General features: G+C 68.5%; 46 protein-coding genes and 2 pseudogenes. 29 read left to right on the top strand and 19 right to left on the bottom strand.

The features are described 5' to 3' along the window. Window positions 1-5 precede the first annotated feature (5 nt). The gene (locus tag ON38_RS18205) at window positions 6-593 is read right to left on the bottom strand and encodes a TIGR03086 family metal-binding protein (protein ID WP_051164928.1); all 588 of its coding nucleotides are present in this window, start codon (window positions 591-593) and stop codon (window positions 6-8) included. A 62-nt stretch (window positions 594-655) separates the two neighbouring features. Between ON38_RS18205 and ON38_RS18200 the strand changes: the two genes are divergently transcribed. Together ON38_RS18200 and ON38_RS18195 are read left to right on the top strand one after the other, a co-directional pair. Then, complete coding sequence (locus ON38_RS18200; protein WP_281004621.1) at window positions 656-1,663, top strand: helix-turn-helix transcriptional regulator; 1,008 nt, start codon at window positions 656-658, stop codon at window positions 1,661-1,663. Between the two features lie 34 nt (window positions 1,664-1,697). Beyond that, the gene (locus ON38_RS18195) at window positions 1,698-2,609 is read left to right on the top strand and encodes a helix-turn-helix domain-containing protein (protein WP_039826027.1); all 912 of its coding nucleotides are present in this window, start codon (window positions 1,698-1,700) and stop codon (window positions 2,607-2,609) included. A 69-nt stretch (window positions 2,610-2,678) separates the two neighbouring features. Here ON38_RS18195 and ON38_RS18190 read toward each other — a convergent pair whose 3' ends face one another. The 3 genes and pseudogenes from ON38_RS18190 to ON38_RS18180 form a co-directional block, all read right to left on the bottom strand. Continuing rightward, entirely contained in the window at window positions 2,679-3,038 is a 360-nt protein-coding gene (locus tag ON38_RS18190; RefSeq protein ID WP_039826026.1) for a hypothetical protein, read from the bottom strand. An 18-nt stretch (window positions 3,039-3,056) separates the two neighbouring features. Beyond that, window positions 3,057-3,779 carry a thiocyanate hydrolase subunit gamma gene (scnC, locus tag ON38_RS18185; RefSeq protein ID WP_039826025.1) on the bottom strand — a complete coding sequence of 241 codons (723 nt, stop codon included), beginning with the start codon at window positions 3,777-3,779 and terminating at the stop codon, window positions 3,057-3,059. A 30-nt stretch (window positions 3,780-3,809) separates the two neighbouring features. Continuing rightward, a pseudogene (locus ON38_RS18180) lies at window positions 3,810-4,630 on the bottom strand (SH3-like domain-containing protein). 407 nt (window positions 4,631-5,037) lie between these two features. Between ON38_RS18180 and ON38_RS18175 the strand changes: the two are divergent. After that, window positions 5,038-5,946 carry an RpnC/YadD family protein gene (locus ON38_RS18175; RefSeq protein ID WP_039826024.1) on the top strand — a complete coding sequence of 303 codons (909 nt, stop codon included), beginning with the start codon at window positions 5,038-5,040 and terminating at the stop codon, window positions 5,944-5,946. Between the two features lie 141 nt (window positions 5,947-6,087). Here the strand turns inward: ON38_RS18175 and nrdF are convergent, their stop codons facing one another. The 4 genes from nrdF to ON38_RS18155 form a co-directional block, all read right to left on the bottom strand. Continuing rightward, window positions 6,088-7,050 carry a class 1b ribonucleoside-diphosphate reductase subunit beta gene (nrdF, locus tag ON38_RS18170; RefSeq protein ID WP_039826023.1) on the bottom strand — a complete coding sequence of 321 codons (963 nt, stop codon included), beginning with the start codon at window positions 7,048-7,050 and terminating at the stop codon, window positions 6,088-6,090. Window positions 7,051-7,219: 169 nt separating this feature from the next. After that, window positions 7,220-7,447: a glycine zipper domain-containing protein gene (locus ON38_RS18165; protein WP_039826022.1), complete on the bottom strand. Its 228-nt coding sequence runs from the start codon at window positions 7,445-7,447 to the stop codon at window positions 7,220-7,222. Between the two features lie 125 nt (window positions 7,448-7,572). After that, window positions 7,573-8,499, bottom strand: a complete 927-nt coding sequence (locus tag ON38_RS18160) for a dioxygenase family protein (protein ID WP_039826040.1) — start codon at window positions 8,497-8,499, stop codon at window positions 7,573-7,575. A 399-nt stretch (window positions 8,500-8,898) separates the two neighbouring features. After that, complete coding sequence (locus ON38_RS18155) at window positions 8,899-9,990, bottom strand: ABC transporter substrate-binding protein (RefSeq protein ID WP_083872777.1); 1,092 nt, start codon at window positions 9,988-9,990, stop codon at window positions 8,899-8,901. 682 nt (window positions 9,991-10,672) lie between these two features. Here ON38_RS18155 and ctaD point away from each other — a divergent pair. From ctaD to ON38_RS18110, 9 genes are all read left to right on the top strand, one after another. Next, on the top strand, window positions 10,673-12,412 hold the full coding sequence (gene ctaD, locus ON38_RS18150) for an aa3-type cytochrome oxidase subunit I (protein WP_083872776.1): 1,740 nt from the start codon (window positions 10,673-10,675) through the stop codon (window positions 12,410-12,412). Between the two features lie 629 nt (window positions 12,413-13,041). Then, window positions 13,042-14,259 (top strand): phosphoserine phosphatase SerB, encoded by a 1,218-nt coding sequence (gene serB, locus ON38_RS18145; protein WP_039826020.1) that lies wholly within the window; start codon window positions 13,042-13,044, stop codon window positions 14,257-14,259. A 174-nt stretch (window positions 14,260-14,433) separates the two neighbouring features. Continuing rightward, complete coding sequence (locus ON38_RS18140; RefSeq protein ID WP_051164930.1) at window positions 14,434-15,225, top strand: aminoacyl-tRNA hydrolase; 792 nt, start codon at window positions 14,434-14,436, stop codon at window positions 15,223-15,225. 3 nt (window positions 15,226-15,228) lie between these two features. After that, complete coding sequence (locus ON38_RS18135) at window positions 15,229-15,864, top strand: histidine phosphatase family protein (RefSeq protein WP_039826019.1); 636 nt, start codon at window positions 15,229-15,231, stop codon at window positions 15,862-15,864. Window positions 15,865-15,991: 127 nt separating this feature from the next. After that, window positions 15,992-16,825 (top strand): ABC transporter ATP-binding protein, encoded by an 834-nt coding sequence (locus ON38_RS18130; RefSeq protein ID WP_039826017.1) that lies wholly within the window; start codon window positions 15,992-15,994, stop codon window positions 16,823-16,825. A gap of 348 nt (window positions 16,826-17,173) precedes the next feature. Beyond that, window positions 17,174-18,097 carry an NUDIX hydrolase gene (locus ON38_RS18125; RefSeq protein ID WP_373281230.1) on the top strand — a complete coding sequence of 308 codons (924 nt, stop codon included), beginning with the start codon at window positions 17,174-17,176 and terminating at the stop codon, window positions 18,095-18,097. A gap of 11 nt (window positions 18,098-18,108) precedes the next feature. Next, window positions 18,109-18,891, top strand: coding sequence for an enoyl-CoA hydratase-related protein (locus tag ON38_RS18120; protein ID WP_039826016.1), 783 nt, complete (start codon window positions 18,109-18,111; stop codon window positions 18,889-18,891). 72 nt (window positions 18,892-18,963) lie between these two features. Continuing rightward, window positions 18,964-19,944: a class I SAM-dependent methyltransferase gene (locus ON38_RS18115; protein ID WP_039826015.1), complete on the top strand. Its 981-nt coding sequence runs from the start codon at window positions 18,964-18,966 to the stop codon at window positions 19,942-19,944. Then, on the top strand, window positions 19,944-21,125 hold the full coding sequence (locus tag ON38_RS18110) for a class I SAM-dependent methyltransferase (RefSeq protein ID WP_039826014.1): 1,182 nt from the start codon (window positions 19,944-19,946) through the stop codon (window positions 21,123-21,125). The genes ON38_RS18115 and ON38_RS18110 overlap by 1 nt, the downstream gene beginning before the upstream one ends. 28 nt (window positions 21,126-21,153) lie before the next feature. On the opposite strand, the gene ON38_RS18105 is transcribed toward ON38_RS18110, so the two are convergent. Further along, the gene (locus ON38_RS18105; protein WP_051164926.1) at window positions 21,154-22,620 is read right to left on the bottom strand and encodes a type 1 periplasmic-binding domain-containing protein; all 1,467 of its coding nucleotides are present in this window, start codon (window positions 22,618-22,620) and stop codon (window positions 21,154-21,156) included. Beyond that, window positions 22,617-24,650, bottom strand: a complete 2,034-nt coding sequence (locus tag ON38_RS18100) for a P-loop NTPase family protein (protein WP_157181805.1) — start codon at window positions 24,648-24,650, stop codon at window positions 22,617-22,619. The genes ON38_RS18105 and ON38_RS18100 overlap by 4 nt, the downstream gene beginning before the upstream one ends. Before the next feature lie 361 nt (window positions 24,651-25,011). Here ON38_RS18100 and ON38_RS18095 point away from each other — a divergent pair, with 361 nt between their 5' ends. After that, the gene (locus ON38_RS18095; RefSeq protein WP_039826012.1) at window positions 25,012-25,557 is read left to right on the top strand and encodes a DUF1697 domain-containing protein; all 546 of its coding nucleotides are present in this window, start codon (window positions 25,012-25,014) and stop codon (window positions 25,555-25,557) included. A 5-nt stretch (window positions 25,558-25,562) separates the two neighbouring features. On the opposite strand, the gene ON38_RS18090 is transcribed toward ON38_RS18095, so the two are convergent. Further along, window positions 25,563-26,312, bottom strand: a complete 750-nt coding sequence (locus tag ON38_RS18090) for an acyltransferase (protein ID WP_039826011.1) — start codon at window positions 26,310-26,312, stop codon at window positions 25,563-25,565. Window positions 26,313-26,452: 140 nt separating this feature from the next. On the opposite strand from ON38_RS18090, the gene ON38_RS18085 reads away from it, so the two are divergent. Continuing rightward, a complete protein-coding gene (locus ON38_RS18085) occupies window positions 26,453-27,763 on the top strand; it encodes an outer membrane protein assembly factor BamB family protein (protein WP_245564094.1) in 1,311 nt (436 codons plus the stop codon). An 89-nt stretch (window positions 27,764-27,852) separates the two neighbouring features. On the opposite strand, the gene ON38_RS18080 is transcribed toward ON38_RS18085, so the two are convergent. From ON38_RS18080 to ON38_RS18060, 5 genes are all read right to left on the bottom strand, one after another. Beyond that, window positions 27,853-28,065 (bottom strand): hypothetical protein, encoded by a 213-nt coding sequence (locus tag ON38_RS18080; protein ID WP_039826010.1) that lies wholly within the window; start codon window positions 28,063-28,065, stop codon window positions 27,853-27,855. 183 nt (window positions 28,066-28,248) lie between these two features. Next, on the bottom strand, window positions 28,249-29,790 hold the full coding sequence (locus ON38_RS18075; RefSeq protein ID WP_157181804.1) for a serine hydrolase domain-containing protein: 1,542 nt from the start codon (window positions 29,788-29,790) through the stop codon (window positions 28,249-28,251). Window positions 29,791-30,182: 392 nt separating this feature from the next. Further along, window positions 30,183-31,436 (bottom strand): glycosyltransferase family 4 protein, encoded by a 1,254-nt coding sequence (locus ON38_RS18070; RefSeq protein WP_039826009.1) that lies wholly within the window; start codon window positions 31,434-31,436, stop codon window positions 30,183-30,185. Continuing rightward, window positions 31,433-32,971, bottom strand: a complete 1,539-nt coding sequence (locus ON38_RS18065) for a 1,4-alpha-glucan branching protein domain-containing protein (RefSeq protein WP_039826008.1) — start codon at window positions 32,969-32,971, stop codon at window positions 31,433-31,435. Before ON38_RS18065 ends, ON38_RS18070 begins: the two co-directional genes overlap by 4 nt. Continuing rightward, the gene (locus ON38_RS18060; protein WP_039826007.1) at window positions 32,968-33,753 is read right to left on the bottom strand and encodes a class I SAM-dependent methyltransferase; all 786 of its coding nucleotides are present in this window, start codon (window positions 33,751-33,753) and stop codon (window positions 32,968-32,970) included. Before ON38_RS18060 ends, ON38_RS18065 begins: the two co-directional genes overlap by 4 nt. 195 nt (window positions 33,754-33,948) lie before the next feature. Here ON38_RS18060 and ON38_RS18055 point away from each other — a divergent pair, with 195 nt between their 5' ends. The 3 genes from ON38_RS18055 (at window position 33,949) to gdhA (ending at window position 37,279) form a co-directional block, all read left to right on the top strand. Next, window positions 33,949-34,734, top strand: coding sequence for an electron transfer flavoprotein subunit beta/FixA family protein (locus ON38_RS18055; protein ID WP_039826006.1), 786 nt, complete (start codon window positions 33,949-33,951; stop codon window positions 34,732-34,734). A gap of 37 nt (window positions 34,735-34,771) precedes the next feature. After that, window positions 34,772-35,728: an electron transfer flavoprotein subunit alpha/FixB family protein gene (locus ON38_RS18050; protein ID WP_039826005.1), complete on the top strand. Its 957-nt coding sequence runs from the start codon at window positions 34,772-34,774 to the stop codon at window positions 35,726-35,728. A gap of 201 nt (window positions 35,729-35,929) precedes the next feature. Then, entirely contained in the window at window positions 35,930-37,279 is a 1,350-nt protein-coding gene (gdhA, locus tag ON38_RS18045; protein ID WP_039826004.1) for an NADP-specific glutamate dehydrogenase, read from the top strand. A gap of 23 nt (window positions 37,280-37,302) precedes the next feature. Here gdhA and ON38_RS18040 read toward each other — a convergent pair whose 3' ends face one another. After that, complete coding sequence (locus ON38_RS18040; RefSeq protein WP_051164924.1) at window positions 37,303-38,475, bottom strand: MFS transporter; 1,173 nt, start codon at window positions 38,473-38,475, stop codon at window positions 37,303-37,305. Between the two features lie 137 nt (window positions 38,476-38,612). Between ON38_RS18040 and ON38_RS18035 the strand changes: the two genes are divergently transcribed. The 4 genes from ON38_RS18035 to ON38_RS18020 all read left to right on the top strand — a co-directional run bounded on the left by ON38_RS18035 (window position 38,613) and on the right by ON38_RS18020 (window position 41,267). Further along, on the top strand, window positions 38,613-39,362 hold the full coding sequence (locus ON38_RS18035) for an AraC family transcriptional regulator (RefSeq protein ID WP_039826003.1): 750 nt from the start codon (window positions 38,613-38,615) through the stop codon (window positions 39,360-39,362). Window positions 39,363-39,664: 302 nt separating this feature from the next. Beyond that, window positions 39,665-40,192 carry a hypothetical protein gene (locus ON38_RS18030; protein ID WP_039826002.1) on the top strand — a complete coding sequence of 176 codons (528 nt, stop codon included), beginning with the start codon at window positions 39,665-39,667 and terminating at the stop codon, window positions 40,190-40,192. A gap of 308 nt (window positions 40,193-40,500) precedes the next feature. Beyond that, window positions 40,501-40,824, top strand: a complete 324-nt coding sequence (locus ON38_RS18025) for a hypothetical protein (RefSeq protein WP_039826001.1) — start codon at window positions 40,501-40,503, stop codon at window positions 40,822-40,824. A 131-nt stretch (window positions 40,825-40,955) separates the two neighbouring features. Beyond that, entirely contained in the window at window positions 40,956-41,267 is a 312-nt protein-coding gene (locus ON38_RS18020; RefSeq protein ID WP_039826000.1) for a hypothetical protein, read from the top strand. Window positions 41,268-41,489: 222 nt separating this feature from the next. Here ON38_RS18020 and ON38_RS18015 read toward each other — a convergent pair whose 3' ends face one another. Next, window positions 41,490-42,347: a LysR family transcriptional regulator gene (locus ON38_RS18015; RefSeq protein ID WP_039826032.1), complete on the bottom strand. Its 858-nt coding sequence runs from the start codon at window positions 42,345-42,347 to the stop codon at window positions 41,490-41,492. Window positions 42,348-42,458: 111 nt separating this feature from the next. Here ON38_RS18015 and ON38_RS18010 point away from each other — a divergent pair, with 111 nt between their 5' ends. From ON38_RS18010 to ON38_RS18000, 3 genes are all read left to right on the top strand, one after another. Then, window positions 42,459-43,763 carry an NAD(P)/FAD-dependent oxidoreductase gene (locus tag ON38_RS18010; RefSeq protein WP_051164923.1) on the top strand — a complete coding sequence of 435 codons (1,305 nt, stop codon included), beginning with the start codon at window positions 42,459-42,461 and terminating at the stop codon, window positions 43,761-43,763. 225 nt (window positions 43,764-43,988) lie between these two features. Beyond that, window positions 43,989-44,816 (top strand): GNAT family N-acetyltransferase, encoded by an 828-nt coding sequence (locus ON38_RS18005; protein ID WP_039825999.1) that lies wholly within the window; start codon window positions 43,989-43,991, stop codon window positions 44,814-44,816. 4 nt (window positions 44,817-44,820) lie between these two features. After that, on the top strand, window positions 44,821-45,750 hold the full coding sequence (locus ON38_RS18000) for a lysophospholipid acyltransferase family protein (RefSeq protein WP_051164922.1): 930 nt from the start codon (window positions 44,821-44,823) through the stop codon (window positions 45,748-45,750). A 105-nt stretch (window positions 45,751-45,855) separates the two neighbouring features. On the opposite strand, the gene ON38_RS34225 is transcribed toward ON38_RS18000, so the two are convergent. Then, window positions 45,856-46,437, bottom strand: a complete 582-nt coding sequence (locus ON38_RS34225) for a hypothetical protein (RefSeq protein WP_051164921.1) — start codon at window positions 46,435-46,437, stop codon at window positions 45,856-45,858. Window positions 46,438-46,917: 480 nt separating this feature from the next. Here ON38_RS34225 and ON38_RS36110 point away from each other — a divergent pair, with 480 nt between their 5' ends. The 5 genes and pseudogenes from ON38_RS36110 to ON38_RS37555 all read left to right on the top strand — a co-directional run. Further along, complete coding sequence (locus ON38_RS36110) at window positions 46,918-47,064, top strand: hypothetical protein (protein WP_157181803.1); 147 nt, start codon at window positions 46,918-46,920, stop codon at window positions 47,062-47,064. Between the two features lie 2 nt (window positions 47,065-47,066). Further along, window positions 47,067-47,930, top strand: a complete 864-nt coding sequence (locus ON38_RS17990; RefSeq protein ID WP_039825998.1) for a phosphatidylinositol mannoside acyltransferase — start codon at window positions 47,067-47,069, stop codon at window positions 47,928-47,930. Between the two features lie 111 nt (window positions 47,931-48,041). Continuing rightward, window positions 48,042-49,268, top strand: coding sequence for a cysteine desulfurase family protein (locus ON38_RS17985; RefSeq protein WP_051164920.1), 1,227 nt, complete (start codon window positions 48,042-48,044; stop codon window positions 49,266-49,268). Window positions 49,269-49,271: 3 nt separating this feature from the next. Continuing rightward, window positions 49,272-50,372, top strand: coding sequence for a tRNA 2-thiouridine(34) synthase MnmA (gene mnmA, locus ON38_RS17980; RefSeq protein WP_039825997.1), 1,101 nt, complete (start codon window positions 49,272-49,274; stop codon window positions 50,370-50,372). Further along, window positions 50,369-50,507: pseudogene (locus tag ON38_RS37555) on the top strand (methionine synthase); the annotation flags it as partial. The gene mnmA and the pseudogene ON38_RS37555, both read left to right, overlap by 4 nt.

Here is a 50,507-nt window from a genome sequence, read left to right as displayed (position 1 = left end):
CGCACTCAGCGGCTCCCGGGCCGGCTGCGGCCGAGGAAGGCGGCCAGTCGCTCCGTCGGCCCGGCCCCGGCGGGCGGCTCGACGCGCACACCGAACGGTGCCCCGGGGCCACGGAACGCGTCGCTCAGCGCACGGTCGGCGATGGCCTGCGCCTTGGCCACCAGTGCCGGATCGGCTTCGGCAGGCTGCCCGATGGATACGGCCAGGTCCCAGCCGTGCGCGACGGTTTCCATGAGATACCCGCCGACGGCGAGCCCGCCGGGGGCCTCGCCCCAGGGTGCGATGAGTGTGCGGGTCAGCAGTGCATCGTCGGCCCACCGGTCGAGGGCGGCGCTCGACCGTTTCAGGTAGTCCTCACCGGGGCCGTTCGGATCGATATCCGCTCGGGCGGGCAGCGGGCGTGGGTCGGCGCCGGTGGCGGTCGCCACCAGTTTGGCCGGATGGCAGGACAGGTGTTCGAGCAGCGCGCGGACATCGAAATCGGTACAAGGGGTGGGGGAGCTCCACTGGTCGGGGCGGACCGCGGCCATGAGTTCGGCCACCCACTCCTGGGCGGCGGCGAGATCTGATCGGAAATCCGGAATCTGGGTCATAGGAGCAGTCTCAGGCACACAAGGTGACATCTGGTGTCACCTTTTCATGAGATTCTGGGGAAGTGCGCGCGGACCGGTTGCTCCAGATCGTTCAACTGCTACGGCGGCATGGGCGGATGAGTGCCGCCGAGCTGGCCCGACGTCTCGAGGTCACCAAACGCACGGTGTTGCGCGATATGGAGTCGCTGTCGGCCGCCGGTATCCCGGTGTACGCGGAACGTGGCCGCGGTGGCGGATTCGCCCTGGTCCCCGGGTTCGAACCGGATGCCGAGCAACTCACCGCGGAAGAAGCCCGTGCGCTCTTCGTCGCGAGCGGGCGCGGTACGGCCGATGCGCTCGGTCTGGGGAACTCGTTCTGTAGCGCCCTGCACAAGCTGTCCACCGCGCTGCCCGACGAGCAGCACCGGCTGGTCACGCATGTGCGGGATCGGATAGTCCTCGATACCGGCGGATGGCACCGCGAACCGGTGGTGCTGGACGCACTGGCCGCGGTGCAGGCCGCGGTGCTCGACGACGAGCGGATCCGGATCCGCTACCAGTCGAGGCAGGCCGTGGCTCCCGGAGACCGGACCGTCGATCCCTGGGGGCTGCTCCAGGTCGGCACGACCTGGTATCTCGTCGCCGCCCATCGGGGCCGGCCGCGCAGCTATCGGGTATCCCGGATCAGCGCCGTGCGCCGGCTCGGTGAACCGAGCCGGCGGCCGCCGGATCTCGATCTGCACGAGGTGTGGCGGCAGATGCGCGACGACTTCCGCGGGGCACCCGCCACCGAGATCGTGCTGCGCGTGCACCGGGCGCGACTATCGCTGGTGTTGCGGTCGCTGGCGGTGACCGCGCTCGGTGATCCCGAACCCGTCCCCGGCGAGCCGGATGTGTACCGGCTGCCGGTGCGCAGTGTGGAAGGGGCGGCGGCCATGCTGGTGGGTTTCGGTGCCGAGGTCGATGTCCTGGCCCCGGCGGAGTTGCGGGACCGGATCATCGCGATCGCGGAGGCCGCCGGCGCTCATCATCGGACGGCGGCGGGGCAGCCGAATCCTGCCGAAGCGCTGGACGGGCGAAATCCTTGTTGACTCTCCATCTACTGGAAGGTTCAGGCTGATTGCCGTGAGTGACCACCACGCACTGTTCACCATCGGTGAGTTGGCCCGCCGCACCGGACTCTCGGTGCGGACCATCCGGTTCTGGTCGGACTCCGGAGTCGTACCGGCGACCGGCCGATCGCCGTCGGGCTACCGGCTCTACGACAGCGAAGCGGTGGCCCGGCTCGATCTGGTGCGCACGCTCCGCGAGCTGGGTCTGGACCTGCCGACTGTGCAGAAGGTGTTGCGGCGGCAGGCCACCGTGGCCGAGGTCGCCGCATCGCACGCCCGCGCGCTGGACGCCGAGATCCGCACCCTGCGGATCCGGCGCGCGGTGCTGCGTTCGGTCGCTCATCGAGGAAGCTCGACCGAGGAGATGAGAATCATGCACAAGATGGCCCGACTGTCCGCCGCCGAACGCCAACGGCTGATCGACGACTTCGTGGACGCCATGTTCGACGGGATAGCCGACGACGCGCCGGGAGCGAATATCGCCCAGGGGATGCGAATGCTCCCCGCCGAACTGCCCGACGACCCGAGCCCGGAACAGGTGGATGCCTGGATCGAATTGGCCGAACTGGTCGCCGACGCCGACTTCCAGGCGCGTTGCCGGCAGATGGCGGTGACCGGTGCCACCGGTGATACCGGGCCGGAGGCCGCGATCGACCCGGCGCGGGTATCCGAGCACGCCCGCCGCGCGCTCGACGCAGGCGTGACACCCGAATCAGACCGGGGCCGAGAGGTACTGGAACAGATCATCGACGCCGATCTGCCCGCGGCGGAACGCCGGCGACTGGCCGACCGGACGGAGGTGTTCACCGACCGCCGGGTCGAGCGGTACTGGGAACTGCTGGCGGTGCTCAACGGCTGGCCGCGGCGGGAACCCCTGGTACCGGCCTGGGAGTGGGTAATCGCCGCATTGCGTGCCCACGCCTGATCCGCGTCTCCGGTGTGGTGACATCATCGCCGCACCGGAGACGACTTCTTCCGGAACATCCCGACGGTTTCATCCTGCCGATTCGAGCCTGGCCCGGACCTCCTCGATATGCCCGGCCAACTCTGCCTCGTCGATGACTCCTCTGGCGATCAGCGAATGCGCCAGCGCGACGAGCTGATTCTCCGGGAACGGCAGCGCCGGATACACCTCCTCGGTGAGACGGTCCTCCTCGTCACGCCGGGCGAGCAGCGGTAGCGCCGCCCCTTCGCGGTCGAGGGCGTCGCATAGCCCGTCCAGACTCGATTTCCACGGTGGCGACGGGTTCTCGACGCCGTACTTGCCGGCCATCCGTGACCACACCTGCCCCCGGGCGATCATCTCCTCCAGCAACCGCACTCTGACCCGCGTGACGTCCTCGCTCACTGGCATCTGTTGTCCTCCGGTCCGTCAGTAGTTCTGCGCCGGGTGCACCGCGGTGTGTACGGGGCGTTCCACGTCCGCGGTCCGTCCGGGTTTGGGAAGAGCCACACCGATCAAGCAGTCACGTGTCACGATCTCGGCGAGCTGCTCCTCGGTCCAACCCTGCGTGCCGTCCGGGCGTACCGGCAGGACCATGAACCGGTGCTTGGAATTGGAGTCCTCGACCCGTATTTCGACGTCTTCGGTGAGGTAGAGGCCGAATTCGGCGAGAACCTGGCGCGGCCAGCGGACGAGCCGGCGGCGGTAGTTCGGCGTCCGGTACCACTCGGGCGAATTCCCGAGCAGCGGACGGGGATAGCAGGAACACAGACTGCAGCACACCACGTGATGCAGCGTCGGCGTGTCCTCGAGAACGTGCAGTGCGGTGAAATCGCTGGGCGTTCCGAAGCCGGTCGGTTTCAGCCAATCGATGCCGACCTCATGGCATGCGGTGATGGCGTCGTCCAAGGCGAGCTGCTTGAAATCGGGGTCGGACCATGCCTTGGCGACGAACCGGGCGCCCGGCGCCGGACCCAGCTGCTCGAAATACTCGGTGTACCGGCGGTGGTCCTCGGCGGTGAACAAGCCCTTTTCGATAGCGAGCTCGCGTAGCGCGATCTCGAGCACCTCGAAATCGGTGACCTCCTCCACCATCGGCGCGGCATGCCGGGGAGCTTCGTCGTCCTCACCTTCGTTCGATATCCCGCTCATCGTGTTCCTCTCACTGAGGTGTAACCCGGTCTACGAGATCGCCTGGAGCCAGGGCTCCGATATTTCCGCTTGCAAGGTGTCGCCGGGGGATCCCTGGTAGGGATCCCACAGATCTGTCATTTCGAAGCGCACGATATAGAACCATTCGGGGCGCCGGTCCTCGCGGTCGAACGCCTCGTCCTCCGGTATCGGGCTCTCGTAGGACACTTTGACGACCGTCCCCGGTTTACCGCGCAAATACTCCTGGGTACGGGTGTAGAAAATAGTCGGAAGGTCACGCACCAGTACCCGGTCGCCGACCCCGAACCGGGGAGCGTCCGCTTGCCCCGCAAAACATTGGGGGTCGCCGTGTCCGACCGCGTCACGGTGATGAATATTCCGGACCACCGCGGTACCGTCTCCGGCCCCGCGGGGCGCGGCTTCCAACGGTCCGGAACTGCCCGCGCTGCGCTCCCGGACCTCCTGGGTGCGTTCGAGCAGTTCACGCAGCGTGATATGCCGCTTGTCGATGAGGCAGCGAGCGACGGCCAGCACCCACCGGCCGTAATAGGGAAAACCGAGATACTGTGTCCGCCCCACATCGACATTTCCCAGCCGGCGGCGTTCCTCCGAAGTCCAGATGCCCCGCCAGCCCAGCACCTCACAGGTGATGAACGTATTGAGCTCCCAGACCTCCTCTTCCTTTTCCTCGAAAACAGCCGGTGCGTCGGGTTCCCCGCCCACATCGTGCGGGGTTTTCATGAATGCCCGGAAAGCGCGTGATCGATCTGATCCGGGTAGGGCCAATCGCGGAGCTGGTGTAGCGCGACGCGCAGCTGACTGACGTAGTCGTCCATGACCGAATTTGCCATGATCGCCATCTCCCTGAAGTGGGTAGGTCGCCATCAACCATAACGGGGGTCGATCGGACTCCCCGGTTTCGAAACCATCAAATCTGTGACTCGGTTCCGAGGGTGCCGACCGGCCGATACTCCGGTTCGATATCGGTACCCCGGCGGCGTAGGGAAGACGCCCGGCCTCTCTCTCCCGGTTCCCCGGCGCGTGGGTCCCGGTCGCGGGCGGAGTCCGGCGCGGAAGCGTCCGATGGCAGCTCCGCCCGAATCCCTGCCGGTGGGTCTCGCCGGGCGTATCAGGGGCCGCTTCACGTGGTGCGGAGGGATGGACGTGGTATTCGCAGCGACGCGCCGAGAACTTCGACACACCGTGATGGGAGATCAATTCCTTTGCAGCACAGAGGTTTACGGATATTGTCGCGCAAATGGTCGGCTCCGCGCACGAGGCGATGCACCGCCTCTTCCAACATGACCCCGGCGTTTTCGCACGGGCGTTCCGCGCTCTGGAACTCCCCTTCGACGACCCGTCGGAGGTCGCCGTTCTCACCAACGATCTCACCGAGATCCATCCGCTGGAGCGCCGGGTCGATACCCTACTGCGTATCACGCCGGTCGTCGGCGCTCCGTTCCTGCTGCTGGTGGAGGCGCAGAGTCGTAAAGATCGGGACAAGCCGAGCGCGTGGGCGTACTACCTGACCTATCTGCACGCCAAGTATCGGCTCGGCGTCGTACTACTGGTCGTATGTCAGGACACCGCGACCGCCGAGTGGGCCGACCAACCGATCACCATCGGACTGCCGAACTGGCCCACGGTCACGGTGCGTCCCTTGGTGCTCGGGCCGCACAATGTCCCCGTTGTCACCGATCCGAATCTGGCTTCGGCCGATATTCCGCTGGCCACGTTGTCGGCGATTACGCATGCCAAGGATGCCGGTGTCGATGCGATACTGAGAGCGCTTGCCGAGGCCCTGCACGGCCTGGGCAACGAAGAAGACCTCCACGTCTTCGCCGAACTCACCGAACTCGGGCTCGCCAACACGGCGGCCGCGGATACCTGGAGCAAACTGATGAGCGTGGATCTGTCGTTCTACCGATCGAAGACGTCCCAGCGCCTGCGCGCCGAGGGGCGTGCCGAGGGGCGTGCCGAGGGCCGGGTCGAAGGCAAGCTCGAAGACGTGATCGACAAGACCCTGCGGCTGCTGCAAACACGAGGAATCACAGTCCCGGCAGCGGCCGAGGAACGAATCCGGAGCTGTGCGGATCTCGACCTCCTCGACCGATGGTTCGATCGGGCGATTACGGCTTCGGATATCGCGGAGGTGTTTGCCGACTGAGGCCGGAACCGGAGGGCTGAAGAGCGGGTGAGCCGGTAACCCGGCTGTACCGCCAGGGCGGCCCGGTGCGACGGCCGGGGACATGTCCGGCTGTGGTGATCGACGCCGGAGCGACGCCACCACAGTCCACCGCCCGACCGGTCAGAACTCCCAGTCCTCGTCCTCGGTGTTGACCGCCTTACCGATGACATAGCTGGAACCCGAACCCGAGAAGAAGTCGTGGTTCTCGTCGGCATTGGGGGACAGGGCCGACAGGATGGCCGGGTTGACCTCGGTCTCGTCCTTCGGGAACAGGCCCTCGTAGCCCAGGTTCATCAGGGCTTTGTTGGCGTTGTAGCGGAGGAACTTCTTGACGTCCTCGGTGAGGCCGACCTCGTCGTAGAGGTCCTGGGTGTAGTCGACCTCGTTGTCGTAGAGCTCGAAGAGCAGCTCGAAGGTGTAGTTCTTCAGGTCGTCGCGTTCGGCCTGGGTGACCTGTTCGAGCCCGCGCTGGTACTTGTAGCCGATGTAGTAGCCGTGCACCGCCTCGTCACGGATGATCAGGCGGATCATATCGGCGGTGTTGGTGAGCTTGGCGCGCGAGGACCAGTGCATCGGCAGGTAGAAGCCGGAGTAGAACAGGAAGCTCTCCAGCAGAGTGGAGGCGACCTTACGCTTGAGCGGATCGTCGCCGCGGTAGTACTCGAGGACGATCTCGGCTTTGCGCTGAAGGTTGCGGTTCTCCTCCGACCAGCGGAAGGCGTCGTCGATCTCCCGGGTCGAGCACAGGGTGGAGAAGATGGAGCTGTAGCTCTTGGCGTGCACCGATTCCATGAACGCGATATTGGTGAGCACCGCCTCCTCATGCGGGGTCAGCGCGTCGGGGATGAGGCTGACCGCGCCGACGGTGCCCTGGATGGTGTCCAGCAGGGTGAGGCCGGTGAACACCCGCATGGTGAGTTGTTTCTCGTCGGCGGTGAGAGTGTTCCAGGAGGGGATGTCGTTGGACACCGGGACCTTCTCCGGCAGCCAGAAGTTACCGGTGAGCCGATCCCAGACCTCGGCGTCCTTCTCGTCGGGTACCCGATTCCAGTTGATGGCCGAAACCCGATCGATGAGCTTCATGCTGCTTCCACACCCTTCCCAACGAATCCGACGACTGCCCTGCGCGTGCCGTAACACTACCCCTTGGGGGTCGAATCACCGAGCGCCACCACAACTTGTGTTTTGCGCGTCGAATGCGCTAGGGAGCGGCAGGTTTCGGCGCGCGTGGACCGCAGGCGCCGAGCGTACTTCAGTCGTCGGTCGGCGGTTTGTGGTGGCCGTCGGATCCGTTGTCCCCCGAGGAGGACGGCGACATGGCGAGACCGAAGGCCAGGCCGAAGCCGATACCCAGCCCGACGCCGAGTGCCACATTGTCGAGCACGACCAGGCCGAGCGGGATTCCGATCGCCAGTCCGATGACGATCCCGATGGCCAGCCGGTTCGCGAGTGAGCGATCACCCTCAGCGTTGGCGCCCATACTTCGACGGTACGCCCATCAGTGCCGCTCACCTGCGGAAACGTGGTCTCGGAACGATTGATGTCCGATTGCGGACCGGTGGCTCGAGCACTGGACGGCGGCGGCCTTCGGGATGCGGAACGCGGTCAGTTGGCCGACGCCCCGGCCCGCGGGCCGCCGGGCGCGCTGCCGGAGGACTCACCGCCGCCGGGTGGAGCACCGCCGGGCCCCGCGCCATCCGCGGACGGTTCCGGCGGGGCGCCGGACCGCCCCGGACCGCCCTCGGCGTGATTCGCCGACTTCTCGGCCACGCCGATGGTCAGAGAGATCTGCATCCCGCTTGCCGGATCGCCGGTCACCGTGGCCAGCTCGGCGTCCCAGCCGTCCCCGAAGACATTGTCGGCGGCCAGCGTGACCTCCGCCAGGTTCGTCAGGCTGCGGGCATAACCGGAGTCGGCGTCGAACACCCGCTCGCACGCCTCCTGGGGCAGCGCGATCTGTGAGGTCAGCCGGGCGTTCTCGCCCGCGACCGCGGTCTGCAGGCTGTCGTAGACCTCGAAGTGGATATGCGGCCAGCGGCCCGAATAGCAGGCCGGGAAGATCGAGGTGAAACTCACCTGCCCGGCTTCGTCGGCGACCTGGACCCCGCGCAGATAGTTCTGCTCGGTGATGCCCCGGCCGTAGAGCGAGTATTCGCCGTCGCGATCGCAATGCCACAGGTAGAGGGCCATTCCATGGCAGGCGGCGCCGTCGCGCGCGAGGTCCTGCAGGGTGAGCCGGATGGTCACCGGGACGCCCGCGGCGGTGCCGGTATACGAGCCGAAACTGCCGGTGATATCGGAGCGGACGACACCGGACTCGACCAGTACGTTGGGGCCATTGGAGCCGTCCCCCGGATACGGTCCGGCCGTCTCCTGCGGGGCGGCGGCGACCGCGGTGCCGCTCGCGGCGGCGGTCGATGCCGAACCGGTGGCGGTGGCGCCGGTGCCGGACGAGCAGGCCGCGGCCGCGGACGCGGTCCCGACCGCGCCCATGATCCACAGCGCCCGCCGCCGGGACAGCATCACCGACATATCGTGGGCGAGCCCGAGATCGTGTTCGTGGGGTAGTTCCGTTCGCGGCCGATCAGGTCGTTTCCGCACGTGTGCACCTCTTTTCGATGGGGTGACAACCACGGTAGGAACGCTGTCTGGCGGATTACTGGAGCCGCACTGTGAGTCCTCTGTGGACCGATCGCCACCCGCGCGGCGCCCGACTATCGGGCTCCGTAACCGGCCGGCCTGCTCACCGTGGGCCGGTCGCGTGGGTCACCCGCCGGCCCCCGGCACCGCCGGCGAACTCGTCGAAGTAGCGGCCCGCCGAGGACGGATTGCAGCGGTAGCCCACCGGCCGCTTGCGCGACGGTCACATACGTGCGGGTATGCGGGCCGGTATCGGTAGACCGCGAGCCGATCGGGTGTGCGCGGGAAGCCTCAGTCCAGGACGTAGGCGTTGAGGGTGTCGCGGATATCGGTGAGAACCGCCCGCGCCGCCGTGAGACCGGTGGTATGCCAGAGCGCGTCGTCGACGACGAAGGTGCGCTTGTCGCTCACCGCGCCGAGTTCCTCCCACGGCTCCGAACGCATCACCGATTCCCCGTGCTCCTGCCCGTCCGGGCCCGCGAACAGCACATAGATCAGATCGCCCTCGGCGTCCATCGGATCGGATTCGTCGATCGGTGCCGAGGTCTCCCGCTGCGCGGAGGGCCGGGTGGCGCCGGTATCGGCGAGGACCTGCGCGGCAAAGGTCTCACTGCCCAGATACTCCGTACCGTCCGGAGTGAAACGCACGATCGAGGCCTGGACGAAGCGGGCATGGAGAGTGGCGCCGGTATCGGCGGCCTCGGTGTGATAGGCGTCCAGCGCCGCCGCGGCCGCCCCCTGCCGGCCCATCGCGCCCGCGAACGCGGTGAACTGCTTCTCCCAGTCCGGCTCCTCGCCGATCAGCACCGTCGGGGCGATCGCGCTCAGCGCCGCGAAGTCGGCCCGGCCGGCGGGGACCTCACCGATGATCAGGTCGGGGTCCAGTTGGGCGATGAGTGCCGGGTCGGGGTCGGCAGCGGTACCCACACCGGGAATCTCGACGACCCCGTAACCCAGATAACCGGGCTGCGGTACGGGGCCCGGGACCGTCGTCGCGCCGACCACCCGCTCCCACAGGCCGACCCCGCACGTGGCGTCGAGTGCGGAAGTGCCCAGCACCACGATGCGCTGCGGATCCGCCGGGACCCGGGACTCACCCGACGCGTGGCGGACGGTGCGGGCCGGCCCATCGGCCGGATCGGGAGCCGACGGCAGCGGGCAGGCCTGCGTGGTGTCGCGTTCGATACCGACCACGCCCGCCCCGGCAATATTCGTCGTGGTGCGGACGATGGAGGCCGAATCGTCGGGATGACTCGCGCACGCGGACACCGCCAGCGCGGTGCAGGCGAGCACGGCACCCAGGAGCCGGCCGATCCGGCCGGTCCGCCCGGGAATCCGGGGCTCACGCGCGGCGGGGATGTGGACAGCGGGGCTCACCGGCATGCCGGGAAGGGTACACGGCTGTGTTTTTTGGCGCCGCCTTCGGCGGCGCGGGGTTGAGGCCCCCTTGTGTCTCGCCGTTTCGACCTCGAGACTTGCGCTTCGCGCGGGCGCTTTCGAGGCCGAAACGGCGAGACGGGCCTCAACCCTTTGAGGTGCCTCGTAAGACTCGGCTCGTGCGGGTTGCGAGACTTGGCTCGTGGGGGTTGCGAGACTTGGCTCGTGGGGGTTGCGAGACTTGGCTCGTGGGGGTTGCGAGACTCGGCTCGTGCGGGTTGCGTCCGGTGTGTGTGGCTTCGCCGCATGGCTGTGCGGTGGGCCGTCCATGGAGGGCGACCGTTGAGGATCTTCGGGCGGGGGGCGGAACGGGCCTGTTCGAGGTGCCTCCGGAGGCCCGGCTCATGTGGGTTGTGCCTGTTTCGTGCCGGTGCGCGGCATGGACCGTGAGCCGGGCCGGGTACCTGGGGGATCTCGAGCCGCCACCGGTGCCCGGTGGGCCTTCGTTCGGGAAGGAGCGCCGGCCGGCCCCGAGTACGACAGAGAGTAGGACCCGGGGAACCCCGCTTCGGGGGAAGGTTTACGATTCCAGAAGCGCAAGCTAACCGTTGGCCGCCCGGGCGCACCGGGCGGCGGGCAAAACAGTGGAGCCTGCGGAGCGACCCTAAAGGCACCTTCAGGAGGATCAGTGACTGCCGTAGAGCCCAAGCCAGTCCCGCAGGGGGTGGAAGCGACTCGGCCATTTCCGGCGCGAACAGGGCCCAAGGGGTCGTTCATCTACAAGATGGTGACCACCACGGACCCCAAAGTCCTGGGTGTCATGTACTTGACCACCTCGATGGCGTTCTTCCTCATCGGTGGTCTGATGGCCCTGATGATGCGTGGTGAGCTCGCTCGCCCGGGCCTGCAGTTCCTCTCGCCCGAGCAGTTCAACCAGCTGTTCACCATGCACGGCACGATCATGCTGCTGTTCTATGCGACCGCGATCGTGTTCGGTTTCGCCAACATCATCCTGCCGCTGCAGATCGGCGCCCCCGACGTCGCCTTCCCGCGCCTGAACGCCTTCAGCTACTGGCTGTACGCCTTCGGCGCCACCATGGCGACCGCCGGTTTCATCACCCCGGGCGGCGCCGCGGACTTCGGCTGGACGGCCTACGTGCCGCTCACCGATATCCTGCATTCGCCGGGCGTGGGCACCGACCTGTGGATCATGGGCCTGGCCGTCTCCGGTCTGGGCACCATCCTCGGCGGTGTGAACATGCTGACGACCGTGGTCTGCCTGCGCGCTCCGGGTATGACCATGTTCCGGATGCCCATCTTCACCTGGAACATCGCCGTCACCAGCGTGCTCGTGCTGCTCGCCTTCCCGCTGCTGACCGCCGCGCTGATGGGCCTGGCCTACGATCGGCACCTGGGCGGCCACATCTACGACCCGGGCACCGGCGGCATCCTGCTCTACCAGCACCTGTTCTGGTTCTTCGGGCACCCCGAGGTCTACATCATCGCGCTGCCGTTCTTCGGCATAGTCTCCGAGATCTTCCCGGTCTTCAGCCGTAAGCCGATCTTCGGTTACACCACCCTGGTCTACGCGACCCTGGGCATCGCGGCCCTGTCGATCGCGGTGTGGGCGCACCACATGTACGCCACCGGCGCGGTGCTGCTGCCGTACTTCTCGTTCATGACCTTCCTGATCGCGGTCCCGACCGGCGTGAAGTTCTTCAACTGGATCGGCACCATGTGGAAGGGACAACTGACGTTCGAATCACCGATGTTGTTCTCGGTGGGCTTCCTCGTCACCTTCCTGTTCGGTGGCCTGTCCGGTGTCATCCTGGCCAGCCCGCCGCTGGACTTCCACGTCACCGACTCCTACTTCGTGGTCGCGCACTTCCACTACGTGCTCTTCGGCACCATCGTGTTCGCCACCTACGCCGGTATCTACTTCTGGTTCCCGAAGATGACCGGCCGCATGCTGGACGAGCGGCTCGCGAAGTGGCACTTCTGGACCACATTCCTCGGCTTCCACCTCACCTTCCTGGTGCAGCACTGGCTGGGCGCGGAAGGTATGCCCCGCCGCTACGCCGACTACCAGGCCGGTGACGGATTCACCACGCTGAACACGGTCTCCACCATCGGCGCGTTCATCCTCGGCGCCTCGATGCTGCCGTTCCTGTGGAACGTCTTCAAGAGCTACCGGTACGGCGAAGTGGTCACGGTGGACGATCCGTGGGGTTACGGCAACTCCCTGGAATGGGCCACCACCTGCCCGCCGCCGCGGCACAACTTCTACGAACTGCCGCGGATCCGCTCCGAACGCCCCGCCTTCGAACTGCACTACCCGCATATGATCGAGCGGATGCGCAAGGAAGCCCATGTCGGCTTCACCGGCGGTGCCAAGCACCACCCCGAGGAGACGCTGGTCAAGTCCTGACCTTCGGTCGTTCACGAATGCACCCGTCGGCTTCGGTCGGGGGGTGCATTCGTTTGTGGTCGGTGGGGCGGTTCGCCTCGCGAAGGAATCGGGTGGCGGGATGCACGAGAGTGCACCGGCAGGCGGTTCGTGAAGGGGAGGGATGCCGGCTTGTTCGTGAAGGTGCTGTGTTTATTTGCGGCGCCTTCGGCGCCGCGGGGTTGAGGCCCCCTTGTGTCTCGCCGTTTCGGCCTCGAGACTTGCGCTTCGCGCGGGCGCTTTCGAGGCCGAAACGGCGAGACGGGCCTCAACCCTTCGAGGTGTCTCGCAAAACTCGACGCTTGCGGGTTGCGTCGGCATTCGACAGTTGGGTGGGTAGGTTCCCTCCGATGTGGTGGTGGGCCTGTCCGAAGGTTCTGTGTGGGCGTGTGGGGAGGGGGCCGTCCGCCGACCAGGTGGCGGGTGTACTTACATTGTTGTGGGCAGGCCTGTGGGTCCTGCGATTGTGCGCAGCGACCGATCGGCGGAGTGAAGAACCGGGGTCACAGGGCCCCGACCCGCGCGCCGGAGGCGCGCAAATAGACACAGCCCGGGGCCACGAGGGCCCCGACCCGCGGCGCGGAGGCGCCGCCGAAGATAGGGGTGTTGTTTTGGCCGAGACCACCGTGCTGGTCACCGTTACCGGGCCCGACCGCCCCGGTGTGACATCGGTGCTGCTGACGGCCATGTCGCGGCACCGGGTGAGTCTGCTCGATATCGAGCAGGTGGTGATCCGCGGCCGGCTCACCCTGGGCGTGCTGATCAGCTGCCCGTCCGATCCCGAGTCTCTGCAGGACGAGCTCGAGGAGGCGATGAACACCGTCGGTATGCAGGTGGACATCGATATCGAACCCGAGGTCGCGCGGGCGCCGGTGTCCACGCACGCGGTGGTGGTGCTGGGATCGCCGGTGACGGCGCGGGCGTTCAGCGCCGTGTCCCGGGAACTGGCCGGGCTCGGCGCGAATATCGACACCATCCGCGGTATCGCCGACTATCCGGTGACCGGGATGGAGCTGATGGTCACCGCACCCGATCACGGCCGGGACACCGATTCCCGGCTGCGGACCGCGCTGGCCGATGTGGCGGTCATCGAACGGGTCGATATCGCGGTGGAACGGGCCGGGTTGGCGCGCCGGGCGAAACGACTGATCGTCTTCGACGTGGATTCCACCCTGATCCAGGGCGAGGTGATCGAGATGCTGGCCGCGTACGCGGGAGTCGAGGACCAGGTGCGGGAGGTCACCGAGGCGGCGATGCGTGGCGAGATCGATTTCGCGGAATCGCTGCGGCAGCGGGTGGCGACACTGGCCGGACTGGACGAATCGGTGATCGGGGCGGTGGCGGCGACCATCGAACTCACCCCCGGGGCCCGGACCACCATCCGGACGCTCAAACGGCTCGGCTTCCGGTGCGGAGTGGTCTCCGGGGGGTTCCGCCAGGTGATCGACCCGCTCGCTCGTGAACTCGACCTCGATTTCGTCCGCGCCAATGTCCTGGAAGTGGTCGACGGCAAACTCACCGGCCGGGTGGTCGGGCAGATCGTGGACCGGGCCTACAAGGCGACCGCGCTGCGGGCCTTCGCCGCCGAATCCGGAGTGCCGATGGAGCAGACGGTCGCGGTGGGGGACGGCGCCAACGATATCGATATGTTGAACGCGGCGGGCCTGGGTGTGGCGTTCAATGCCAAACCGGCGCTGCGGGAGGTCGCCGATACCGCGCTGTCCCACCCCTACCTGGATGCCGTGCTGTTCATCCTGGGCGTGACCCGCGACGAGGTCGAAGCCGCGGACGCCGAGGACGGGCTGCTGCGGCGGGTACCGCTGGGCTGAGTTCCGGCGCGCCCACGCGCGCGGCTCCTTGCTTCGGGCCCTGCCCGAGTCGGCACCGCGAGGGGTCGGGTGTCGGTGCGTGGGTAGGCTGTCGTCCGGTGAAGCTCGGGTGTTGGGAGGGTTGGTGGAATGCCGGATAGCGGCGTGACGGATGTAGCGGCGAACGGTCGCGAGATGGATGCGGAGCCGGACTTCCCGGAAGACACTGATCCCGAGTTCCTGTCGGACCCAGGGTTTTCCGAACGTCACGCCGAACTCGCCGCGGGGTACGGGAAGCTGGGCGATCCCGAGGACCCCGCGCAGGTGCAGGCGATGCAGATGGTGCTGCACCTGCCCAAGACCGATCCGCCCGCACGCAGCGATGTCCTCGCCGCCGCGGCGGCCGCGGCGGTTGCACTGTGCCTGGACCCGCGCGTCGGGTACGAAGGCGAATGGGAGCAGCGGTATCTGGCGTGGAAGCGCGCGCGGATCAGGAAGGTCGCGCGGCGAGCGCGCGGAGCTCAGTGGGCGGCCGCGAACGAGGTCCCCGGAGTGACCGTCGAAAGCGGGGGCGCGCTGGTGCGGGCTCTCGTACCGGGACCCGTGGGCGAGGTCGATCCCCGTATCCGGCGCCTGCAGATCGGCGGCACCGATCTGGAATCCGACGATCCCGGGCCGGTGCCCCTGGACGTCCCGGTGTTCTGGGTGAACGCCGAACTCGGTATGACCGTCGGTAAGGCCGCCGCGCAGGTCGGACACGCGAGCATGTTGTTCGCCGGCGCGCTGCCGGTGGAACAGGCGCGGACCTGGGCGCAGCGCGGGTTCGCCTGCGCGGTGCGCGAGGCCGGACCCGATGAGTGGCAGATGCTGCGCGCGGCCGTCGCCCGCAGTGCGGCGACCGCGGTGCGCGACGCCGGCTTCACCGAGGTCGCGCCGGGTTCGACGACCGTGATCGCCACCCGGCCCGCGCGGCCGGACCAGTGGTAGGAGATGCGCACCGTCCACGTCGTCACCCACCCGGAGGCGACGCATCACGTCGACCGGGTGGTCGGCGGCTGGTACGACTCGCGCCTTACGGCCGCCGGTGAACGTGCCGCGGCCGCTGTCGCCGGTGCCCTGCGGTCGCGGATCCCCGAAGGCGCGGACGTCGAGGTGTTCTCGTCGGATCTCCGGCGGACCGCGCAGACCGCCGCGGCGATCGGTGCCGCGCTGGACGTGACCCCGGTGTACGACGAGCGGTTACGGGAGAAGTCCTACGGCGAGGCCGGGGGACGGCCCCGGCGATGGTTCGAGCGGCGGTTCGTACCGCCACCCGCGATCGGTGAGCGGATGGCGCACGACGAAGGTATTCCGGGCGCCGAGACCCGGGCGGTCTTCGCGCGGCGCGTCTATGCCGCCGTGCACACCGTCCTGGACAGCCGCTGCGCGAATCAGGTCATCGTCACCCACGGGGGCACTCTCACGTTCGTATTGGCCGCGTGGATCGGAATGCCGCTCGAGGCAGCCGGTTACGTGGCCTTCCACGCCCCGTCCGGCAGCATCACCGAATTGCGCGAGGACGACTTCTTCCACAATCGCCGGGTCGAGAGCCTCGGCGATACGCGCCACCTCCCGGAGCGGTCCTGAGGCGTTGCCCACGGCCTGCGGCTCCCGTCCCGTTTGTCGCATACTGCCGTTTCTTACGGTCTCGCCTACCGGGGCCGCGGCGGATCGTGGGTGCCCGGTGCCGCGAGTGTGTTCGCCTCGAGACAAGATGGAGCGCGTGGCGCATCCCGATCCAGATCTGCTCATCGACTTCACCAATGTTTCCATCCGCCGCAACGGGCACAATCTCGTCGGCCCGGTGACCTGGCAGGTAGAACTCGACGAACGCTGGGTCGTCCTGGGCCCCAACGGAGCCGGTAAGACCTCGCTGTTGCAGGTCGCGGCGGCCGAGACCCACCCCTCTTACGGCACCGCCTACGTACTGGGTGAACGACTCGGCAAAACGAACGTCAGCGAACTGCGGCCCCGGATCGGCCTGTCGTCGGCGGCCCTGGCCGCGCGTATCCCACCGGAGGAACGAGTGGCCGACCTGGTCGTCTCCGCCGGGTACGCGGTCCTCGGCCGGTGGCGGGAGAAATACGACGATGTCGACACCGACCGCGCGATCGACATGCTGGAAAGCCTGGGCGCCGAACATCTTCTGGACCGCACCTACGGCACCCTGTCCGAAGGCGAACGCAAACGGGTCCTGATCGCCCGCGCCCTCATGACCGATCCGGAGTTGCTGCTGCTGGACGAACCGGCCGCGGGCGTGGACCTGGGCGGCCGGGAGGAACTCGTGGAGAGCCTGGGCGACCTGGCCGCCGACCCCGACTCCCCGGCGCTGGTGCTGGTCACCCATCACGTCGAGGAGATCCCGCCGGGTTTCACCCACTGCATGCTCATCAGCGAGGGCGAGATCGTCACCCAGGGGTTGCTCGACGATGTGCTCACCGCCGAGAACCTGAGCGAGGCGTTCCGCCAGTCCATCGCCCTCGACCGGATCGACGGCCGGTACTTCGCCCGCCGGAAGCGCCGGCTGGGCCGGCACCGGTCGCGGTAACGAATCCACCGAGGAAACGGATAGCGCGGGCCTCCGCGCAACCGTGGTGAAGCCGTGAGCAGCCGACAACCGATAGAGCGGACAACCGGACACGGAGTCGTTCCAGCGTCTGTTCCCGGACGCTGTCCGCCCGCCGGGGAAGCCGGCGGTCGGCCGTGGCGGAGAGGCCCCATACCGACCCGGCCATCGAATGCCGACGCAACCCCCATGTGTCGAGTTCTGCGAGACACCTCAAGGGTTGAGGCCCGTCTCGCCGTTTCGGCCTCGAAAGCGCCCGCGCGAAGCGCAAGTCTCGAGGCCGAAACGGCGAGACCGAGGGGGCCTCAACCCCGCGCGCGCCAGCGCGCCATGAACACAGCTAGGGTGCGAGGGGTGAGTGAGACGACTGTGCCGGATTCGGCGGCGGGGGTGCCCGAGGCCAAGGACGCCTCGACCGTGATGCTGGTGCGCGACGGTGCCGCCGGTCCGGAGGTTTTCCTGCAGCGGCGGGCCGGTGCGATGGATTTCGCCGCCGGGATGACCGCCTTCCCGGGTGGCCGGGTGGATCCCGTGGACGCGGAGGTGGCGATCGACTGGGCCGGGCCGTCTCCGCGCTGGTGGGGGGAGCGGTTCGGGGTGTCCGAGGCCCGGGCCAAAGCGCTGGTCTGCGCGGCGGTGCGGGAGACCTTCGAGGAGTGCGGGGTACTGCTGGCCGGGCCCACCGCCGAAACCGTCGTCGCCGATACCACCGGCTACCGCGGCGAGCGGGAGCGGATCGAGGGCCGGGATCTGACACTGTCGGAGTTCCTGGCCGAGCAGCGGCTGGTGTTGCGTGCCGATCTCCTGCGGCCGTGGTCGCGCTGGATCACTCCGACGGTGGAGCGCCGCCGCTACGACACCAACTTCTTCGTGGCGATGCTGCCCGCGGGGCAGCGGGCCGACGGGGCGACCACCGAAACCGATCTGGTGCACTGGTCCACTCCGGCGGCGGCGCTCGAGACGTGGCGGGCGGGTGAGCATGTACTGCTACCGCCGACCTGGTCGCAGCTGACCTCGCTGGCCGGTTACTCCGATACCGCGCAGATCCTGGCGGCCGAACCGCGGATCGATCCGATCCAGCCGGTGTTCGGTGAGGTCGACGGTAAGCAGTTGCTGCAGTTCCCGGACAATCTGCGGTACTTCGCCGATCTCCCGGACCCCTCGCGGCTGGTCGGGTCGAAGGGAATGCGCGATACCGATCCGTCGCTGCTGGGTGGCACCGGGAATGCGGGCGGCGCCGCCGCCGGCCGGTAGCGTAGGCGTCCATGGCGGAATTCGTATCCCTGTCCCGGTCCGGCGACCCGAGCGAATCCGGGCGTGGTGTGGCGGTGCTGCGGATCGCCCGCCCGCCGATGAATCTGTTCGGCACCCAGTTGATCCGGGAGATCGCCGAGGCGGCCGCGGCCTGCGGCGCCGATCCGGAGATCGCCGCGCTGGTGGTCTACGGGGACGAGCGGGTGTTCTGCGCCGGTGACGATCTGGCCGAGCTCGCCGGGCTGCCCGCCGAACAGGCCGCCGCCATGGCCGGTGATCTGCAGACCGCGCTGAATTGCCTGAGCGCGGTCCCGCAGCCCACGGTCGCCGCGATCAGCGGCTACGCCCTGGGGTCGGGTCTGGAACTGGCGCTGGGGGCGGACCGGCGGATCGTCGGCGACAATGTGAAGCTCGGATTTCCGCAGATCGATGCCGGACTCATCCCGCTGGCCGGGATCCGGCGGCTGTCGCTGCTGATCGGCCCGGGGGCGGCGAAGGATCTGGTGTACAGCGGACGTTTCGTCGAGGCCGAGGAGGCCGCACGGCTGGGTCTGGTGGATCAGGTCGTCGCGCCCGACGATGTTCTGGAGGTGGCGATCGCCTGGGCCCGCCGGTTCACCGACGGTCCGGCGCGGGCGCTGGCCGCGGCCAAGGCGGTGTTCGAGGCGGGGCCGCACGGTCACGAACGGGCCCGTGCCGAGTGGGCGCAGCTGTTCACCACCGCGGACCAACGCCTCGGAACCCGCTCCTACCTGCGGGACGGGCCGGGGTCGGCAGCCTTCACCGGCCGCTGAACGAGTCGCGGGTCACCGGAACCTACCCGGCGGTATCGGAAGTCCGGCCGGGAAAGGATAGGCTCTCCGACCATGACGGTACGCCCCGACGACCCCGCTCCCCATCCGCACGCCACCGCCGCGGAGGTCGAAGCTGCATTCGAGGACACCAAGCTCGCCCAGGTGCTGTATCACGACTGGGAAGCCGAGACCTACGACGACAAATGGTCGATCTCCTATGACGAACGCTGTATCGATTACGCCCGCGGCCGGTTCGACGCCGCGGTCGGCACCGATGCGGAGTTGCCGTACGAGCGGGCTCTCGAACTGGGCTGCGGTACCGGTTTCTTCCTGCTGAACCTCATGCAGTCCGGGATCGCCAAGAGCGGCTCGGTCACCGATCTGTCGCCCGGCATGGTGAAGGTCGCGTTGCGCAATGCCGAACACCTGGGCCTGGATGTGGACGGCCGGGTCGCCGACGCCGAGACCATCCCCTACGAGGACGACACCTTCGATCTGGTCGTCGGACACGCGGTGCTGCACCACATCCCGGATGTGGAGCAGTCGCTGCGGGAATGCCTGCGGGTGCTGAAACCGGGCGGCCGTTTCGTCTTCGCCGGCGAACCCACCACCATCGGCAACTTCTATGCCCGCAATCTGGGCAACATCACCTGGAAGGCGACCACCGCCCTCACCAAACTGCCGTTCCTGCGGGATTGGCGGCGCCCCCAGGAAGAGCTGGACGAATCGTCGCGGGCCGCCGCGCTGGAGGCCGTGGTCGATCTGCACACCTTCGACCCGAACCAGCTCGAGGGGATGGCGCGCTCGGCGGGCGCGGTGGATGTGGCCGCGCACACCGAGGAGTTCGCCGCCGCGCTGTGGGGCTGGCCGGTGCGGACCTTCGAGGCGGCCGTTCCGGACGAGAAGCTCACCTGGGGCTACCGGATGGCGATGTACCGCGCCTGGCTCGGGTTGAGCTGGGTGGACGAGAACGTGATGCGCCGGGTGGTGCCGCGGCAGTTCTTCTACAACGCCATGATCACCGGAGTGAAACCGGCTGCCGCCGGGAAATAGTGGGCTACGGCTTCGGTGCGGCCGATATCGGCTATCTCGGCTCGGCGGCCGGTACCGCCGCGCTGGCCGAGGTCGCGGAACTCGAACTCACTTCCGCCTCGCAGCTCCGCGATGTGGCCGCGGTGCGCCGGGCCTACGGTGAGCGCGCTCCGGCGCTCATCGAGACCGTCCGCCTGCGTCGCCGGGCCGCGGCCAAACTGTCCGGCGCCCAGGAGTGGCTGCTGACCGACGACGCGGTACAGCAGGCCACCCCGACCCTGGTCGCCCGCCATCGCGCGCGCCGGCTGGCGGGTCGCGATGTCCACGACGTCACCTGCTCGATCGGCGCGGAGCCGGCCGAACTGGCCCGGGTGTGCCCGCGGGTGGTCGGCAGCGATCTGGACCCGGTCCGGCTGGCCATGGCCCGGCACAATCTGGCCCACCCGGCTCCGGCATCGGGCAACATTGTGCTCGTACGCGCCGATGCCCTGGTCCCGTGCACATCCGGCACGGTCGTGGTGGCCGATCCGGGCCGGCGGGCCGATGGGAAACGCACCCACGACCCGGCCGCGCTGCAACCACCGCTACCGGAGCTGTTGTCGGTGTACGCGGGTCGCGATCTGGTCGTGAAATGCGCTCCCGGCCTGGATTTCGGCGCACTGGGCTGGGACGGTGAGATCGAGGTCGTCTCGCTGGACGGCGGGGTCCGGGAAGCATGCCTGTGGTCGGCCGGTCTGCGCGAGCCCGGGGTCGGCCGCCGGGCCACCGTTCTCACCACCGCCGGGGCGGCGACCACCCTCACCGATGCCGATCCGAGCGAGATCCCGGAGCGCGCGCCGGGGGAGTGGATCGTGGACCCGGACGGCGCGGTGGTGCGTGCCGGACTGGTCCGGCACTACGCGTCCCGGCACGGTCTGTGGCAGCTCGATCCGCGGATCGCCTACCTGACCGGCGACCGTCCCCCCGACGGGGTGCGCGGCTTCCGGATCCTCGACCGCTGCGCACTGCGCGAGAAGGTGTTGCGGGCCGAACTGCGCCGCCGGGACTGCGGGCCGCTGGAGATCCTGGTCCGTGGCGTAGATATCGATCCCGATGTGCTGCGGCGCCGCCTCAAGCTCGACGGATCCCGGCCCTTCACGCTCGTGATCACCCGCATCGGCAGCGCGGCGACCGTCTTCCTGTGTGAGGCTTCGCGGCCCTGAGCCGATGATCGTGGTGCTCCGGCGCGGGTCACGGGAGTTCGACGTAGCGCGGCGGCGCACCGTCCAACGCCTCCAGAATCGGTATGGGTTTGTCTGTCGGGAGTCCGTTCTCGTCGAACGAGAGCACCCCGCTGGCCCCCCGGACCGCGGTGGCGCCGTGCAGGCGTTTCATGGCCTGTAGTACCTGGTCGGAGTGCACGGTGGTCCCGGCGTACCCGGCCGCCTGCCGGATCGCCTGGACAGCCGTCACCACCGCGTCGTGTTCCATGACGGCGGCGAAGTCGTCGAGGGTGTCGTCGGAGAACGCGCGATAGCAGACCGGACCCGCGCAGCCGGGGGAGAACTGTTCGACGGAGTGCAGATTGAACCGTTCCGGATGGTCGCGCCACGCCTGCGGATGGACGAGCCCGGTGTACAGCACCGACACTCCCGTTTCCAGCGCGACCCGGGCGGGGCTCTCCGAGAGGCGGTAGTACGGCATATCGTCGCCGGTGACCACCCGGATCGGGAGTTCCCGGCAGCGGCGTTCGGCGAGCGCGGTCAGGAAGGTGAGCGCGTGGGCGGCCCGGCCCGCGAAATAGATGGTGTCGGGGGCGTTCTGGCAGATGTTGGGCATCATGTAGTGGAACGCGTTGGCCACATTGCCGATTTCGGAGTCGTAACCCTCCACCGTGCCGGCGAAGCGCTGGGGATCGTCGGGGAAGCTCGCCGCGAACGCTTCGGCGAGGGTCCGGCCGTAGTGGTCGACCGGACTGTCGTCGCGGACGATCAGTATTCGCCGGCTGCGGGTGGACAGATATTCGGCGGCGGTCCGCGCGTGGTCGGCGGCGGACGGGGAGACCCGCAGGAATCCGCGCAGGACCGGCAGATCGCCGGCGGTCAGGGTGGAGCCGACGACCGGCATATCGGCTCCGGTGAGACGTTCGATGGACCGGACCGCGTTCTGGACACTGAACGCGATGCCGGTGACCGCCACTATCCGATCCGGCTCGCGCCGGGCCTCGATTTCACTTACCGCGGTCTCCCATTCGGCGAAATCGCTGCCGGGATTGGCCAGCAGCAGCCTGATCTTGGGAGTGTTGCCCCAGATATCGGTCCGGTTCGCCGCGAGCTGGGCCAGATGCGCGCCTTCGAGCCGGTGCCGGATACCCGACATGGTCACGATGCCCTCGGCGCTGTCGCCCGGTGTCATCGGCGACAGCATCACGACGCTCACATACGGATCCGCGGAATTCTCGACGGCGCGGTTCTCGTCGAGAATGCGTTTCTCGATATCGGCGAGTTCCGGGGCGAAGACCACCCCGCCGTCGGTGACTCCGGCGCATTCGCCGCGCGGTCCGCTGTGGACGACGCCCGCACCGCAACTGTTGCCGGCCCGGAACACCGTGGGCAACCAGAACACGGCGGTGACCACCAGGGCCACCACCGCGATCGTGGCGGGGACCCACCACCATTTCCGATAGGCGGGTGGTGGCGGCTGGATCAAAGTGCTCATCGATACCTCTCCGCCCGTTCGTACAGCAGCAGTGCCCCGCGGCCGAGACCCCGGGCCAATTGCCGGAATTCGTTCTCGATGGTGCGATCCAGGGTCCGCTGGGGGTCGCCCAACGGATCGTTGGAGACCCACAGCGCGGCGATCAACCAGGCCAGTTCGTGTTCGGGTTCCAGCCCGTTGTCCCGGACGATCGCCTCGACCTGCGCGAACGGGGTCCCCCCGTCGTCCGGGCGGCGCGGGGCGCCGGTGATAAGGTCCAGATCGGACAGCCAGGCGGCGGCCGTGGCGCGGCCGAATTCGGCGTGGCCGGGTACGAACGGCCGCCCCAGGTACTCGATGGCGCCGCCGAGCCGGCCGAGCGCGAGATCGTGGTAGAGGGCCTCGGCCTCGTCCTCCGGATCCCCTTCGGCGAATCCGCGCCGGTACACCTCCCGGCATATCGTGTGGGTGCGCTCCCAATTCCGTGGGTCCGCCGGACCGCGGCCGGCGAGTTCGCAGAGCAGGATACGGCGCAACCAGGTATCGAGCACCATTTCCGGTTCGGGCCCCTCGACAGTGCGGATCCACAGCCGATTGCGCAGTTCCTGGAGTAGCGCCTCACCGTCGGGTAGGGCCGAATCCAGCACTTCCGGCCGGTAGATGACATCCACGGTGCGCCCCGCGGCGACGGTCACCAGATCGCGCATGCTCTCGCTGTCCAGGAAATCGCCGAGCAGCCGCTCCCGGGCGCGACCGAGCACGGTGCCCGGCAGCTCGACCGGTTCCGGTAGCGGATCGTGCGCGGTGCCCACGGTCGTGGTGAGAACGGTGCGCGCGCCGGTGAGTGGATCGTCCTCACCGGTCCGGCTCAGCGCGGCGATGACATCGGTGGTTCCGGCGGCGTTCCCGCCGGTGAGCGACCGGACGAAGGTCGCGACCCGGGAGATCGAACGCATCCGCCGGTCGGCGACGAGGTCGCCCGTGGTCTGCTCGCTCAACCGGCTCAGATCAATGAGATACCAGGGAAACCAGGACGCCGCCGGATTGTCGGCCGCCGCCCAGTCGGCGGGGATATCGGGCGGGTTACGCGGGACCGGCCAGTCGATACCACCCGTGCGGTGTTCGGGTTCGCGGCGTTCGGTGTCCTCGCTGAACCGGTGCATTCCGGGGCGGTGCCAGCATTCGCTCCAGGCCGGTAGCCACTGCGCGCTGGTGGCGACGACCACCAGCGGATCGGGTTCGGCGCCGTTGCGGCGGCGCGCCTCGCGCAGGGTCTGCAGGAACTGCCGGCCCGCCGGAGTGTGCGCGTTGTCCAGTAACAGTACGGAATTGAGCGTGCGGCGGGCACCGCGGACGCCGCTGTAGGCCTGGCGCAGGTCGTGCAGGAAGGCCATACCGAAGATGGCATCGGCCTCGGTGCGGGACTCGTCGTCACCGTGCGCCCATTTGGCGAGATCGATGAGCATGTCCTCGCGGCGGATCTGATCGCCGGCCAGCCGGGGGCCCTGTTTGATCCGCCGCCTGATGTTGAGCCGGTTCAGGCTCTGCAGCAGGGTTTCCACGGTGACGGCCACCCACGGGGACAGACCCTCGGGCACCTGGCCCGCGGCTTCGAGGATATCGGCGACGCCCTGACTGCGCGCTTCCATCGGCTGGGCGCTGGAGACCACCTGGCGCAGATTCCGCAGTGCCTCCCGGCGGTTGTCCTCGTGCATGTGCAGGGTGCTGCCCACCGCCACCAGGCACAGCCACAGCTGCGGGAAGGCGATCCGGCCGAATTGGCGGCGGTACCGGCCCAGTTCGAAGGCGAGTTCACCGAACACCTCGCGCGGTGCGCGTTCGCCCTGGCGTAGATCCACCTGGGCGAGGGGAAGTTTCGCGCAGCGCTGCGCGAGTTCTTGCAACAGTACGGTTTTCCCGCTACCGGGCGGCCCCAACGCCACCACTACCGGTAGCGCGCGGCTGCGGCCCTGCGGACGCTGGACCAATTGTTCGATCAACCCCCCGGTGATCGGCTCCAGCCCATGCAATTTCGGACCTGCTACAGGCATCGCCCCTCCCGGTTCGGCATCGATATCCGGCATATCGATTTCCCGGCACCTCGTGGACGCCCCGGTCATCCCGGTCTGAGCTGGGCAAACCGGTCGACGATATCGATCGGTACCGCCATCCTATGCCTACCTCCGCCACCGTCGCGGCCGTGCGCGAAAACCCGTCGACATTCCGATCCTGGTTCCGGCGGTCCGAGTCGTGGTGATCACCGTTGGGCGCACCGGAAGTACGAAATGTGAAATGCGGGTGGGCGAGTTGGCCGCGCGTGGTCGATGATGCGGCCGGACGCGGCCGCGCGTATCCGCCCGTGAGCGGCGAGCGCGACCCGTGGGTGTCGGAGGACCGGGGTACGGTCACCCCATGACGATGTACGCCGCGCTGCTGCGGGGGATCATGCCCAGCAACCCGAATATGAGCAATGAGAAGTTGCGCGGCGTGTTCACCGGCCTGGGCTTCGAATCGGTGGCCTCGGTGCTGTCCAGCGGCAATATCGTCTTCGCCGCCGAGGAGACCGGAATCGCCGAACTCGAGGATCGCATCCAGGAAGCGCTGAGCGCCGAACTCGGGATCCCCGGCGGCACCATCATCCGCACCGAGGCCGAACTCCGTGATCTGCTCGACCGCGATCCGTTCGCCGGTTTCACCCACGGCCGCGGCACCTACCTCACCGCCACCTTCTTCAAGGCGCCGGGCCAGGCCCCGGCAATGCCCGCAGACGACGATCCGCTCACGAAGATCATCGGTTACGACGCGGCGGCCCGTGTCTTCCTCGCGGTCATCGACAACAGCACACCGCGCACACCGAATTTCATGGCGTGGCTGGACCGCGCCTACGGCAAGGACATCACCACCCGCACCTGGCTGACGGTGCAGCGGATCGTCAAGAAGATCGATGCGGTGAAGTAGGCGGCTCAGGCCTCCTGGGCGACGCCGTTCTTCTTCCGTTCGATATCGGCCAGTGCCGCTTCCCGCGCCGCCCGCTGGGCCGCGCCGGCCTCCCAGGTGGATTTCCGGTTCTTCACTACCCGGGCCGGGGCGCCGACCGCGATGCTGTAATCCGGGATATCGCCCTTGACCACGGCATGCGCGCCGAGCACACAGCCGCGGCCGACCCGGGTCTCACGCAGCACGGTGACCTTCGCCGCGATCCAGGTGTCGGGGCCGATCCGGACCGGGCTCTTCACGATGCCCTGGTCCTTGATCGGCAAGGTGATGTCGTCCATGCGGTGATCGAAATCGGTGATGTAGCACCAGTCGGCGACCAGGGTGGATTCGCCGATCTCGATATCGAGGTAGGTGTTGACGACATTGTCCTTGCCGAACACCACCTTGTCGCCGATCCGCAGGGAGCCCTCGTGGCAGCGAATGGCGTTCCCGTCACCGATATGGACCCAGCGCCCGATTTCGAGCCGGCCGAGTTCGGGGGTCGCGTGGATCTCCACATTGCGCCCGAGGAACACCATGCCGCGCAGAATCACGTGCGGGTTGGCGAGCCGGAACTTGAACAGCCGGTAGTAGCGGACCAGGTACCACGGGGTGTACGCGCGGTTGGCCAGCACCCAGCGCAGCGAGTCGAGGGTGAGGAACCGGGCCTGCCGCCGGTCGCCGCGCCGGGAGCCCTGCCAGCGTGAGCGCAGCGGTGCGCCCCACATGCTCGTCACGAACGTCTCTCCTCGTATTCTGTGCTGCCCAGTACTGCCGAACAGCCTACTTTCGTGGTCGGGAGCCCCGGCCTATACCCTTCCGTTAATCTTCCACACACGTGGGCCCGGGGAGACAGGACGACAGAGGAGACCAGCAGGTGCGTATCGGCAGCGGCGTACGGACCGTGTCCTGGCTTGCGGCGGCGGTGGCCGCCGCGGGGGTGCTCACCGCCTGCGGAACCGATGTCGACGACATCACCGTCGGCCGCGGCCTGGGCTGGCCCGCGCCGGGGCACGAGAGCCGCAACAGCGGCACCACCCCGGTGACCGGTTCGCAGGCGCTGAGCCTGCAGTGGTCGCGGCCGGTGGGCGGGCCGGTCGCGCAGCCGGCGACGGTGGGTTCGGACGGGCAGATCTTCGTCACCAGCCGCACCGACGCCGACTGTGAGATCTTCTCCTACCAGATGCCCACGGGACGTAAACGTTTCTGCAATCCGCTGGGCCCCCACTCCATCTATTCACCCACCCTGCTCGACGGTGCGAACAATGTGTACGTCGGTCTGGACAGCGGCGTGGAATCGGATAATTTCCTCGGTCAGCCGCGCTGGCGGACGCCGGTGGCGGGCGTACCGATCGGAATGCAGTTCACCGGTGACGGTCATCTGCTGGTGATCACCCAGTCCGGCCAGGTCGACGTGCTGGAACGGCAGACCGGCAAACGAATGGTCCCCACCCAGCAGTTGCTGCCGCAGCCCGATTTCCTGCAATCGCCGAATCTGGACTGGCCGCCGGCCGGCGCCGGTCTGGAGGATTGCCATACCGGCGGCCCCGAGTGCGCGGTCGCCACCGTGGCGGCGATGGATATCGATACCGGGCGGATCTACGCGACGGTCCGCAAGCCCGGGGAGCCCAAGGCCGCCCTGGTGGCGCTGCGCTATGCCGACGGAAAGGTCCGGCAGGAGTGGAGCCGGGAAATCCTGGCCGGCGGCAGTGCCACCGATCCGGCCCTGTCCGCCGACGGCGCGACGCTCTACGTCGGTGACAACAGCAAACGCCTGATCGCGGTGAACACCGCCGACGGCACCCCGAAATGGGAGGCGCAGCTGGACTGGGAGCCGCGGCGCGGGATCTCGGTCTCCGACGACGGCCTGGTCGTCCCGGCCGGTGACGAGGGCTATCTGCTCGCCCTGCGGGACACCGGCGACAGTTTCGAAAGGGTGTGGGAGCGTAAGGATCTGGCGTTGCGGGGCCGGCCCGTGCAGACCGCGGGCGGGATCGGCTACGTCACCGCCGCCATCGGCACCGGGCTGAACCTGGTCACCTTCGATACCGCTACGGGCGCCACCCTCGACTCGGATGTGCTGCCCGGTGCCCAGGGCACCACCACCGGTACCGCGGTCGGCGCCGAGGGCGAGGTCGTGGTCGTCACCCGGATCGGCGAGATCTTCGCCTTCGGGGAGAACGACTGACGCCGCGCGCGGGAGCGCCACCGCGGTCTCGGCCGGTGAACCGCGCATCCTCAGCACATCGTGGAAGCGCGTAGCACCGCATGCGGTGATCAGAACGGATTTATCGAGGCCGACAATGTGGACAGGTTGCAGGGGATGTTTCCGGGGTAGTTGATGCACGGCGGCGGGTCGCCGACCTCGGTCGCCGACGTAGGTGCCGGGGTGACCGGTAAACCCTCCGCCGATGCCGGTGCGGCCGCCACCAGCGCGGCCGCGATGATCCCCAGAGTGGAGACCGAGAGTTTCACGCCGAGATTTGTCATGGGGGACCTTTCAGCCGGTTCCAGTTGGACGAGCTCCTCATACAGAGATGCTGTACCCGAATTCTCTCGCAACGCCGCATCGAGATGCCCGAACCACAGCGCCGCATCGAAGAGACCCTGCGCGACGACCCGACCGCCGGCCGGGCCCGGTGAACGCGGCCGCGGCAGTCGACCTCGGCTCCATCACCCGCAGGCCGCCGAGTCGTGGGCCTGGGGGCCTGCCGCTACACACACCCACCAGGTCGGCAGCCACCAGTTGCCGGCACGGGGGACGAGGGGAACGACTGTAGGCATTTTTCCCGCGCTGCTGGTCGTATCGGTCGTCGCCAAGAGAATATTCGGCCGGACCAAGGTGACCCGGTCCACGTTCACCCGCAGTGAGAACTGGGCTTGGAACGATGCCATTCGATCGACGAGGTTCGGATCCTTGTCGTCGCCGACAACGCGGAGGTGCTTCTCTGCGGCCGGAACATCCGGATCGAAGACCTCGTCGAGCTGTGCGTCCATTTCGGCGACCGCCGGGACCGGCGGCGTGGGCTCTGCCGGCACATCGACCGGACCGCGGGTGCCCGGGTAGAGATCATCGACGACGGCCGCCCAGATGCTCGGCGCGTTGACCATCAACTGGGTCCCCGGCAGGGTGTGCTGGTTCACTACGACCACCACGCTGACGCCGCGTTCGGGTAGGTAGCCGATCTGGGTCGTATAACCGAGGACCGATCCCTCATGGGACAACCACCGACCGTCCTGCGCCAGTCCCAGACCGTACCGGTACGTGCCACCTCCCGGCGTCGAGATGTCGGTGAACGCTGTCCGAGCCCGGAAAGCCGGCTCCTTCAGCAGGTCACCACGACCGAGCGCCGCCGCATATGTTGCCAGGTCGGCGACCGAGGACACCATCGCCCCGGCCGCACCGTAAAGAGACGGAGAAGTGCGTTCGGTGACATCGACGGGAACGTCGCCGGCGTAGGTGTACCCACGGGCGGCAGGCATCGGAAGCGATCGATCGCCGGGATAGAAGGTTTCACGCAACCCGTGGTCGCCGGAGAGGTCGTTCAGCACCTGGCGCACCGGCTTACCCGTCACCCGCTCCAGCACCAGTCCCAGCAGGTAATACTCGGAATTGGAATAGTTGCCCTGCTGCCGGGGCATTCTCGCGGCGTCGGAGCGGGCGGCAATGACTCGCAGGACATCACCGCGGTCCCATTCCCGAGTGGGCTGCGCCGGTTGTAACTGTTCCGCGAACTCCGGATCCGCCGAGTAGTCGTAGACGCCCCCATACATGCCGAGCAGATCCCGGATGGTGATCGCCTCGCCGTTCGGCACACCCGGTACGAACTTTTCGAGGGCATCGTCCAGCGACAACCGTCCCTGCTCCGCGGCGCGCAGGACCGCTGTCGCCGTGAAGGTTTTCGTGACGCTTCCGATCCGGAAGTGGTCATCGACGGTGACAGGTCTGCCGGTGGTGGTATCAGCGAGCCCATATGCCCGCAGGTAGCGGCCCAGTTCCGGGTCCACGATCGCCACCGCCGCCCCGGGGATCAGCCCGGCCTCCATATGCGCGCGCACGGCACGGTCGACCACCGCAGTCGCCTCGACCGGAAACCCATCACCCGCCCGCGGGCCGGCGAAACCGCAACCCGCGGCAACTATCGACACCACGAGCAGTATCGAACCCAGCACCCGGGCCCGCACACCCGGTACGCGCGGTCGGCCGCCCCTCATATCTGTTGCCTCCAACTTTCGCCGCAACCGGCGACCTTCGATATCGGTCCGACGGATCATGTCGCGTGCCGATTCGGAATGTGCTCTCCGAACGAGACCTTTCCCCGGGATCTTCGCCGATCGGCATCCGATTCTGTTCACCGACATCTATTCCACCCCAGCACATGTCGGCGGGAACCTCTCCCGTTCCGATCGGAGGAGCAGGGGATCACATCAACCGGCGAGCACGATGGCCCGTACGCGGAACAGACCGTAAACGCCCTCGAGCCCATGGCCGATACTCGTGCAGCCACATGCTCGATCGGGCTTTGTGGTGCTGAATGCTCGAGCGAGCAACAGCGGGCACTTCACTGCCCCGGAGCGGAGCGCCGTGTCCGCCGGGAACGATCGGATTACTTCGGATCGCGTTCCGGCAGCGGGCGTTCCACGATCACCGGGCGGCCCAGCGGATTGCGCACCCGTCGCTTCGCGTCCGAGTAGATACCGGCTGTTTCGGCCGCCACCACATCCCAGGCGAAATCGGCGGTCAATCGCTCCCGCGCGGCGAACGCCCGCTCCTGGGCGGCCGCCGGATCGTCGAGCACCGAGATCACCGCCTCCACCAGGCCGTGTACATCGGCCGGTTCGAAGGACGCCCCGGTGACTCCGTCGATGACGGCCTCGCCGAGTCCGCCGGCGGTCGAGGTGACCAGCGGGGTCCCGGCCGCGGCGGCCTCGAGTGCCACGATCCCGAACGGTTCGTAGCGGCTGGGCAGCACGATCGCGTCGGCGCCGTGCAACCAGCCGAGCAGTTCCGCGTGGTCGAGCTGGCCCGCGAAGTGCACGGCCCGCGCCACCCGGTGCGTCCGGGCCAGTTGGCGCAGCCATTCGAACTGGGTCCCGACCCCGGCCACGGTGAGCACGGTGCCGGGATGGGCCCGGCGGATCCGGGGCAGGGCGGCGATGGCGTCCTGCACACCCTTCTCGTACTCGAGGCGTCCCACATAGAGCAGTCGGGGCGGGCCACTGCGGGGCGAGCGGGTGCGGAAGGTCCACGCCCCCACATCTATTCCGTTCCGGATCACATGCACCGGAATCCGGTCGGGGCGGTAGAGCCGCTCCACCTCGTCCTTCATCGAGGTGGAACAGGTGATCAACGCGTCGGATTCGTTGGCCAGCCACCACTCCACCGAATGCACCTGCCGGTTGACCCGGCCGGCGACCCAGCCGCTGTGCCGGCCCGCTTCGGTGGCGTGGATCGTCGATACCAGCGGGACGTCGTAGTACTCGGCCAGCGCGATGGCGGGATGGGCGACCAGCCAGTCGTGCGCGTGCACGACATCCGGTGTCCAGCCCTCACCGATTCCCGGTTTGTCCAGTGCGACCCCGGCGCGCACCATCGCATGCCCCATGGCCAAAGTCCAGGCGAGCATATCCTCGCCGAAATCGAAGATCGGCGGATCCTCGGCGACCGCCACCACCAGCACGCCCTCGGCGATGAACGAATGGGTGGGGTGGGTGGCCGGGCTGGTGCCGGTGGGCCGCCGGGCGAGTACCACCACTTCGTGACCGGCCGCGGCCAGTGATGTCGCCAGGTGATGGACATGTCTGCCCAGCCCGCCGACGACCACCGGTGGGTACTCCCACGACACCATCAAGATTTTCATCGCGGTCCTTCTGCAGGGGTGACGCGTAGCCTACGCGCGTCCAGGGCCGGGAACACGCCGTCGGCCACCGCCCATCCTGCCGCCAGATCGTGTGCTCTGCCGAGTTGACCGGCTTCGACCGCACCGGCGATCTCGCGGACCGCGTGCGCGTGCTGATGGGCCCGGTCGCGGGCGTAACCGGCGGCGGAATCCTTGCTGACCATGAACGCCCAGTCACTGGACACCGTCAGGATCGCCTCGCGCAGCAGCTGGTCGGCCACCGGGTCCCGTCCGGTCGGGGCGCCGGCGCGCATCTTGTCGGCCGTATCCAGCGCCAGCCGGACGATCTCGGCGTTCAGATCGACCAGATCGCGCACCTGATCACCGGCCCAGACCCGCCAGTCCTTACCGGAGCCCCAGGAGGAATCGGTCAGCGGAACCGGGTCCCCGACGAAGCCGCGGTCGCGCGCGTCGGCCAGGGTGCCGACCGTGACCCCGGCTTCCGGGAGGGCCCGCAGCACCTGGGCCAGCCACTGGGGGCCCTCGTGCCACCAGTGTCCGTACAGTTCGGTGTCGAACGCGGCGACCACCAGCGCCGGGCGCCCGATGCGTTCGGATTCGCCGATCAGCCGGTCGCGCACGGTCTGTACGAAGTCCTCGACGTCGCGGCCGATCTGCGCGGCGGCGAGGTCGGGATCGTAGGGGGCCTTGTCCGGTCCGGCCACGGTCTTGCCGGTGACCCGGGCCGGTTTGAGTCCGGTCGCGTGATCGTAGTGATGGAAATCCCGGTAGGCCCCGTGGCCGGGATACCCCGATTTGGGCGACCAGACCCGGTAGCTGACCGTGAGATCACGGCCGAATGCCAGGACCGGCGATTCGCGCACCGGACGGCCCAGGGTCGTGTCACCGCGTAACGCGGGCCCGTCGACCATGAAATGCGTCACACCCGCGTCGGCGTAGCCCTGTTCCATCCCGGGGGTGAACCCGCATTCCGGCGCCCAGATCCCGGTCGGGGCGTGCCCCCAGCGCAGCCGGGCGTCGGTGAGGCCTTCGCGGAGCTGGAATTCGCGCAGCCGCTCGTCCAGTAGCGGCTGGAACGGGTGCGCCAGCGGGCCACCGAGGAGTTCGATGACATCGGCGTCGAGCAGTTGCCGCCAGACCGGGGCGGCTCCGTGCCGCCAGTTCTGCTCGAATTCGGCCAGGGCCGCGGCCGCCAGCCGGTGTTCGTGTGCGCCCAGCGCGCGGTTGCCGGCTTTCGCGGCCTCGTCCGCCCGCAACTGCCAATTGCCCAGCCAGTGGTGCATACCCGCCAGGCAGTGCGGATCGTCGAGCTGGGCGGCCAGTACCGGCGTGATCCCGAGGGTCAGCAGATGCGAGCGGCCCTCGGCGGCCAGCGTGCGCAGTACCTCGACGACCGGTAGGTAGGACGCGGCCCAGGACTGGTAGAGCCATTCCTCGCCGACCGGCCAGCGGCCGTGCCGGGCGAGCCAGGGCAGATGCGAGTGCAGGACCAGCGTGAACTGTCCGGGTACCGCGTGAGTTCGCTTGCCGCTCAAGGTTTCACCGCGAGCGCGACGAGATCGAGACTGGTGTCGATGGCTTCGGGGCTCAGCGCGAAATCGTCGACGGTGATACCGGCGACGTCGGCGGTGAGCTCGGCGGGCCAGGGTTCACCGGCCAGAGCGCGTTCGATCTGGGCGTCGATGAACGAGCCACCGTGTTTGGCGTCCAGCGCCCGCAGCGTCGGCCCGTGGTGCACGCCGGTCATCAGTTCCACCCGGAAACCGGCCTGCTCCAGCAGTTCGGTGAGTTCGGCCGCGTTCAGCTCGCGCGTGTGGAAGGGGTTGAGCGGGGTATCGCGGCCGGGCGAGAAGGTGATCCGGTTGGGTGTGCTGATGAGCAGTTCGCCGCCGGGGCGCAGGACGCGCAGGCATTCGCGGAGAAACTCCGCCTGATCCCAAAGGTGTTCGATCACTTGGAAATTGACGACCGCGTCCACCGCGGATCCGGGGAGGGGAAGTGCGGCGAGATTGCCGCGCACCATATGGACCGCCGGGTAGCGGGTGCGTACATGCGCCGCGGCGGTCCGGTCGTAGTCCAGGCCCACGACCACTTTCGCGACCGCGGCGATCATATTGGCGCCGTAGCCCTCACCCGATCCGGCCTCCAGGACGATCTTGTCCGCGCAGCGCGGCAGCAGCCGGTCGTAGACGATCTCGTGCCGGCGGAACCAGTAGTTCTCCTCCGCGATACCCGGCACCGTGCGCTCACCGGTCAACGGCAGCGGCTCCGGTGCGTCGTCGGTGGCCGGTGCGGCGGGAATCACAGCCTCGCTCATTGCGACGAGGTTACTGGTACGGCCCGGTACGGGAGACGCCCGGTAGGGCCTCGGAGGGCCTTGCCGCATAAGTTACCCACGAGTAACTTAACGTAGGGTAATGTCTCGGCCTGAGCTACTCACATGGACGTACGGCCGCTGGAGATCGTGCGACCGCCAATACAGGTAACCAGAACAGGAGGTCGACGAAGACCGATGCCGAATATCGTCGTACTCATCAAGCAGGTGCCCGATACCTGGTCCGAGCGCAAGCTGACCGACGGTGACTTCACCCTCGACCGTGAAGCCGCCGACGCGGTGCTCGACGAGATCAACGAGCGCGCCGTCGAGGAAGCCCTCCTGATCAAGGAGGCCCAGGGTGGCGAGGTCACCGTGCTGGCCGCCGGTCCCGATCGTGCCACCGAGGCCATCCGCAAGGCGCTGTCCATGGGCGCCGACAAGGCCATCCACATCAACGACCCGGCCATCCACGGCTCCGACGCGGTGCAGACCGCGTGGGTACTGGCCGGCGCGCTGGGCCAGGTCGAGGGTGTCGAACTCGTCATCGCCGGTAACGAGGCCACCGACGGCCGCGCCGGCGCCGTCCCGGCCATCATCGCCGAGTACCTGGGCATCCCGCAGCTCACCCACCTGCGCAAGCTCACCGTCGACGGCGAGAAGATCACCGGTGAGCGGGAAACCGACGACGGTGTCTTCAAGCTGGAGGCCACGCTGCCGGCCATCGTGAGCGTCACCGAGAAGATCAACGAGCCGCGCTTCCCCTCCTTCAAGGGCATCATGGCCGCGAAGAAGAAGGAAGTGCAGACCTTCACCCTGGAAGACCTGGGCATCGACCCGTCGACCGTGGGCGTCGAGAACGCGGGCAGCACCGTCACCGCCTCCACCCCGAAGCCGCCGCGTACCGCGGGCGAGAAGATCACCGACGAGGGCGACGGCGGCACCAAGATCGCCCAGTACCTGGTCGGTCAGAAGATCATCTGAGACCCGCACCCGCAGCAACTTCTAGGAGAACAGACAAATGGCAGAAGTACTTGTGCTCGTCGAGCACGCCGAAGGTGCGGTCAAGAAGGTCAGCACCGAACTGCTGAGCGCCGCCGCCACGCTGGGCGAACCGGCCGCGGTGGTGCTGGGCGCGCCCGGCACCGCGGACAAGCTGTCGGACGCGCTGGCCGCCGCGGGCGCCGCCAAGATCTACGTCGCCGAATCCGATGACGTGGAGAACTACCTGGTCACCCCGAAGGTCGACGTGCTGGCCGGCCTCGTCGAATCCGCTTCCCCGGCCGCCGTTCTGGTCGCCGCCACCGCGGAGGGCAAAGAGGTTTCCGGCCGGCTCGCCGCCCGTATCGGCTCGGGCCTGCTGGTCGACGTCATCGACGTGAAGGCCGACGGCACGGCCGTGCACAGCATCTTCGGTGGCGCGTTCACCGTCGACGCCAAGGCCACCGGCGATGTCCCGGTCATCTCGGTGCGTCCGGGCTCGGTGGAGGTCAATGCCTCCCCCGGCGCCGGCGAGAAGGTGACCGTCGAGGTCCCCGCGCAGGAAGAGGGCGTCGTCAAGGTCACCAGCCGCGAGCCCGTCGTGGCCGGCGACCGTCCGGAACTCACCGAGGCGAGCATCGTCGTCTCCGGTGGCCGCGGTGTCGGTTCGGCCGACAACTTCTCCGTGGTCGAGGCCCTGGCCGATTCGCTCGGCGCGGCCGTCGGCGCCTCCCGTGCCGCGGTCGACTCGGGCTACTACCCGGGCCAGTTCCAGGTGGGTCAGACCGGTAAGACGGTCTCCCCGCAGCTGTACGTCGCGCTGGGAATCTCCGGCGCCATCCAGCACCGGGCCGGTATGCAGACGTCCAAGACCATCATCGCGGTCAACAAGGACGAGGAAGCCCCGATCTTCGAGATCGCCGACTACGGCATCGTGGGCGACCTGTTCAATGTCGCCCCGCAGCTGACCGAAGAGGTCAAGAAGCACAAGGGCTGAATCGGCGGATTCCGGGGGACGTCCGGCCGGGTGACCGGCCGGACGTCCCCTTTCCCTTGTGCCGAGGGCCGGTCACGGCCCGGCGAGGGTCCGCTGCCGTAGCCGGCTCCCGGCACAGTGCCGGGAGGTCCGCCGAAGCCACGATCGAGATATCCGCGCCGGGCGCCCCCGTGCGGCGGCCGAGGGAAAGGGTTCGAGGTCATGCCTGTTCTGGACGAGAAGTTGCAGGACATCTACGCCGAGGTCCTCCAGCGCAATCCGGGCGAGACCGAATTCCATCAGGCTGTGCACGAGGTCCTGGACAGTCTCGGCCCGGTCGTGGCCAAACATCCCGCCTACACCGACGCCGCGGTGCTGCGCCGGCTGTGCGAGCCGGAACGGCAGATCATCTTCCGGGTGCCGTGGGTCGACGATATGGGCCGGGTGCAGATCAACCGCGGCTTCCGGGTCGAATTCAACTCCGCGCTCGGCCCGTACAAGGGCGGCCTGCGGTTCCACCCGAGCGTCTACCTCGGCATCGTCAAATTCCTCGGCTTCGAGCAGACCTTCAAGAACTCCCTGACCGGCATGCCGATCGGCGGCGGTAAGGGCGGATCCGATTTCGACCCGAAAGGCCGCTCCGAGGGCGAAGTGATGCGCTTCTGCCAGGCGTTCATGACCGAGCTCTATCGTCATATCGGCGAATACACCGATGTACCGGCCGGGGATATCGGCGTCGGCGGCCGGGAGATCGGCTACCTCTTCGGCCAGTACAAACGCATCACCAATCGCTTCGAATCCGGCGTGCTCACCGGCAAGGGCCTGGCCTGGGGCGGCTCCCGGGTCCGGACCGAGGCCACCGGATACGGAGTCGTCTTCTTCGTCAACGAGATCCTGCGGGCCCGTGGTGACAGCTTCGAGGGCAAGAAGGTCGTCATCTCCGGTTCCGGCAATGTCGCGATCTACGCGATCGAGAAGGTCGAACAACTCGGTGGCACCGTGGTCGCCTGCTCCGATTCCGGCGGCTACATCGTCGACGAGAAAGGGATCGACCTCGAGCTCCTCAAAGACGTGAAGGAGCGGCGGCGGGCCCGGATCGCGAGCTACGCCGACGATCCCCGGGTGTCGGCCGAGTTCATCGAAACCGGCTCGGTATGGGAAGTGCCGTGCGATATCGCGCTCCCGTGCGCCACCCAGAACGAACTCAACGGCCGTGACGCGATCGCGCTGGCCCGCAACGGCGTCACCATCGTGGCCGAAGGCGCGAATATGCCGTGTACCCCGGAAGCCGTGCGGATGTTCGCGGAGAACGGGATCGTCTTCGCGCCGGGGAAGGCCGCCAATGCGGGCGGTGTGGCGACCAGCGCACTGGAGATGCAGCAGAACGCTTCCCGGGATTCGTGGACTTTCGAGCACACCGAGGACCGCCTCGCCGAGATCATGCGGGGTGTGCACGACCGCTGTCTGGCGACCGCCGACGAATACGGCTCTCCCGGTGATTACGTCGCCGGAGCGAATATCGCCGGATTCATCCAGGTCGCGGACGCGATGCTCGCCCTCGGCGTCATCTGACACCACGGTCCGCCGCGGCGGGGTCAGCCAGGGATCTCCGGCGCGGGGTCGGCGGCGCGGCCGGGCCGGCGACGCCGGTGGTCGCTGCCATCCACCGGCGGTAGCGCGAACGCCAGCGCGGCGGCCGGTGCCGTGACGACGCAGAGCGCGGTCAGTACGGACTGCGGCCCGTGCCGGTCGGCGAGACCGCCGAGAAGTGGCATGAAGAGGCCGCCCGCGCTCACGGCGATGCCGAGAGTGACCCCGGCCGCGGTGCCCGGCCGGGCCGGGAGGTAGTCCTGCCCCAGTTTGACCAGCACCGCGAACGGTAGGTTCGCGGCCACGCCGGCCAGGACCACCAGCACCAGTGCGAGTCGCGGGTCCCCGCACAGGCGCAGGGCGACCAGCGCCGGAATCGCGACCGCGCCACCGAGCCGTACGGTCGCCCGCATACCGATCCGGTCCGCGATGCGGCCGCCGGATACCGTGCCGACCACTCCGCCGACCAGGAAGGCAGTGAGCGCGACACCGCCCAGGACGCCGTCGGCGCCCAGATGCCCGATCCAGTACAGCGCGATGAAGGTATTCATCCCGAGGAAGAGAACCGATCGGAGAACCGCGACGACTGTCAGTAAGAGGAAGGGACCCCACCGGTCCCGGCCGTCGGCGGTGGTCGCTGTCGGGAGGTGGGCGGTCTGCCGTGTCTGGTGCCGCCACAGGACGAAGGCCGTGAGTACCGCCGGGGGGATGAACAGCGCGGTGGCCTCGACCCCCAGCGTGGACAGCAGCGGCGTGCCCAGTGCGGGGGCCAGGAAGAATCCGACGCTGCCGCCGGCGGCGAAGAAGCTCATGGCCACCGTGCTGTCTCCGGCGGCGCGGCGGGCATCCCGGCCGGCGGCGGGATGGAAGGCGGCGATACCGATTCCGGAGAGCAGGACGAGCAGCCAGACGACCGGATACGTGGGGGCCAGGCCCGCCAGTCCGGCGCCGGCTCCGGCTACCAGGAGCCCGGCCGGGGCCTGCCACAGCAGCGGCCGCCGATCGACCAGCACCCCCAGCAGCGGCTGGGGCAGTGAACTACCCAGCGCGGCCGCCGATGCGAGACCGGACGCGGCGAGGTAGCTGTAGCCGCGGTCCAGGACGAAGAACGGGATGGCGGCAGGGATCAGGCCCTGGTAGAAGTCGTCGACGGCATGCGCGATCACCCAGTGCCGCATACGATTCCATATCCTGTCCGGAGCCGCCGCGGTCGCGGGGGCGGGCGGGGTGTCCACAGCCGGGTCCTCCTGGTCGTCGGTCGAGGATCAGCGTAGGAAGCGGCCCCCTATGACTTCTTCCGATAAAATGCCAAGATATGTCGATAACCCGCCGAACGATTCCCACGCCCACCCGGGTACGGGACCTGCCTGGGGGATCGCATATCGATTCGCACCACCACCCCGACCATCAGCTGATCTACTGCAGTGGTGGTGCGGCGGAGGTCCGTACCGATATCGGTACGTGGATCGCGCCGCCGGACCGCGCGATCTGGATTCCCGCCGGGCACCGGCACGAGCACCACTTCTTCGGACCGACCCGGTTCCACTGCATCGCCTTCCCGGTCGCGCCGGAAGGGGATCGGGAGGTGCCGGCCGTGCTCGCGACCTCCGCGCTGGTGCGGGAGCTGATCATCACCTGTTCCGCGCCGGGCGAATTGCCGGACCACGAACTGGGCCGGTTGCGGCAGGTCCTGCTCGATCAGCTGGGCCGGATGCCGCGCCAGCGACTGCTGCTACCGGTCGCGCGCGACGAACGTCTCCGGCGCGCCTGCGCACTCGTCGAAGCGGATCTGGAAACCACTTGGACGCTGTCGGAACTGGGTCGTCGGGTGGGCGCCGGGGAGCGCACCCTCACCCGGTTGTTCCGGACCGAGTTCGCCATGACCTACCCGCAGTGGCGGACCCACCTCCGGCTGCACCGGGCGGTGCGCATGCTCGCCGAGGGCGATTCGGTGACCACGGTGGCCGGTCGCTGTGGCTGGGCCTCGCCCAGCGCTTTCATCGACGTGTACCGGCAGGCATTCGGACGCACCCCGGGCAGTTCGCGACGCGGCGGGGATCGGTAGCCGCGATTCCCGCCGGGCGATAGGCGATCGACACACGGGAATGCGACCATCGAAATGCCGCCGCTTCCGTTTCGGTCTATTCCAATTGCGTTGTAGCGAAACGTATTCCGTGTCCATATCCCTTTTCGTGGAGTGCTGTTCCGAGCGGAGGAATTGGCTAAGCTGTGCGCGCCGATCGATGTGTCGGCAGTACGGGGTGATCGGCCGGGGTCGCCGAATTCGGACAATTCCAGAACGGCCGCCGCGCAGAATGGGGAACTGTGCACGGCCGTGCGGGATTCGGTCCCTTACCGGACAGCCGAGTGGTCTCGACAGTATTCGCACGCGCGGGGGAATCGCGTACCGCCGGAGCGGCCGATTTCGGCTGTCCCATGCTCACCGCCGTCGCGGGCCTGGTGGACGCCCATCGTCGCCTGGCCACGACGCGACCGAACTGGAACGATGTGGTGCTGACCTGGGTCCCGGGCCGGTCCGAACCGGAACTGCCCGCTACCGACCTCGCCGCCGACCCGTTCGTCAGGGCCTGGGAGGACGCGCAACGGCATCTGTTCGTCATAGATTCGGAGGCGCACCGCCTTCTCGGCGAACCGGGCAGTGGCGCGGCGGAACATCACGAGGGGTTGGGCGCGGTGTTCGGCCGGCTGGCGTACCTGTACACGATTTCGTTCGACCGCTTCATCCTGGACGGGCCGGAGGCGGTGCACCGGCGGCAATTGGCTCGTGCGTATTTCTCCTACGAAAGTCTCGCGCGCGAACTGGCCTGCGGACAGAAGCGTCTGCCCCCGGTGGGCGGGGGGTCGTCCTCCGGCGACCGCTCCGGTGACCGGTAACCGGCCGCCACCACGGCGTATCGTGCCACCGGGCTCGGCCCGCTGCTGCGGTACAACGGTTTTCGGTACGCGACGTCGACGCGGACCGGGTGCCCGTCACCCGGCGACCGCCGCGGAATCACTCTGTGGACCGATGCGGCCCCACGGGACCATGGTGAGGATGGTGGGGTGCCGTCGGCCACCCGGGCGGACGGGTGGACAGGGAGGTGCCATGAAACTGGAAGCCGGGCAGGTCGCCGTCGTCACCGGAGCCGCGTTCGGCCGCTCCGCCGGATAGCGGTGCCCGATCCGCGAGTGGAGGAAGCGGTATGACACAGCCCGAAGCCCTGGCTCGGCCCGTATGGCACGGCACCGGGAATACGCGATTCCCGTTGGCCGCCGAAGTGGGAGGCCACTGGTGGGTCCTGCGCCTGAATCCCTTTCCCGATCACTGCCTGTGGACCCTGTTCGTCGACGCGGTGGTGCGCTACGACATCGAAGAAGCGCCTGCCGCCTGGGGGAAGCCGTCTCCGTGGTCGGCGCCCCCGCTGGATCCGGCGGTCGCGGACACGGTGCTGGCTCCGCTGCGCCACCTGGCTGTCTACGGCAGTGAGGTGGGCCGGCCCTGCGACTGTCTGTACTGCGACGGCTGAACCGCCCCGATTCCCAGCAGACTCCCAGCTGTCTTCGCAGCCTGCGCACAGTGACGCGAACTACTGTCGCCGTTATCCGAGGCCCGATCGGATGTGATCGGCAGAAACGCGGTGTGACAAGGAGTTTCACGATGAAGCTGAAACCTGCGAGTAGAGCTTTCGCGGCCCTGGTCTGCGGAGTAGGGGTAGCGGGCGCTGCTGTCGCCGGCGCCGGTGCGGCAGGCGCCGACCCGGGACCCGACAAGAAGATCATCATCAACGGGCAGGAGCGGTCCGATATCGACCGGGTGATCCTGCGCGAGGACATCGCGCGGGAGTTGCCGGGTTACCAGCTGCCTCCGGGCAGCCCCGGGGTGATCATCCTGAAGAGCGGTGAAGTGCAGCCGGTGCCCGAGGGAGCGGTGCTCCGGCACCGCGACGATCGGGTGCCCCCGCCGCGGTAACCCCTTGTGCCGTCCTGCGACGGCACTCCGAACCGACCCGAGCCGGTCCCCTCGCCACTCGGGTTACCGGTGGACCGCCGAGCCGAACCGGCGATGCCACCGTGGTCCCGGTAGCCACTGCCCGGCTGCCGGGGCCGTCGGCCCGGTACGCGATCCGCGTGCCGGGCCGATGCGTTTCCGTCCCGAGGGCGATGTGGACGACAGCGACCGGCCGGGCTGTGGCTAAGCGCAGTGCAGCCCGTCGAGCAGTGAATCGAGGATCGGAGTGCGCCGGGTGTCGGCGCGCAGAACGGCGGAGACGGGGATGCGCAGGCGGTGGTCGGCCAGCGGGAGTGCGGCGATGCCTTCGGTGGAGCTGTTGGCGTAGAGAACCGTCCAGGCGTCCGGATGATTGATCAGCTCCATCGTGGCGGTGTGGTCCGGGGGGATGGGCGGGCCGAAGGTCGGTCCGGTGGGCAGGTCGGCGAAGGCGGAGCGGATGACGTTGTGGAGGAGGAACTGCTCGGATTCCGGCGGGAGGAGTAGCGGGTAGGCGCTGAGTTCGGCGAGGGTGACGTCGGTGCGGCCGGCCAGCGGATGCGCGGGGGCGGTCGCCAGCGTGAGGTCTTCCACCCACAGTTGTTCGACCACGAGTCCGGCCTGCTGCACACTGCCGCGGATGAGGGCCAGATCACAGTCGCCGTCCGCGACGGCGGCGACCCGCTGGCGGAACGGTTTGATGACGAACTCTATCTCCGCGCCGGGATGCGCTTCGCGAGCGCCGGCGATGGCCGATAGCGATCGGGTGGCGAACGACATATTCGCCGCGAGCCGGATACGCGGGCCGGTGGTACGTATCGAGGCGCGAATGGCAGATTCCAGACCTAGCATCTGCTTGGCGAGCGGTAGTAGCCTGGTGCTCGCGTCGGTGGGGACGACCGATCGGGTCGAGCGCTCGAAGAGCTGCACGCCCAGGTCGTGTTCCAGCCGGGCGATCTGGTGGCTGATCGCCGATTGCGAGATGAAGCACCGGGCCGCCGCCCGGCTGAAACTGAGCTCCTCGCACACCGCGACGAAGTACGTGAGCTGGCGAAGTTCCACCTCGATCTCCATTCATGACCAGAACAGATAAGAGTCATCTCAATTATGCGCCCTGAACCCTGAAATATCTGCCTTACGGATGACGGTTCCTAATGAGTGAAGGAGGCTGTCATGCACAAGGTCACTGAGATCGGCGCCGGCATCGAGTACGCGGACGTCGTGATCATCGGTTCGGGGTTCGGCGGACTCGCCGCGGCCAAACAACTGGCCAAAGCGGGAGTGAATTATGTCCTGATCTCGAGCACGCCGGAACACCTGTTCCAGCCGCTGCTCTATCAGGTCGCCACCGGGGTGTTGGCGTCCGCGGAGATCGCACCCCCGATCGCGAACATTCTGCGCCGGCACAAGGAGGCCGACGTCCGGCTGGGTGAGGTCACCGCCATCGAACCCGACGCCGCCGTCCTGACCTATCGCACCGGCGAGGAGGTCCGCCGGATCCGCTACGGATCGCTGATCGCGGCCACCGGCGCCAGCCAGTCCTACTTCGGTCGCGACGACTTCGCCGACAAGACCTTCTCGCTCAAGACCATCGACGACGCGAGGCTGCTCCGGGCCCAGATCGCCCGGGTGTTCCGCGAGGCGGGCCAGGCCGACGAGGAGACCCGGCGGCGGCTGCTGTCGTTCGTCGTGGTCGGCGCCGGGGCCACCGGTGTGGAGGTCGCCGGACAGCTGAAGGAACTGGCGAAGCGCTACTACCACGAGGAAGTCTCGGTGACCCTGGTCGAGGGCGCCGGCGCGGTCCTGCCGCCGTTCGGCGGCGGGCTGTCGGAGTACGCGAAGAAATCGCTGACCCGCAGCGGGGTCGAAGTACTGCTGGGCACCTTCGTCACCGATATCGAGGACGGGCACGTCACGGTCAAGGACAAGGAGGGCGCCGAGCGGCAGCTCGACGCCGAGACGATCGTGTGGTCGGCGGGCGTGCAGGCGGGCGGTTTCGCGAAACTGCTGGCCGAGGCCACCGGTTGTGAGACCGATCGCGCCGGGCGGCTGCTGATCAATCCCGACCTCACCGTGGGCGGCTATGCCGATATCTACGCGATCGGCGATATGACCTCGCTCAACGGTTACCCGGGTCAGTCGCCGGTGGCCATGCAGGAGGGCCGGCACGCCGCCGACATCATCAGCCGCGACAAGCACCCGGGCACCCCGTTCGTGTACTGGGACAAGGGCAGCATGGCGGTGATCAGCCGGTTCAGCGCCGTGACGAAGCTGAACGAGAAGATCACCTTCCGTGGTGTGTTCGCCTGGTTCATCTGGCTGGCCGTGCACCTGTTCTACCTGGTGGGCTTCCGGAACCGGTTCGCCGCGGTTCTGTCGTGGCTGGTGGCGTTCATCGGTACCGGCCGGCCGGGTTTCGAGGAAGTGGACCGGCATCATCTGGAACGGGTGCGCGAACCCGAACGTTTCGTCGCTTAGTACCCGTGGGGCGGGTCCGTCGGACGGGCCCGCCCGCGGCGCGTCCCAGAGGCGAATTCCGCGTTGCGCTCAACCCAACAGCGAAGCTGTTTTCCCTGCTCACGCTAACGTGCGGATACCGATCGGTGAACGTTCGGTGTGACCTGCGTCTCGTTAACCGAACCGGCATGTCCGCGACATGTTGTGGACGCCCGGAGGCCGTGTCGGGCTGGCCTGCTTGGCATCATGGCTATTACGTCCGTGCCGACGGCTCCGGCTCGACCGGCCGCCGGCGAGGATCACCGGTCCCGATACGCACTGATCGTCTCTTCCGACACCGACCATCGCATCGCGGCGCAGCGGCTGCGGTACAACGTATTCGCCAATGAGCCGGGTTTCCGGATCCCCGACGACGGTACGGGACTGGACGCGGACCGGTTCGACGAGCACTGCGACCATATGCTGGTCCGCGACGAATCCACCGGCGAATTCGTCGGCTGCTACCGGATGTTGCCGCCGGACAAGGTGGCCGCCGCCGGTGGTTACTACACGGCCACCGAATTCGACCTCACGAATCTGGATCCCGCGGGTATGCGGATCGTGGAGATGGGCCGGGCCTGTGTGGTCCCCGACCATCGCAACGGTTCGGTGCTCACCCTCATGTGGGCCGGAATCCTGCACTACATCCAGCTCACCGGTTACGACCGGGTGATGGGATGCGCCTCGGTGCCCATGCAGTACAGCCCCGGCGATCCGGCCGGGGTCGATGTGCGTGGGGTGCGCGATTTCCTGCTCGGCAAACACGCCTGCGCGCCCGAGAAGCGCGTCCGTCCCTACCACCCGGTTGTCGTCGACGGGGTGGCTCTGGACGATCTGCCCGCCCCCGGCCGCCCCAAACTGCCACCGCTGCTCAACGGTTACCTGCGGCTCGGTGCCGAGATCTGCGGGGAGCCCGCCCACGATCCGGATTTCGCCGTCGCGGATTTCGTGGTGTTGCTGGGGCTCGACACCATCAACACCCGGTATCTGGATCGGTTACGCGGTGTGGCCGCGAATTTCGACGGCGGGCGGTGACCCGATGGAGACCGTCGCGCAGCAGGTGGAGCAGGCTCCGGTGGCGCCTGCCGTCCGGCACGCCTGGATGCCGGTGAGCCCGTGCGGGACCGGCTGTGTGCAGCAGCGCCCCGGGGTCGGCGTCGTGCGGGCCGGGTTCCGGGCGGTCGGTGCCGTATCGGTGCTGCTGGCCTACCCCTTCGTGCATATCGTCACGCCGGCGTGCCGGCGGTCGGGAATGCAGCGGCGGTTCGCCCGGACCCTCCTGCGTGCGTGCGGTATCCGGCTGCGGGTGGTGGACCGGCGGACGGGAGCCGCGGCGATCGGGCCACGGTACGCCGCGCCGGGCACCGGGGTGCTCGTCGCCTGTGGGCATATCGGCTGGGCCGATATCGTGGTGCTCGCCTCGGTGCAGCCGCTCGCGTTCGTGGCGCGGGCCGACCTGATCGATTGGCCGGTGCTCGGCACGCTCGCCCGGGTGATGCGGGTCGTCCCGATCGAGCGGGAACGCCTGCGCCGGCTGCCGGATGTGATCGAGCAGATCGGGCACCGGCTCGCCGCGGGGGAACGGATCGGGTTCTTCCCGGAGGGCACCACCTGGTGTGGCCGTGCCTACGGGTCGCTGCGGCCCGCCCTCTTCCAGGCCGCGGTCGATACCGGGACCCCGGTGCAGCCGGTCCGGCTGCGGTACCTGGACGCGCACGGCAACCGGTCCACCGTTCCCGGGTTCGTCGGAGACGACACCCTGGTCGATTCGATCGTTCGGGTGCTGCGGGCCCGGAACCTTACCGCCGAAGTGGTCTTGGCGCCGGCGGAACCGCCGGGGACCGACCGCAAGGAGCTGGCCCGGCGGTGTGAGCAGGCGGTGCGCGCGGAAGAGCTTTCCGACGCCGCCCACGCGGTCCTGGCTGCGGCGGGCCGGCAGCTGACTCGCGCGGCTGTCACCACTGTCTGATCCGGGCGGTGCCGGCCGGGTCCAGGGGGTGGTCCCGGCCTCTCTGCTGCTGGATATCGACTCGTCCATTCACGTGCCGCTGTACAACGGCTACTTATCTGACGTTTACCTCGCGCTGCCCGTGCCCGGCAGCCCTGGCAGGACGGGCAGCGCGAAGGGCAGCGGCGGCAGCACCGGCAGCTGGACCTGCGGCAGCAGGCTCGGCGGGGGCGGCGGGATGTAGGGGTTGGGCATATTCCAGTTCGGCGGTGCACCACCGCCGCCGCGGGGATTCGGAGTCTCGTGGTCCCAGTCGGCGGGGCGGTCGTAGTCGCGGCCGCGGTCGTTGTGCGAATCGCGGTCGGGGTACTGGTTGTCGCCGCTGTTGAGGTGGTCCTCCCAGCCGTCGTAATCCTGCCGGTGGTGGTCCTTGTAGCCGTAGTGGCCGTTGTCGTCCCAGCCGAAACCGTCGTCGTCGCCGAAGTCGTCGCCGTCCCAGGCCTGGTGGTCGTTGTCGTCCCACCCGTTGCTGTCCCGGCCGAAGCTATCGCCGAAGCTGTTGCCGGAATCGTTGCTGACGGTGGTGGCGCCGACCTGATCGGCGAGGGCGGGGGCGGCGGTGGCCGCCAGCGGCGCGAGGGTGATGACGGCGAGCGCGGCGATCCGCGCCGCGAGACGGCGGGCGCGCTGTTCGTGGTTTCGGTTCATCGGTGGTCCTCACTGGTCACGCCCCCGTTCGTCCTCCGGGGCGGATCGCACTCCGCGAAGTGCTTTATTGATACGTCGCTTACCGTACCGCTGAATAACGGTACGTTCAATAGGTAGCTGTCAAGCGGGCTGATCGGCGCTGCTCGAGCGGGATGAGGTGACCCGGTCCGCCGGTGCCGCGCTGTCATACGGGATTCGGCGGTGCGGGACACGCGGGCCCTGATATGCGGCTACGGTGGTGAGGAACACCGTCGAGCAGCCGCCCGGCTGCCGAATCCGAGAGACCCGGCCGCGACCTTCGCCCGCGGAACTCGGAAGCTCCGCTCGGCAGCCCGGCGCCGAGTGCCATGGGTTCCGGATGGGTAACCCCGAAAGGTCCCGACCCCGATCCGATCGCGACGGCCGGCGCGGGACCCACCTCTCGACCTCTGCCGTACGGAACCCGTGCCGGCAGCGCACACCGAAGATCGGAGCACGACCATGTACGACGACAACCCCGGGCTGTTCAGTCACGTTCCCGCCGAACCCGAGCCGTACGCCTTACCGGCCGACGATCACGTTCCGCTCTTCCTCACCGCGGCCCCCGAGGCCGACAGCCCCGCCGCGACAGATACCGGCGCCGGGTAGCGATGTCCGGCCGGGTGCAGGACCTCGGCTATGCGGCGGGCTGGCGTCTGGTGCGAGCCCTACCGCACAGCTGGGCGGTACGCCTGTTCGACACCGCCGCCGACCGCATCGCCCGCCGCGACGGCGGCCCGGACCAGTTGCGGCGCAACCTCGCCAAGGTCCTCGGTGTCGAACCCGCTCGGGTTCCGCCGGAGCTGATCCGGGCGAATCTGCGTTCCTACGCCAGGTATTGGCGGGAGGCCTTCCGGTTGCCCGCGATGGATCCACGGGCTCTGGCCGACACCATCGAGTCCTCGGCCACCGGACTCCATCGGGTCCGCGAGGCATACGCCGCCGGTCGCGGTGTGGTCATCGCGCTGCCGCACAGCGGGAACTGGGACCTCGCCGGTGTCTGGCTCGTGCAGCGGATCGGTACGCCGACCGTGGTCGCCGAGCGGCTGCGGCCGGAGTCGTTGTTCCGCCGGTTCGTCCGTTTCCGGGAGGGCCTGGGTTTCGAGATAATTCCGCTCACCGGCGGCGATACGCCCCCGTTCCGTCTGCTCACCGACCGGCTGCGCGCGGGCGGTCTGGTCTGCCTGCTCGGCGAGCGTGACCTGTCCGGCCGGGGCGTACCGGTCGAATTCTTCGGCGCACCGGCGCGCCTGCCCGCCGGTCCCGCTCGGCTGGCCATCGATACGGGCGCCCCGCTGCTGCCCGTGCACTGCTGGTTCACGGAGGCCGGGTGGGGATTCTCGGTCGGAGACCCGATCGATACCTCCCGGGGAGTCCGGGACGCCACCCAGGAGCTGGCCGACCGGTTCGCCGCCGGTATCGCCGCCCATCCCGCCGACTGGCACATGTTGCAGCGGGTCTGGACGGACGGCTGACGGGGTGGCGCCGCCTCGGTCCGATCGGGCGGGCGCCGCATCTGCCCACGTCGGCCGCTCCTCGGCCGGGGGGAATAAGCGCCGAGCCGTGACAGCTATCCTTTACTGGTCATGAAGTCGGCTTTCCCGGGTGCTGTCAGCGGTGTGCCCACGACGGTCTACCTCGATCATGCGGCGACCACACCGATGCTGCCCGTCGCGATCGAGGCGATGACCGCTGCCTTCGCGCAGGTCGGAAACGCGTCCTCGCTGCACGGGTCGGGCCGGGCGGCCCGGCGCCGGCTGGAGGAATCGCGCGAATCGATCGCCGCGGATCTCGGCGCCCGCCCCTCCGAGGTCATCCTGTGTTCCGGCGGAACCGAGAGCGACAACCTCGCGATCAAGGGGATCTACTGGGCCCGGCGGGACGCGGACCCCCGCTGCAACCGGATCCTGGCCGCCGCAGTGGAGCATCACGCGGTGCTCGACGCGGTGGAATGGCTGGAACGGCACGAGGGCGCCCAGGTGACCTGGTTGCCGGTGGACGCCGACGGGATCGTCGCCCCGGAGACGCTGCGTGCCGAACTGGCCGCGCATCCCGGCGAGGTCGCGCTGGTCACCGTGATGTGGGCCAACAACGAGGTCGGGGCGATCCAGCCGATCGGGGAACTGGCCGAGATCGCGCGGGCGGCGGGGGTGCCGATGCACAGCGACGCGGTCCAGGCGGCCGCCCAGCTGCCCATCGATTTCGGGTCGGCCGGCCTGGCCGCCGCGAGTTTCGCCGGCCACAAACTGGGCGGGCCGCACGGGGTCGGCGTACTGCTGCTCGGCCGTCAGGTGGGCTGTGTGCCGCTGCTGCACGGCGGCGGCCACGAACGGGACCTGCGCTCGGGCACCTCCGATGTCGCGGCGGTGGCCGGGTTGTCCGCGGCGCTACGGCAGACCGTGGCCGAGATGCCGGCCCGGTCCGCGGAATTGTCCGGTCTGCGCGACGAGCTGATCGCGGGCGTGCGGCAGGCCGTCCCGGACGCGATACTCAACGGACCCCACGACGAACGACGGTTGCCCGGTAACGCGCACTTCACCTTTCCCGGTTGCGAGGGTGATTCGCTGTTGATGCTGCTGGACGCCGCGGGTATCGAATGTTCGACCGGTTCGGCGTGTACGGCCGGGGTGGCCTCGCCGAGCCATGTCCTGATCGCGATGGGTGTCGAGGCCCGGGACGCGCGGGGGTCGCTGCGGTTTTCCCTTGGACACACCTCCCAGCGGTCCGATATAGAGGCAGTACTGGAAGTGCTGCCGCAGGTGGTGGAACGAGCCAGGGCCGCGGGTCTGGCCGGTGCGAGAGGAGGTGCGTAGCGTATGCGAGTGCTCGCCGCGATGAGTGGTGGAGTCGATTCCGCGGTGGCGGCGGCACGGGCCGTCGACGCCGGGCACGAGGTGGTCGGAGTGCATCTGGCGCTGTCGAGTGCGCCCGGCACATTGCGCACCGGATCGCGGGGCTGCTGTTCGAAGGAGGACGCGGGCGATGCCCGCCGGGCCGCCGATGTGCTCGGCATCCCCTTCTACGTCTGGGATTTCGCGGACCGCTTCAAAGAAGACGTGATCGACGATTTCGTCGAGTCCTACGCGGCGGGGGAAACTCCCAACCCGTGCCTGCGCTGCAACGAGAAGATCAAGTTCTCGGCGCTCGCCGACCGGGCCGTGGCGCTCGGTTTCGACGCGGTGGTCACCGGCCACTACGCCCGGCTCGCCGACGGTGTGCTGCGCCGCGCCGTGGACGCCGACAAGGACCAGTCCTATGTGCTGGCGGTGCTCACCGCCGAGCAGCTGTCGCGGGCCATGTTCCCGGTGGGTGATACACCGAAGCCGCAGATCCGGGCCGAGGCGGCCGAACGGGGCCTGGCGGTCGCGAACAAACCGGACAGCCACGACATCTGCTTCATCCCCTCCGGGGACACCCGGGCGTTCCTCGGCGCGAAGATCGGGATCCGCCCCGGCGCCATCGTGGACTCGGGCGGCGCGGAGCTGGGCCGGCACGAGGGTGTGCACGGATTCACCATCGGCCAGCGCAAGGGTCTGGGTCTGCCCGGGCCGGGCCCCGACGGCAAACCGCGCTACGTCACCGATATCGACCCCGATTCGGGCACTGTGCGCGTCGGCTCGGCCGACGATCTGCTGGTGTGGTCCATCGAAGCCGACCGGGCCGTGTGGACCGGCGGCGCGGCACCCACCGAACCGCTCGACTGCGTGGTGCAGGTCCGCGCGCACGGCGGCACCGCGCCCGCGACGGCCGAGGCGGCCGGCGACGGTCTGGCGGTGCGGCTGCACGAGCCGCTCAGCGGCGTCGCGCGGGGGCAGGCCGTGGTGCTGTACCGGCCCGATTCCGCGGGCGACGAGGTGCTCGGCAGCGGCACCATCACCGCGACCGCGCGTACCGCGCCGGCGGGCGCGCCACGATGACCCTGTCCGGTCTCCCGGCCGGGAACGCGACGGGCGTCGGGTCGTGGCCGGGCACCGATGCCCGGGAAGCCGCGACGGTGATCGTCGGCGAACTGACCGGCCTGCCGCATCTGGTGGAACTACCGGCCCGCGGGG

Source organism: Nocardia testacea NBRC 100365, from assembly GCF_000308775.1.
Taxonomy (GTDB): Bacteria; Actinomycetota; Actinomycetes; order Mycobacteriales; family Mycobacteriaceae; genus Nocardia; species Nocardia testacea.
Note: the sequence above shows the minus strand (reverse complement) of the source record. Positions and strands in the feature narration are given on the sequence as shown.

Bases quoted from the DNA above. Each gene is read 5' to 3' on its own strand.
- ON38_RS18025 (WP_039826001.1), top strand. From the start codon at position 40,501: ATGACACAGCCCGAAGCCCTGGCTCGGCCCGTATGGCACGGCACCGGG.
- ON38_RS18125 (WP_373281230.1), top strand. From the start codon at position 17,174: ATGAACACAGCTAGGGTGCGAGGGGTGAGTGAGACGACTGTGCCGGAT.
- ON38_RS18095 (WP_039826012.1), top strand. From the start codon at position 25,012: ATGACGATGTACGCCGCGCTGCTGCGGGGGATCATGCCCAGCAACCCG.
- ON38_RS18070 (WP_039826009.1), bottom strand. From the start codon at position 31,436: ATGAAAATCTTGATGGTGTCGTGGGAGTACCCACCGGTGGTCGTCGGC.
- ON38_RS36110 (WP_157181803.1), top strand. From the start codon at position 46,918: ATGTACGACGACAACCCCGGGCTGTTCAGTCACGTTCCCGCCGAACCC.
- gdhA (WP_039826004.1), top strand. From the start codon at position 35,930: ATGCCTGTTCTGGACGAGAAGTTGCAGGACATCTACGCCGAGGTCCTC.
- ON38_RS18155 (WP_083872777.1), bottom strand. From the start codon at position 9,990: ATGCCGGTGAGCCCCGCTGTCCACATCCCCGCCGCGCGTGAGCCCCGG.
- ON38_RS18135 (WP_039826019.1), top strand. From the start codon at position 15,229: ATGCGCACCGTCCACGTCGTCACCCACCCGGAGGCGACGCATCACGTC.
- ON38_RS18060 (WP_039826007.1), bottom strand. From the start codon at position 33,753: ATGAGCGAGGCTGTGATTCCCGCCGCACCGGCCACCGACGACGCACCG.
- ON38_RS18000 (WP_051164922.1), top strand. From the start codon at position 44,821: ATGGAGACCGTCGCGCAGCAGGTGGAGCAGGCTCCGGTGGCGCCTGCC.
- ON38_RS18140 (WP_051164930.1), top strand. From the start codon at position 14,434: ATGGATGCGGAGCCGGACTTCCCGGAAGACACTGATCCCGAGTTCCTG.
- ON38_RS18105 (WP_051164926.1), bottom strand. From the start codon at position 22,620: ATGAGCACTTTGATCCAGCCGCCACCACCCGCCTATCGGAAATGGTGG.
- ON38_RS18040 (WP_051164924.1), bottom strand. From the start codon at position 38,475: ATGCGGCACTGGGTGATCGCGCATGCCGTCGACGACTTCTACCAGGGC.
- ON38_RS18035 (WP_039826003.1), top strand. From the start codon at position 38,613: ATGTCGATAACCCGCCGAACGATTCCCACGCCCACCCGGGTACGGGAC.
- ON38_RS18190 (WP_039826026.1), bottom strand. From the start codon at position 3,038: ATGCCAGTGAGCGAGGACGTCACGCGGGTCAGAGTGCGGTTGCTGGAG.
- ON38_RS18005 (WP_039825999.1), top strand. From the start codon at position 43,989: ATGGCTATTACGTCCGTGCCGACGGCTCCGGCTCGACCGGCCGCCGGC.
- ON38_RS18055 (WP_039826006.1), top strand. From the start codon at position 33,949: ATGCCGAATATCGTCGTACTCATCAAGCAGGTGCCCGATACCTGGTCC.
- ON38_RS18160 (WP_039826040.1), bottom strand. From the start codon at position 8,499: ATGTCGGTGATGCTGTCCCGGCGGCGGGCGCTGTGGATCATGGGCGCG.
- ON38_RS18205 (WP_051164928.1), bottom strand. From the start codon at position 593: ATGACCCAGATTCCGGATTTCCGATCAGATCTCGCCGCCGCCCAGGAG.
- ON38_RS18010 (WP_051164923.1), top strand. From the start codon at position 42,459: ATGCACAAGGTCACTGAGATCGGCGCCGGCATCGAGTACGCGGACGTC.
- ON38_RS18020 (WP_039826000.1), top strand. From the start codon at position 40,956: ATGAAGCTGAAACCTGCGAGTAGAGCTTTCGCGGCCCTGGTCTGCGGA.
- ON38_RS18120 (WP_039826016.1), top strand. From the start codon at position 18,109: ATGGCGGAATTCGTATCCCTGTCCCGGTCCGGCGACCCGAGCGAATCC.
- ON38_RS17985 (WP_051164920.1), top strand. From the start codon at position 48,042: ATGAAGTCGGCTTTCCCGGGTGCTGTCAGCGGTGTGCCCACGACGGTC.
- mnmA (WP_039825997.1), top strand. From the start codon at position 49,272: ATGCGAGTGCTCGCCGCGATGAGTGGTGGAGTCGATTCCGCGGTGGCG.
- ON38_RS18050 (WP_039826005.1), top strand. From the start codon at position 34,772: ATGGCAGAAGTACTTGTGCTCGTCGAGCACGCCGAAGGTGCGGTCAAG.
- ON38_RS18115 (WP_039826015.1), top strand. From the start codon at position 18,964: ATGACGGTACGCCCCGACGACCCCGCTCCCCATCCGCACGCCACCGCC.
- ON38_RS17990 (WP_039825998.1), top strand. From the start codon at position 47,067: ATGTCCGGCCGGGTGCAGGACCTCGGCTATGCGGCGGGCTGGCGTCTG.
- ON38_RS18175 (WP_039826024.1), top strand. From the start codon at position 5,038: ATGGTCGGCTCCGCGCACGAGGCGATGCACCGCCTCTTCCAACATGAC.
- ON38_RS34225 (WP_051164921.1), bottom strand. From the start codon at position 46,437: ATGAACCGAAACCACGAACAGCGCGCCCGCCGTCTCGCGGCGCGGATC.
- ON38_RS18165 (WP_039826022.1), bottom strand. From the start codon at position 7,447: ATGGGCGCCAACGCTGAGGGTGATCGCTCACTCGCGAACCGGCTGGCC.
- ON38_RS18075 (WP_157181804.1), bottom strand. From the start codon at position 29,790: ATGAGGGGCGGCCGACCGCGCGTACCGGGTGTGCGGGCCCGGGTGCTG.
- ON38_RS18100 (WP_157181805.1), bottom strand. From the start codon at position 24,650: ATGCCTGTAGCAGGTCCGAAATTGCATGGGCTGGAGCCGATCACCGGG.
- ON38_RS18080 (WP_039826010.1), bottom strand. From the start codon at position 28,065: ATGACAAATCTCGGCGTGAAACTCTCGGTCTCCACTCTGGGGATCATC.
- nrdF (WP_039826023.1), bottom strand. From the start codon at position 7,050: ATGAAGCTCATCGATCGGGTTTCGGCCATCAACTGGAATCGGGTACCC.
- scnC (WP_039826025.1), bottom strand. From the start codon at position 3,779: ATGAGCGGGATATCGAACGAAGGTGAGGACGACGAAGCTCCCCGGCAT.
- ON38_RS18130 (WP_039826017.1), top strand. From the start codon at position 15,992: ATGGAGCGCGTGGCGCATCCCGATCCAGATCTGCTCATCGACTTCACC.